The sequence below is a fragment of the Streptomyces himastatinicus ATCC 53653 genome (genome assembly GCF_000158915.1).
GTDB lineage: Bacteria > Actinomycetota > Actinomycetes > Streptomycetales > Streptomycetaceae > Streptomyces > Streptomyces himastatinicus.
Genome location: NZ_GG657754.1, coordinates 3,689,371 through 3,745,754 on the forward strand (window position 1 = coordinate 3,689,371; position 56,384 = coordinate 3,745,754).

The window sequence follows — 56,384 nt, forward strand, 5'->3', positions numbered from 1 at the left end:
GTGTCCGGGAGGTCGATCAGACCGCCCCAGCGCTCGGGGTGTTCCAGGGCCGCGACCCGGCCGAAGCCCCACACCTGCGCCTGGTCGACGCCGCTCAGCCGCTCGGCGGGGCCGATGGCGACGGCGCCGCGCGTGGCGCACCACAACGGTGCCGTGACACCGGCGTCGTCCAGCGCCTGGAACAGCGCGACGGTTCCGGCCAGTCCGGCGGGTACGCCGTCGTGCCGTGCGCCGGAGTCCGGCGCCAGCAGGGACAACACCCCCGCCACCGGCGAGGCGTCGCCGAGCACCTCGGCCACGGACCGCGCGAGGGCGGCCCGGTCACGCGCGCCGGTCTCCACCGGCAGGATCGCCGTACGGGCCCCCGAGGCGTCCAGCCCGCGGACCACGGACACCGTCCACGGGTCGGCCGCCAGGGCGTAGGGCACGGCGACGAGCCAGGTGCCCGACAGCGCGGGCTGCGGCGTCGTACCGAGCGGCTGCCACGTGATGTCGTACCGCAGGCCGTCGAGGAGCGACTGCTCTCGCTGCCGCGCCCGCCACGTCGACAGGGCGGGCAGGATCTCGCTGAACGGCTGCTCGGGCGAGATGTCGAGGGTGCTGCCGAGGGACGCCAGGTCCTGGCTCTCGACCGCCTCCCAGAAGCGGGCGTCGACCTCGTCCGAAGCGGTCACAGAAGCCGCGGCGGCCGAGGCCTCCAGCCAGTAGCGCTGCCGCTGGAAGGCGTACGTCGGCAGGTCCACGCGCCGCGCGCTCGCACCCTCGAACGCCCGCGTCCAGTCCACCCGGACACCGCGCACCCAGGCTTCGGCGAGCGAGGCGGCGAACCGCTCCGGACCGCCCTCGTCCCGGCGCAGCGAGCCCACGACCGCCGACTGTTCGGCGCCCCGCGCCTCGGCGGTCTCCTGGACGGCCGCCGCCAGCACGGGATGCGCGGACACCTCGACGAAGACCGCGTCCCCGGCCTCCAGCACGGCCCCGACGGTCTCCTCGAAGCGCACCGTCTGCCGCAGGTTGCGGTACCAGTAGCCGCTGTCCAGCGCGGTGGTGTCCAGCAGACCGCCGGTCACGGTCGAGTAGAACGGCACCGGCGACGGCTCGGGCGCGATCCCGGCCAGGACGCGGGCCAGCTTCTCCTCGATGGCCTCGACGTGGGTCGAATGCGAGGCGTAGTCCACGGCGATACGGCGCGCCCGCACCCCGTCGGCCTCACAGGCGGCCAGCAGCTCGTCCAGGGCGTCGACGTCACCGGCCACCACGACCGAGGTGGGGCCGTTGACCGTGGCCAGGGAGAGCCTGCCGGACCAGTCGGCGATGCGCTCCGTGGCCTGCTCGGCGGTCAGGGCCAGCGACACCATGCCGCCGAGCCCGGCCAGTTCCTCGGCGATCGCCTGGGACCGCAGGGCCGCCACCCGCGCCGCGTCGCGCAAGGTCAGGGCGCCCACCGCGCACGCCGCCGCGATCTCGCCCTGGGAATGTCCGACGACGGCGGACGGCTCGACCCCGTACGAACGCCACAGCGCCGCCAGCGACACCATCACCGCGAACAGCGCGGGCTGGACGACGTCGACGCGCTCCAGCGTCGGCGCCCCCGGGGCCTGCCGCAGCACGCCCTCCAGGTCCCAGTCCACGTACTCGGCCAGCGCCCGGCCGCATTCGGCCATCCGCGCCGCGAACACCGGTGAGGTGTCGAGCAGTTCCACGGCCATGCCGGTCCACTGCGACCCCTGCCCGGGGAAGACGAACACCACGCGCTCACCGGCGCGGGTCACGCCGTCGGCGGGCCCGGTCACCAGGCCCGGCGTGTCCTCGCCGCGCGCGAGGGCGGCCAGCCCGGCGACGCCGAGGGCCACCGCGCGGTTCTCGAACGCCGCCCGGCCGGAGGCCAGCGACCAGCCCACATCCACCGGCGACAGCCCGCCGTCACCCTCCACTCGGGAGAGCAACCGCGCCGCCTGGCCCCGCAGCGCCTCCGGGCCGCGCCCGGACAGCACCCACGGCACCACCGCCGGCACGGCCGGAGCCGGGGCGGGCTGAGCCTCCGGGGCCTGCTCCAGGATGAGATGGGCGTTGGTGCCGCTGATACCGAACGAGGACACCCCCGCGCGACGCGGACGGTCTTCGGCCTCCGGCCACTCCCGCGCCTCCGTCAGCAGCTGCACCGCACCCGACGACCAGTCCACCTGCGGCGTCGGCTCGTCCACGTGCAGCGACCGCGGCAGCACACCGTGGCGCATGGCTTCCACCATCTTGATGACACCGGCCACACCGGCGGCGGCCTGCGTGTGCCCGATGTTGGACTTCAGCGACCCCAGCCACAGCGGCTGGCCCTCGGCCCGGCCCTGTCCGTACGTGGCGATCAGGGCCTGTGCCTCGATCGGGTCGCCCAGCGTCGTCCCGGTGCCGTGCGCCTCCACGGCGTCCACCTCGGCCGCCGTCAGCCGCGCGTTCGCCAGCGCCTGGCGGATCACCCGCTGCTGGGAGGGGCCGTTGGGCGCCGTCAGACCGTTGGACGCACCGTCCTGGTTCACCGCCGAACCACGGATCACGGCGAGCACGGTGTGTCCGTTGCGGCGCGCGTCCGACAGCCGTTCCAGCAGCAGCATGCCCGCGCCCTCGGACCAGGACGTCCCGTCCGCGGCCGCCGCGAACGCCTTGGAGCGCCCGTCCACCGCGAGCCCGCGCTGCCTGCTGAACTCGGTGAACATCCCCGGTGTGGCCATCACGGTCACACCACCGGCCAGGGCGAGCGAGCATTCGCCCGCCCGCAGCGACTGTGCCGCCTGGTGCAGGGCCACCAGCGACGACGAGCACGCCGTGTCGACGGTGACCGCGGGCCCCTCCAGGCCGAGGAAGTAGGCCAGTCGGCCGGAGATCACGCCGGCCGCCTTGCCGGTGATCAGGTAGCCGTCCAGCCCCTCGGCGGCCTGGTGCAGCGGAGCGCCGTAGTCCTGGGACATGGCCCCCGCGAAGACCCCGGCCCGGCTGCCCCGCACCGAGGACGGGTCGATGCCCGCGCGCTCGAACGCCTCCCACGCCGTCTCCAGCAGCAGCCGCTGCTGCGGATCCATGGCAAGGGCCTCGCGCGGCGAGATCCCGAAGAACGCCGGGTCGAACTCGGCCGCGTCGTGCAGGAAGCCGCCCTCGCGTACGTACGACGTCCCGGACCGCTCCGGGTCCTCGTCGTACAGCGCCGCCAGGTCCCAGCCGCGGTCGGCCGGGAAGTCGGAGATCGCGTCGCCGCCCGAGGTGACCAGGCGCCACAGCTCCTCCGGCGACCCGGCACCGCCGGGCAGTCGGCAGCCCATGCCCACGATGGCGATCGGATCGTCACCGGTCACGGCGAACGGCTCCGGCGCCACGGCGTCGGCGTCCTGCGGCGCTCCGGTCAGCAGGCTCACCAGGTGCCGCACGAGGGCCGTGGGGGTGGGGTAGTCGAAGAGCAGCGAGGACGGCAGCGTGAGGCCGGTCGCGGTGTTCAGCAGGTTGCGCAGCTCGACCGCGGTCAGCGAGTCGAAGCCCAGATCCTTGAACGTGCGGTCCGCGTCCACCATGTCCGCCGACGCGTACTCCAGGACCACCGCGGTCTGCGCGAGCACCAGCGCCCGCACCTCCCGGCGCCGTTCCTGGTCGCCCGCGGCGGCGATCCGCCCGGCCAGGACGCTGCCGCGCTCCGGCGCCGCGTCCTCGGCGGTCCTGGTGGTCTCGCCGATCCAGTACCTCTGGCGCTGGAAGGCGTACGTGGGCAGATCGACGCGGGACGCACCCGTCCCCTCGAACGCCCGCCGCCAGTCCACCGGCGCGCCGTGAACCCACGCCCGGGCCACTCCCCCGACGAAGGCCCGCTCCTCGGGGCGCCCGGCCCGTAGCACCGGTACGAACACCGCGTCGGACACGGTCTCGGCGCCCATCGAGCTGAGCGCTCCACCCGGTCCGACCTCGACGAAGACGCCGACGCCCGCGGCGTGGAGAGCGCTGATGCCGTCGGAGAAGCGGACGGCCTCGCGCACATGCCGCACCCAGAAGTCGGGAGTCGTGATCTCCTCGGCGGAGACCACGTCCCCGGTGAGATTGGAGACGACCGGGATGCTCGGGGCCTCGTACGACAGCCCCTGCGCAACCTCGCGGAACGCGTCCAGCATCCCGTCCATGCGCGGCGAATGGAACGCGTGGCTCACCGCGAGCCGCTTGGTCTTACGGCCCTGCGCCTCGAACGACACGGCGATCTCCAACGCCACGTCCTCGTCACCCGCGATGACCACCGACGTCGGCCCGTTGAGGGCGGCGATGCCCACCCGGTCGGTGAGCAGCGGCGCCACCTCGGCCTCCGTGGCCTGCACCGCGATCATCGCGCCGCCGGTGGGCAGGGCCTGCATCAGGCGACCACGAGCGGCTACGAGGGTGGACGCGTCCGCGAGCGTGAGCACACCCGCCACATGCGCGGCGGTCAGCTCACCGATGGAGTGGCCGGAGAGGAAGTCGGGCCGCAGACCCCATGCCTCGACCAGCCGGAACAGCGCCACCTCGACCGCGAACAGCGCGGGCTGGGTGAATCCCGTCTGGTCCAGCAGCGAGGCGTCCTCGCCGAACAGCACACCCTTCAGGGGCCGTTCAAGGTGCGGGTCCAGGTGTGCACACACCTCGTCCAGGGCCTCGGCGAACACCGGATAGGTGTCGTACAGCTCACGCCCCATGCCGAGCCGCTGGCTGCCCTGCCCGGTGAACAGGAACGCCACCTTGCCGTCGCCCGCCGTACCCTCGACCAGGCCCGATGCAGTCTCGCCCCGCGCCAGCGCGCCGAGCGCCCGCAGCAGCTCATCGCGGCCGGTGGCGGTCAGCACCGCACGCCGCTCCAGCTCCGCGCGCCCCGAGGCCAGCGACCATCCCACGTCCAGCGGCGACAGCCCCGTGTCGCCCTCCACCCGCGCCAGCAGCCGTTCCGCCTGCTCCCGCAACGCGGCCTCGCCACGGCCCGACACCACCCACGGCACCACGGCGGGCTCGACCGAAGCGGCTCTGGGGGTGACGGCCGGGGCTTCTTCCAGCACCACGTGCGCGTTCGTCCCGCCCATCCCGAACGCGGAGACTCCGGCGAGGAGTTGGGCGTCCTCGTGCGGCCAGGGTTCCAGGGATGTCTGTACCCGCAGCCGGAGGGCGTCCAGCGGAATGTCGGGACGCGGGTCCCGGAAATTCAGGCTCGCCGGGATGCGCCTGTTCCTGATGGCGAGAATGGTCTTGATTAACCCGGCGATACCGGCGGCGCCCTCAAGGTGGCCCAGATTGGTTTTCACCGATCCGACCCGTAGCGGATCGTCCGCCGGGCGGCCATTCCCCATGACGGCGCCGAGCGCGGTGGCTTCGACGTGATCGCCGAGTCGCGTTCCGGTTCCGTGAAGTTCAACGTATTGCACGGCGGCCGGTTCCACTCCCGCCCGCTGACAGGCAAGCCCCAAAAGCTCTTCCTGCGCGATGCGGTGCGGCGCGACAAGCCCTTCTCCACCGCCGTCATTGTTCACCGCACTGCCCCGGATGACGCAGAGAATCCGGTCCCCGTCCGCACGCGCCCGCGACAACTCCTTGAGGACGACGAGTCCGCCGCCCTCACCCCGGACATAACCATTCGCCCGGGCGTCGAAAGTACGGCACTCCCCGTCGGGAGAAAGGCCGCCGAACTTTTCCGAACGGTCCGAACTCTCCGGGGCCAGTACGAGGTTCACCCCGCCGGCCAGGGCCACGGAGCACTCGCCCGCCCGCAGTGCCTGAACCGCCTGGTGCACGGCGACCAACGAGGACGACTGCCCCGTGTCCACGGTCATGCTGGGGCCTCGGAGCCCCAGGGCGTAGGACACCCGGTTGGCGATGATGCTCCGCGCGAGGCCGGTCATGGCGTGCTGCCCGACGGCCGACGCACCCTGGCGGTGCGTGAGCGTCGCGTAGTCGTCCCACATGGCGCCGACGAATACGCCTGTCACGTCGCCTTTTGACGCCGAAGATCGCTCCGAAGGCCGTCCCGAAGGCGGGATTCCGGAATCCTCCAGCGCCTCCCAGGCCAGTTCCAGCATCAGTCGCTGCTGCGGATCCATGGCCGCGGCTTCGCGCGCGGAGATCCCGAAGAGACCGGGGTCGAATTGATCCACTCGCTCCAAGAAGGAGCCTCGGGCAATCGATTCGCCGCCACCGGTTTCACCCTGACGAGAATGTTCAACGTTCATGCGCTGGCGGGGCATGCCGGAAACCGCACCGGTGCCGTTCCTCAGCAGCTGCCAGAAGTCCGCGGGATTGGCGACGCCGGAAAATCGGCAGGACATTCCAATAACCGCAATGTAGGCATTCGACAGCCCAGGCATGCTTGACAACACGCAGAATTCCCCCGCTCCGCGCAAAAAGTGGACATTCGCACCCACCGGCCCCCTCTTCAATGAACTCAATGAAAAGGGGTGGTCCCCGGCGCCCCGATAAACATCCCGCAAGGCATCGCAACACTACCTCGCTGATCCGTTCCGGCGTCAAGCTCCATCTGATCCGCGGAACTGGTCCCGCTTTGGCGACGTGGGTCCGGTTTCGCCCAACCTTCACAGGCGGTTGGTGAGTGGTGAAGACAGCACTTCCAACGCCCCCCGGTGCGTGCTAAGTTGACGAAGCGATCAAGGGGGAGCACACGGGGGTGCGCTAGATCCAGACTCACAACGGGGACGACTACAGGGCCGTTGACCACGGCCTTTCCAGGGGACTCTGTTTACCCCTGAATTAATCTCTTGCCTACGCGGCCTGCGCTGCCTTCGCGTTACGGCGATCGGCTTGACCATTCGCCGTAACCGACGCTTCGTTGCGCCGTTCCGCGTTTCATCGAAAACCCTTACCCCCGCATGCGGGCGGCCCGGGCCTGCCCGGGAGCGCATCGCTCATGCGGTACGCCTGCGTGCGTGAGCATCCCCTCCTGAAGCCAGCAAGCCACAACGACTCGGTCCAGTGAGCGCGAAGGAGTGTGTCCGGCAGCGATGAACGAGCCAATCGGCCATCAGGTGGCCATCGTGGGCGCGGGGGTGATGGGTTCGGGCATCGCCACCTTGGTGCTCGGCCACGGCATCCCGGTTGTCCTGGTCGACGTCGATGAGACAACACTCGACGACGCGCGGGGCAGGATCACCCAGCAGTTGCGCCACGCCCAGCTGATGGGCGCCCTGCCCGCCGGCCGTGCCACCGGCGAGCTGGTCACCACCGTGTCCCTTCCCGAGGTGGCGGATGCCACCGCCGTCATCGAGGCGATCACCGAGGCGCCCGAGGCGAAGGCCAAGGTGCTGGCCGACATCTCGGCCGTGGTCCGGCCCGGCACCCCGCTGATCTCCAACACCTCCGGCATCCCGATCGCCGAGCTGGCCGACGCGGTCACCCGGCCGGAGGAGCTGCTCGGCACCCACTTCATGAACCCCTCGTACCTGATCAAGATGGTCGAGGTCAGCCGCGGCCCGCGCACCGGCGACGCCGCCGTGGACGCGGTCGTCGCGCTGCTCGGCGCCATGGACCGGCGCGCCGTCCTGGTCCAGGACGCCCCCGGCTTCGTGACCAGCAGGCTGCTGCACCCGATGATCAACGCCGCGGCGCGGATCGTCGGCGAGGGCACCGCCACGGTCGAGGCCGTGGACGAGCTGATGGAAGGGTGCCTCGGACACCCCACAGGACCCCTGCGGACCGGCGATCTGATCGGTCTCGACAACCTCGCCGACTCCCTGGCCGTTCTGTACGAACGCACCGGTGACGAGGCGTGCAAGCCCTGCGATCTGCTGCTGGCGAAGGTACGCGACGGCGACCTCGGCCGTAAGTCCGGCCGTGGCTTCTACTCCTACGGAAAGGCGATGTCCTGATGTCCGACCAGCCCACCACCGCCCCGGTGACCGCCGAATCCATCGAGCAGGCGCTGCTGAGCTTCCTGGAGGAGCGCACCAAGACCGCGGTGCCGCCGACCCAGGACCTCTTCGCCTCCGGGCTCGTGTCCTCGATGTTCGCCATGGAACTCGTCGTGCACCTGGAGCAGCACTACGAGGTGGCGATCGTCGGCGCGGACCTGAAGCTGGACAACTTCCGGACCGTGCGGCAGATGACCGAGCTGGTGCTGCGGCTCCGTGACGCGTCGGCGGCGGTCGGCGGTGCCTGAGCGGCGTACCGACCCGCTCGCCGACGGGCTCGCCGATGAGCTGAAGGCCATCGACACACTCATCGGCGACCAGCCCGAACACTGGGATCTCGACGGGCAGATCCCCCGCCACCTGCTCAGCACGCTCGGCGCCCAGGGTTGGCTGTGCGCCGAAGTGGCCGCCACTCACGGCGGACGGGGCCTCAGCAGCCGCGCCAACGGAGAGCTGACCGCACACGTCGGCAGCCGGTGCAGTTCGCTGCGCAGCGTGATGACCTCCCAGGGCATGGCGGCCTGGACCATCCAGCGCCTGGCCAACCGGGACCAGTCCGCCGAACTGCTGCCCCAGCTGGTCAGCGGCCGGCTGGCGGCGGTGGGCTTCAGCGAGACCGACGCCGGTTCCGATCTGTCGACGATGAGCACCACGATCACCCTCGACGGTGACTCGGTCGTCCTCGACGGCCACAAGGTGTGGGTCACGGGCGCGTACTACGCGGACCTGCTGGTCGTCTTCGGCCAGTGCGACGGTGGCGCGGCCGCCGTCGTGGTCCCCGCCTCGGCGCCCGGGGTGACGGTGGAACGGGTCGCCGACCCGATGGGATGCCGGGCCGCCGGCCACGCCAACCTGCGGTTCGACTCGGTGCGGCTGCCCGCCTCCAGTGTGCTCGGCAGCCCGGGTGCGCCGCTTCCGCTGCTGGTCACCACCGCACTCGCGTACGGCCGTATCTCGGTGGCCTGGGGGTGCGTGGGCATCCTGCGCGCGTGCCGGAACACGGCGGCGCGGCACGCCGCCACCCGCAAGCAGTCCGGCAAGCCGATCGGCGAACACCAGCTCGTCGGGCGCCATCTGGCCGAGCTGTTCGTCGCCGAGCAGACCGCGTCCCGGGCCTGTGAACACGCCAGCGACTGCTGGGACGCGGGCTCTCCCGACATGGTCATCTCCACCGTGCTCGCGAAACACGTCAGCGCCGGCCACGCCGCCACGGGGGCAGCCTCCGCGGTCCAGGTGATGGCGTCGGCGGGGGCCCGGGACGGCCATGTGGTGGCGCGTGCGTACCGGGACGCGAAGCTGATGGAAATCATCGAGGGCAGCAACGAGATCTGCCAGTTGATTCTGGCACAGCACGCCGTTTCCACGGCGGAATGACGAATCAGGGGGAATGATCCGTGTCTGAAAAACCGGCCACGGTGAAGTGCTTGGTCTGGGATCTGGACAACACGCTCTGGCAGGGCACCCTGCTGGAGGACGATCAGGTGACGCTGCCGGACGCGGTGCGGGAACTGATCGTCACGCTCGATTCCCGCGGCATTCTTCAGTCCGTCTCCAGCAAGAACGACTACGATCTCGCCTGGGCCAAACTGGAAGCGCTCGGTCTCGCCGAGTACTTCGTCCTGCCCCAGATCGGGTGGGGACCCAAGTCGAATTCGGTGCGTACGATCGCCGAACGGCTGAAGTTCGCGCACGGCACCATCGCGTTCATCGACGACCAGCCCGCCGAGCGGGCCGAGGTCACCTTCCATCTGCCGGACGTCCGGTGCTATCCGGCAGATCAGCTTCTGACCCTGGCGGAGCTGCCGGAATTCAGCCCCGAGACGGTCACCGTCGATTCCCGTCGGCGCCGCCAGATGTACCAGGCGGGATTCGAGCGGGAAGCCGAACAGGCCGCGTTCAGCGGTCCGGACGAGGACTTCCTCCGGTCCCTGAAGCTGGAGATGAGCATCGAGCGGGCGACCGGGGAGCAGCTCTCCCGCGTCGAAGAGCTGACGCTGCGCACCAGCCAGATGAACGCGACCGGGGTGCACTACTCCGACGCGACGCTGCGCGGTCTGCTGGCCGACCCCGGCCATGAGGTCCTGGTGACCACCATGGCGGACCGCTTCGGCCCGCACGGTGCGGTCGGGGTGATGCTGCTGGCGACGGGGGCCGACGTCTGGCACCTCAAGCTGCTCGCCACATCCTGCCGGGTGGTCTCGTTCGGCGCGGGCGCGGCGATCCTCAACTGGCTGATCGACGAGGCGGCCCAGGCCGGTGCGCACCTGGTGGCGGACTTCCGGCGCACGGACCGCAACCGCATGATGGAGATCGCCTACCGGTTCGCCGGTTTCACCGCCGAACCGTGTGCGTGTGTGGCCGGTCTCGCCGAACCGGGCGCGCCGGACATCGAGCGGCTGCACCTGGTGCCGGAGCGGCGCGATCCGCATCCCACCCTTCAGCTCACCGCTCCGGCCCTCGCCGCTGATCATCTGGCGGCAAGGGCCTGAACGAGGCGCCGGCTCAGAGCTTGCGCAGCAGGGTGATGCCGTCGGCCACCGGAAGGAGCGAGAGCTCCACCCGGTGGTCGTCGCGCAGGGAGGCGTTCAGTTCACGGATGGCGACGGTGTCGGCGTCCTGGGCGGAGGGGTCGATCACCCGGCCGAAGAAGAGGGTGTTGTCCACGGCGATGAGCCCGCCGGGCCGCACCAGCTCGAGCGCCGATTCGTAATAGCGGCGGTAGTTCGCCTTGTCGGCGTCGATGAACACGAAATCGAATGCGCCAGGACCGCCGTCGGCGAGAAGCCCGGAAAGCGTTTCGCCCGCATCACCGATACGGACGTCAATACGGTCCGCCACGTCCGCCTTGGTCCAGTACTCGGCGGCGATGTCGGGCCATTTGCTGGTGATATCGCAGGTGACCAGACGACCGTCCGACGGGATCGCCCGCGCCATGCACAGGGTGCTGTAGCCGGTGAACGTCCCGATCTCCAGGACGTTCCGGGCCCCGATCAGGCCGACCAGAAAGGCCAGGAACTGCCCCTCTTCGGCCATCACCTGCATGGCCTGGCCCATGGGCAGTTCACCGGTGAGTTCACGGAGGTCACGCAGAATGTCGTCTTCTCGCAGCGATACCTCGCGCACGTACGACAGAATTCCCGATGAGGATTCGACTTGATTCGCCATGCCCTCAAAATATTACCGGACGTCAGGGCGGCGCAAGGCCACGCCATTTCCAGGCCGAGCTATTTACCCCGCAAGGGAGTTCACGGCGGATACGGAGGAAATGCCGCGGCCAGTTCCCTGACTTCCGCGCGCACCCCGCGCGTTCGGGGTGCCTCCTCGTCCTCGCGCAGGGCGATCGTCAGCAGCGCGCCGATCCGCTCCATCTCGCCCTCCTCCATGCCCTGTGTCGTCACCGCCGCGGTCCCGAGCCGCAACCCGCGGACGCAGCCGCCGGGTTCGGTGGCGGAGGCCAGCGCGCAGGTGTCCAGGATGATCCCGGCGGCCGCGCAACGGGCCTTCGCCGCACGGCCGTCGAGCCCCAGCGGGGACACATCGACGGTGATCATGTGGGTGTCGGTGCCTCCGGTGGCCACCGTCAGCCCCGCCGCCGCCAGCCCGTCGGCCAGGGTTCGCGCGTTGGCCACGACCTGCCGGGCGTACGTGGCGAACGCGGGCGTGGCGGCCTCGCCGAACGCCACCGCCTTGGCCGCCACGGTGTGCATCTGGGCGCCGCCCTGAGTGAAGGGGAACACGGCGCGGTCGACCCGCTCGGCCAGCTCCGCGCCGCACAGCAGCATTCCGCCGCGCGGCCCGCGCAGCACCTTGTGGGTGGTGGCGCACACGACGTCCGCGTACGGCACCGGGTTCGGCGCCGCCTTCCCGGCCACCAGGCCGATGGGGTGCGCCGCGTCGGCGACGAGATACGCGCCCACCTCGTCGGCGATGGTCCGGAAGGCGGCGTAGTCCAGATGGCGGGGGTACGAGATCGAGCCGCACACGATCGCCTTCGGACGGTGGGCGAGCGCCAGCTCGCGCAGCCGGTCGTAGTCGAGCAGCCCGGTGGCCGGGTCGACGCCGTAGCCGATGAAGTGGAACCAGCGGCCGGAGAAGTTCGCCGGGGAGCCGTGGGTGAGGTGGCCGCCGTGCGGCAGCGCCATCGCCAGCACCGTGTCGCCGGGCCGCAGCAGCGCGGCGTACGCGGCGAGCACCGCGGAGGAACCCGAATGCGGCTGCACATTGGCGTGGCTTGCGCCGAACAGCGCCGTCGCCCGGCTCTGGGCCACCCGCTCGGCGACGTCCACCAGCTCACAGCCCCCGTGGTGGCGGGCCCCGGGGTAGCCCTCGGCGTACTTGTTGGCCAGCGGCGAGGCCAGGGCGGCGAGCACCGCCCGCGAGGTGTAGTTTTCCGCGGCGATCAGCTGAAGACTGCCCCGGACGCGCTCCAGCTCGCCCGTGATGATCCCGGCCAGCTCGGGGTCCTGCCGGGCCAGCTCGCCGAAATCGGGCCCCCACGGAACCGCGCTGACGGCCATCGCGTGCTCACATTCGTCGGGCGTCACCCCCAATGTAGGCCCGCACCGGCACGGGCGCGCGCCGCGGCCGGGGCCACCAGGGGGGCTACGCCGGGGCCGGGACCCCCGTGAGCGCGGTGACGACCGGGTCCAGCGCCTGGTTGATCTCGTCGCCGATGGAGCGGAAGAAGGTGATGGGCGCCCCGTACGGGTCGTGCACCTCGTCCGCCTCCTCGTTCGGCGCCAGCAGCCAGCCGCGCAGCGCGGCCGCCGCCTGGACCAGGGACCGGGCGCGCTCGACCACGCCGCCCGCCTCCTCCGGATCGGGCAGCGTCGCGGGGTCTATGGCCCGTACCAGCCGGGTGAACTCCTTGAGCGTGAAGGTGCGCAGGCCCGCCGAATGCCCCATCGAGATGACCTGGGCCCGGTGGTCACGGGTCGCGGTCAGCACGAGGTCGGCGCGGATGACGTGCTCGTCCAGCAGCTCCCGGCCGAGGAAGCCGTCCGGGTCGGCGCCGAAGTCGGTCAGGACGGTGGCGGCGTGCGCCTCCATCGGCGCGCCCTCGTGGCCCCAGGTGCCGGCGCTCTCCACGATCAGCCCGCTGGTGCGGGCCGTGCCGAGCCGGTGGGTGAGGGCATGCCGGGTCAGCCGCTCGGTGATCGGCGAGCGGCAGACGTTGCCGGTGCTGACGTGGAGGATGCGGAACGAGGTCTCGGCGTGCTTCGCCCGGTGTTCCGCTATGCCACGGCCCGTCTCAGGGGCTGTCAATTCGCCACCTCGAGGTCGGGTACGACCTCACGGAGCTGCTCGGCGGAGAGCGCGCCCGCACGCAGCAGCACCGGGACCTTGCCGGTGACGTCGACGATGGAGGAGGGCACCGCGGCCGGGGTGGGGCCGCCGTCGAGGTAGACCGAGACGGAATCGCCCAGCATGTCCTGGGCGGCGTCGCAGTCCTGCGGGGACGGGTGTCCGGTGAGGTTGGCGCTGGAGACCGCCATCGGGCCGAAGTCGTTCAGCAGCTCGATCGCGACCGGGTGCAGCGGCATCCGCACCGCCACGGTGCCCCGGGTCTCGCCCAGGTCCCAGGTCAGCGACGGCTGGTGCCGGGCGACGAGGGTGAGCGCACCGGGCCAGAAGGCGTCGACCAGCTCCCAGGCCTGCTCGGAGAAGTCGGTGACCAGGCCGTGCAGGGTGTTCGGGGAGCCGACCAGGACGGGGGTCGGCATGTTGCGGCCCCGGCCCTTGGCCTCCAGCAGATCGCCGACGGCCTCCGCGCTGAAGGCGTCCGCACCGATCCCGTAGACGGTGTCGGTGGGCAGCACGACCAGTTCGCCGCGGCGGACGGCGGACGCGGCCTCGCGCAGGCCGGTCTTGCGGTCGGTCGCGTCCCCGCAGTCGTATCGCCGTGCCATTTAACGGTCCTCCTCGTACGTGGCCAGTGTGTGGTGCGGTGCCGCGGTCACGGCATGGCCTTCCGCGCGGTGGCGAATCGGGGCCGTTTGTTCAGGTCGGGGTGGTCGGCGGCGTCCGCCCAGCCACGCTCCTCCGTGAAGATCCACGGCACCTGGCCGCCCTGGGTGTCTGCGTGCTCGATGACGACCACGCCGCCCGGCCGCAGCAGCCGGTGGGCCGTGCGCTCCAGGCCGCGGATCACATCGAGGCCGTCCTCACCGGAGAAGAGCGCGAGCTGGGGGTCGTGGTCGCGCGCCTCCGGCGCCACGTACTCCCACTCGGTCAGCGGGATGTACGGGGGGTTGCTGATGACGAGGTCCACCTGCCCGTCCAACTCGGGCAGGGCCGTCAACGCGTCTCCTCGCTGGAGAACGACGCGGGACCCCTCGACGTTCTTGCGGGCCCACAGAAGGGCACCCTCGTCCAGCTCCACGGCGTGCACCCGGGAGCGGGGCACCTCCTGGGCGAGGGCCAGGGCGATGGCTCCGGAGCCGGTGCACAGGTCGACGATGAGGGGTTCCACGACGTCCATGGCCCGGACCGCGTCTATGGCCCAGCCGACGACCGACTCGGTCTCCGGGCGGGGGACGAAGACGCCGGGGCCCACCTGGAGCTCCAGGTAGCGGAAGAAGGCGCGGCCGGTGATGTGCTGGAGGGGTTCGCGGGCCTCGCGGCGGGCGACCGCCTCCCAGTAGCGGGCGTCGAAGTCGGCGTCGGAGACGCCGTGCAGCTCTCCCCGCTTGACGCCGTGCACGAAGGCGGCCAGCTCCTCCGCGTCGAAGCGCGGGGACGGCACGCCCGCGTCGGCCAGCCGCTGGGTGGCCTGGGCCACCTCGGCGAGCAGCACGTTCACTGAATTCCTCCAGCCGGTCCGTAGTTGCGAAGAGGAAGGTCCTACTGGGCCGCCGCGAGCTTCGCCGCCGCGTCGGCGTCGACACACGCCTGGATGACGGGCGCCAGCTCCCCGTCGAGCACCTGGTCCAGGTTGTACGCCTTGAAGCCCACCCGGTGGTCCGAAATGCGGTTCTCCGGGAAGTTGTACGTACGGATGCGCTCGGAGCGGTCGACGGTACGGACCTGGCTGCGGCGGGCGTCCGACGCCTCCCGCTCGGCCTCCTCCTGCGCGGCGGCCAGCAGCCGCGAGCGCAGGATGCGCAGCGCCTGCTCCTTGTTCTGGAGCTGGCTCTTCTCGTTCTGGCAGGAGACGACGATGCCGGTGGGCAGGTGGGTGATGCGCACCGCCGAGTCGGTGGTGTTGACCGACTGGCCGCCGGGACCGGAGGAGCGGTAGACGTCGATCCGCAGGTCGTTGGGGCCGATCTCGACCTCGACCTCCTCGGCCTCGGGCGTGACCAGCACACCGGCCGCGGAGGTGTGGATGCGGCCCTGGGACTCGGTGGCGGGCACCCGCTGGACGCGGTGCACCCCGCCCTCGTACTTCAGCCGGGCCCACACGCCCTGGCCGGGCTCGATGGTCCCCTTGGCCTTCACGGCCACCTGGACGTCCTTGTAGCCGCCGAGGTCGGACTCGTTGGCGTCGATGATCTCGGTCTTCCAGCCGATCCGCTCGGCGTACCGCAGATACATCCGCAGCAGGTCGCCGGCGAACAGCGCGGACTCCTCGCCGCCCTCGCCCGCCTTGACCTCGAGGATGACGTCCTTGTCGTCGCTGGGGTCCCGCGGGACCAGCAGCAGCCGCAGCCGGTCGGTCAGCTCCGCGCGGCGCAGCTCCAGCTCCTTGACCTCGTCGGCGAAGTCCGGGTCGTCCTGCGCCAGCTCCTGGGCCGTCTCGATGTCGTCCCCGGTCTGCTTCCAGTCCCGGTACGTGTCGATGATCGGGGTCAGCTCGGCGTAGCGCTTGTTGAGCCGCTTCGCCTCGCGCTGGTCGGCATGGACCGCGGGGTCGGCGAGCCGCTTTTCGAGGGCGGCGTGTTCGCCGATCAGATCCTCGACCGCCTCGAACATGAGGGCTCCCTGGGTGGGTCTGCGTGGACGCGGGGAATACGGGCCGGACAGGACGGCCGACAGGCCCGGCCGGCGGCCCGGCGGACGGGCTGGCTGACGCAAAACGCCGGTCCGGTCGCCCCTGCGCGGGGGCGACCGAGGACCGGCGCCGTGCGGGTCGCTACTTCTTGGACCCGGCGTTCTTGCCGAAGCGGGCCTCGAACCGCGCCACACGGCCACCGGTGTCGAGGATCTTCTGCTTACCCGTGTAGAACGGGTGGCACTCGGAGCAGATGTCGGCACGGATGGTGCCGCCGCCCACGGTGCTACGGGTGGTGAAGGACGCGCCACAGGTGCAGCTGACCTGGGTCTCGACGTACTCCGGGTGGATGTCGCGCTTCAAGGGATTCTCCTGGTTTCTCGGGAGGGCGCCGGGTCGACGAGCGGGTTTGCACGTCGTGAACCGGGGCCGACGATCCAGTTTGCCAGCACTGGCCGCATCACCCAAAACCGGGGGTGGGGCCGGGATATTCCCGACCCCGTCCGACATCCTCCGCGCGGTCCTACTTGACCACGTTGCCGGCGTCGCTCGCGTCGCCCGCGGAGCCCTTGCTGGCGGCCGCCGGGATCGGCTTGTCCGCCTTCAGCGCCTTCCAGATCAGCTTGGTCTTGGACTCCATGGGCAGCACCCGGGCCGGGTCGTTCGGGTCGTACTGCACGGGCAGCGTGGTCATCTTCATGTTGCCCGAGCCGATGCCCTGGAGGCTCTTGGCGAAGCCCGACAGCTTGTTGACCGAGGCCAGCTCGGAGTCGGTGGTGAGCGCCTTGGTGGAGGTGTTCGCCAGGTCGTACAGCTTCTTCGGGTTGCCGAAGAGGTCGACGCTCTTGATCTGGTCGAGGAGCGCCTTGACGAACGCCTGCTGGAGCTTGATCCGGCCGAGGTCACTGCCGTCGCCGACGCCGTGCCGGGTCCGTACGAGGCCGAGGGACTGCTCACCGTTGAGGGTGTGCGGCCCGGGCTCCAGGTCCAGGTGGCTCTTCGGGTCGTGGATCGCCTGGGTGGTGGTGATGTCGACGCCGCCGAGGTCGTCGATCAGCTGCTGGAAGCCGGAGAAGTCGACCTCCAGGAAGTGGTCCATGCGTATGCCGCTCATGTCCTCGACGGTCTTGATGGTGCACGCGGGGCCACCGGCCTCGTAGGCGCTGTTGAACATCGCCTCCTGGACGGCGGGGCTCTCCTTGCCGTCCTTCTCGCACGAGGGACGTTTGATGAGCGTGTCGCGCGGAATGCTGACCACGCTGGCCTTCTTGCGGCCCTTGTAGACGTGAACGATCATCGCGGTGTCGGAGCGCGAGGTGCCCTCGTCCTTGCCGTACTTGGCGTTCTTCCCGGCGCGCGAGTCGGAGCCGAGGACGAGGATGTCCATCGAGCCGTTGTCGACGTTCTTGGGACGGTCGGCGCCCAGGGCCGCGTCGACGTCGACACCGGTGAGGTTGCCGTTGAGCTTGAAGTAGAGATAGCCCGCCCCGGCACCGCCGAGGATCAGAACGGACGCGACCGACCAGACGGTGATGTGCGTGGCCCTGCGGCGGGTACTGGGACGCTTGCGGCGGCGTCCACCGGCGCTTCCACGTGCTCGATGTCGGCCCGGGGTCACCGGCGTGCTGTGCTGGTCGTCAGCCATGTGCTCCTCAGTCCTCGTATCCCGGGTACCCCCTGCCGTCACGGTCAGGCGTGGCGTCGCGGATCCGACCTGACAGATGACAGGCCGAGCGCCAGGGTTGCATACGGAGTTCGGCTTGTTTTCATCTGGGGCGACCCGGACGTCGTTCGTCCCCTTCGTCCGCCTTACCGCTCTCACCTGCGCTTTCGCAGGTGATAAGGGCATCGAGACCGTTCCGTGACTGTCCCTTTTGGTGTGGTTCACCTCTCACAAAAACCGAGGCCTCCCCGCGGTGCGGGGAGGCCTCGGATGACCGAGCGTGGCCGAGCCTTGTACGGTCAGTCGCCGTTGTTGCCCGGGCTGGGCGTGGTCTTGGCGATCTGCATCAGGAACTCGGCGTTCGACTTCGTCTGCTTCATCTTGTCGAGCAGCAGCTCGATCGCCTGCTGCGAGTCGAGCGCGTGCAGCACCCGGCGCAGCTTCCAGACGATGTTCAGCTCGTCCGGCGCCAGCAGGATCTCTTCCTTACGGGTGGACGACGGGTCGACGTCGACCGCCGGGAAGATGCGCTTGTCGGCGAGCTTCCGGTCGAGCTTGAGCTCCATGTTGCCGGTGCCCTTGAACTCCTCGAAGATCACCTCGTCCATCCGCGAGCCGGTCTCGACCAGCGCGGTGGCCAGGATGGTCAGCGAGCCGCCGTCCTCGATGTTCCGCGCGGCACCGAAGAACTTCTTCGGCGGGTAGAGCGCGGTCGAGTCGACACCACCGGACAGGATGCGGCCGGAGGCGGGCGCCGCCAGGTTGTACGCACGGCCCAGACGCGTGATCGAGTCCAGCAGCACGACCACGTCGTGGCCCAGCTCCACCAGCCGCTTGGCCCGCTCGATCGCCAGCTCGGCGACGGTGGTGTGGTCCTCGGCGGGACGGTCGAAGGTCGAGGAGATGACCTCGCCCTTGACCGAGCGCTGCATGTCGGTGACCTCTTCAGGACGCTCGTCGACGAGGACGACCATCAGATGGCACTCGGGGCTGTTGCGGGTGATCGCGTTGGCGATCGCCTGCATGATCATGGTCTTACCGGTCTTCGGCGGGGCCACGATCAGACCGCGCTGGCCCTTGCCGATCGGCGCGACCAGATCGATGATCCGGGTCGTCAGGCCGCCGGCCTCACTCTCCAGACGCAGCCGGTCCTGCGGGTAAAGCGGCGTCAGCTTCCCGAACTCGGGCCGTCCACGGCCGGTTTCGGGCGCCATGCCGTTGACCGAGTCGAGCCGCACCAGCGCGTTGAACTTCTCGCGGCGCTCGCCCTCGCGCGGCTGACGGACCGCACCGGTGACGTGATCGCCCTTGCGCAGACCGTTCTTGCGGACCTGGGCGAGCGAGACGTAGACGTCGTTCGGGCCCGGCAGGTAGCCGGAAGTCCGGATGAACGCGTAGTTGTCGAGGATGTCGAGGATGCCCGCGACCGGGATCAGGACGTCGTCCTCGGAGACCTGCGGCTCGTTGCCGAAGTCGTCGCGGCCACGACGGCCACGGCGGTCGCGGTAACGGCCGCGGCGCCCGCGGCGCCCGCCCTCGAAGTCGTCGTCCCCGTCGTCGGCGCGCTGCTGGCCCTGGCCGCGCCCGTCGCCGCGCTGCTGACGGCCGCCGCCGCCCTGCTGGCCGTCGTCGCCCTTGCCGCCGCGGCCCCGGTCGCGCTGGCCGCCGCCGCGCTCGCGACGGTCGCCCTTCTGGCCGCGCTCCTGACGGTCCTGACGGTCGCCGCCCTTGGCGCCCTTGCCCTCGGCGGTGTCCGCCGCGGCCTCGCCCTTGGCATCGCCCTTGGTCTCGGCACGGGCCTCCGTGCGGGTCTCGACCGCGGTGGCCGTGCCGCCGGACTCGGCGGTGGCGGTGGCGGGCGCGGTCGCCCGGCGGCGACGGCGCTCACCGGCCGGCTGCTCGTCGGCGGCCGGCTCCCCGGACTGACCCGGGATGTCGATCTGCTGCTGAGCGGTGGCCTTGTCCGCCTTGCCGCCCTTGGCGGCCTTGCCGGACTTCTCGGCATCCGCGTCCTGGTCGGCCTTGTCGGCCTTCCCGGCCTTGTTCTGGTTGCCGGCGTCCGCGCCGTCCTCGCCCGTACGGGCCTTGGAGGTCGTACGGCGCTTCGGCTTGGTCACCCCCTCGGCGGCGGACGGGGCGGCCTCGGAGCCCTGGGCTCCGCCGCCGGATGCGGCCTGCTTCTCCTTGATGACCTCGATCAGCTGGCTCTTGCGCATCCGCGCGGTGCCCTTGATGCCCAGGCTCGAGGCGAGCTGCTGGAGCTCTGCCAAGACCATGGCGTCAAGGCCGGTGCCCGAGCGGCGTCGCCGCGGGGCAGTGCCAGTGGCAGCACCGGTGGCAGGCGCGGAAGCGTCCGTAGCGGGCGCGGCGGCATTGCCGACACCGCTGTCGGAGGTGCCGGAGGCGTTCACGCCCATCAGATCGGTGGTGTCGCTCACGAAGGGTCCTTCCCTGGAGCGGGCGTCGGCCTGTCTGGCTCGGCGACCGGTTGTGCTGTCCGGCTGTGGTCCTTCCGTTACGGACCGGGCCGGGGCGGTGGTCCGCCGGTACGGCGGAGAGAACATTCATGGTTCCGACGCGGCAGAATGGTTCGCTTGGATCCGCCACGCCGATTCCGGTGCGTGCACGACACTGCTCAGGCAGGCTGCTCAGGCAGTGTGGGAGGCTCCCGGAAGAAGGGTGGTCCCGGATGGGGACACTTCGCACTGCGCCTCCGAGTACATCCAAGAGGCTTCAAGTGCAGACTTGAGGTTAACACTACCGGATCCAACAAACATTCCCCCTCTCCAACCGGCAATCGAGTTGTGCGGGGCCCGGGGGACGCCCCGGGCGGCTGGGTCAGCTGAGCGGCAGGACGCTCGCCCCCCCGGCGTCGAGAGCCAGCCGATTGGCCGCCCACCCCTCGCCCGCCAGCCGTGCGACCTTGTCGGCCGCACCGTCCTCGACCAGCGCGAGCACCGTGGGGCCCGCGCCGGAGACGACCGCGGGGACGCCGTCCGCACGCAGTCGGTGCACCAGGCTCACGCTCTCGGGCATCGCCGGAGCGCGGTATTCCTGGTGGAGCCGGTCCTCCGTCGCCGCGAGCAGCAGCTCGGGACGCCTGGTCAGGGCCTCCACGAGCAGGGCCGCACGCCCCGCGTTGACGGCCGCGTCCACATGCGGGACGGTGCGCGGCAGCAGTCCGCGGGCGGTCTCCGTGAGCACCGGCTTCCCGGGCACGAAGACCACCGGAACGATGGAATCGGCAGGGTCCATTCTGATCGCCCGGGCGGCTCCCGCGTCCGTCCAGGCGAGGGTGAAGCCGCCGAGCAGACAGGCGGCGACGTTGTCGGGGTGGCCCTCGATCTCGGTGGCCAGCTCCACCAGCGCCTCGTCGTCGAGTTTTTCGCCGCCGCCTATCGTCACGGCGCGCGCGGCGGTGATCCCGGCGCAGATGGCGGCGGAGGAGGAGCCGAGGCCGCGGCCGTGCGGAATGCGGTTGGCGCAGACCACCTCGAGGCCGCGCGGCTGCCCGCCCAGCAGGTCGAAGGCGGTACGGAGGGACCGTACGAGCAGATGGCTCTCGTCGCGCGGCAGGCTCTCGGCGCCCTCGCCCGCGATGTCGACGTGCAGACCGGAGTCGGCGACCCGGACCACCACGTCGTCGTAGAGCCCCAGGGCGAGACCGAAGGCGTCATAGCCGGGACCGAGATTGGCGCTCGAGGCAGGGACGCGCACTCGGACGGCGGCGGCGCGGAACGCTGGACCGGCCATCGCTCGATGACTCTCCTTGTGTGACGTGAGATTGCTCGAAGAGGTACGGAACACCGCGGGGGCCGTGACAGGACGGCGACGCCGCGCAGAGGTGAAGGCTCTGCGTCGGGGCGGATTCAGTACAGCCTATCGAAGGAAGGTTCTGTGGCGACATAGGGCGCACGGGAGGCGCACGATGCGTGTCGCACTCCCTGTCGTCGACCAGGTCCACTCTACTGGAGGGTTCCACATGCCCTCATCGTTCCTGCGCATCTCGTCCACCACTCGAGTGGATCTAGAGAACGCCCGGTGGGCGGAGGCGGCGGGAAGCGGGCGCACGCCCCCTGGGGCGGGCCCTGAGGCCCTCCGGCGTGGGCCCGGAGGTTGTCCGGCGTGTGTCCGGCGTGGGTGTCCACGGGCCGGGCCGGGGGCTCGACGACAGCGCCCCGACCCGCCTCGCGCGTTCTCCCGCGTTTACGCCAGTCCGAGCCGTACGGCCGCCGCGTCGGCGTCCACCGGCACGATGACCGGCTGCGGAGCGCCCGCGACCGCCCAGTCGGGGTCCTTCAGGCCGTTGCCCGTCACCGTGCACACGATGCGCTGGCCCGGGTCGACCTTGCCCTGCTCGGCCGCCTTCAGCAGCCCGGCCACGCTCGCCGCGGAGGCCGGCTCGACGAAGACGCCCTCCTGGGAGGCGAGCATCCGGTAGGCGGCGAGGATCTGACGGTCGGTCACCTCGTCGATGAAGCCGCCCGACTCGTCCCGCGCCCGCTCGGCCTGCGTCCAGGAGGCCGGGTTGCCGATCCGGATCGCGGTGGCGATGGTGGCAGGCTCCTTGACCGGCTCGCCGCGCACGAAGGGAGCCGAGCCCGACGCCTGGAAGCCCCACATCCGGGGGGCGCGGGAGGCCGGGCCGTCCTCGGCCGCGTACTCCTGGTAGCCCTTCCAGTAGGCGGTGATGTTGCCCGCGTTCCCGACCGGCAGGACGTGGATGTCGGGCGCGTCGCCGAGCATGTCGACGATCTCGAAGGCCGCGGTCTTCTGCCCTTCGATACGGGCCGGGTTGACCGAATTGACCAGCGCCACCGGGTACTTCTCGGACAGGCCGCGCGCGAGCGTCAGGCAGTCGTCGAAGTTGCCGTCGACCTGGAGGATCTTCGCGCCGTGCACCAGCGCCTGGCCCATCTTGCCCAGCGCGATCTTGCCCTGCGGCACCAGCACCGCGCAGACCATCCCGGCGCGCACGGCGTACGCCGCCGCCGACGCCGAGGTGTTTCCGGTGGAGGCGCAGATGACGGCCTTCGCCCCGGCCTCCTTGGCCGCGCTGATGGCCATCGTCATGCCGCGGTCCTTGAAGGACCCGGTGGGGTTGGCGCCCTCGACCTTGAGGTGGACCTCGCAGCCGGTGCGCTCGGAGAGCACCTGCGCGGGCACGAGGGGCGTCCCGCCCTCGCGGAGGGTGACGACGGGGCTCGTCTCGCCGACCGGGAGGCGGTCGCGGTACTCCTCGATGATGCCCCGCCATCCGTGCCACTGGCGGGTGCCGGACATTCGAGTCCCGGCGTCAGCAATTGCGTTCATGATTTCCCTTTTTCTCCACTCGCCCTCTACTCGGCCTCTGCTCCGCCTCTAGGGGGTGTCTTACCTGCTACTCGCCCTCGACCCGCATGATGCTCGCGACATCACGGACGGTGTCGAGTTGGCGCAGTGTCTCGACGGTCGCCGAGAGGGCGGCGTCGCTCGCGCGATGGGTCACGACGACGAGGGACGCCTCGCCGTCCTTCCCCTGCTGCCGGACCGTATCGATCGACACGCCGTGCTCGGCGAAGACTGTCGCCACCTGAGCGAGAACACCCGGTTTGTCGGCGACGTCGAGGCTGATGTGGTAGCGCGTGACCACCTGGCCCATGGGGCTCACCGGCAGTCGGCTGTACGCGGACTCGCCCGGCCCTGCGGTGCCCGACAGCTTGTTGCGGCACGCCGCGACCAGGTCCCCGAGGACGGCGGAGGCGGTCGGCGAACCGCCCGCGCCCGGTCCGTAGAACATCAGCTGACCGGCGGCGTCGGCCTCCACGAAGACCGCGTTGTACGCCTCGCGGACCGACGCCAGCGGATGGGTCAGCGGAATCATCGCCGGATGCACCCGCGCGGTCACCGACCGGCCGTCGGCGGCCCGCTCGCAGATCGCGAGCAGCTTGACGGTGCACCCCATGCGCTTGGCGGAGGCGATGTCGGCCCCGGTCACCTCGGTGATGCCCTCGCGGTGCACATCGTCGAGGGTGACCCGGGTGTGGAAGGCGATCCCGGCCAGGATCGCGGCCTTGGCGGCGGCGTCGAAGCCCTCGACGTCGGCGGTCGGGTCGGCCTCGGCGTACCCGAGCGCGGTGGCCTCGTCCAGCGCCTCGGAATACCCGGCTCCGCTGGTGTCCATCCGGTCGAGGATGAAGTTCGTCGTGCCGTTGACGATGCCGAGTACGCGGTTGATGTTGTCGCCCGCGAGCGATTCGCGCAGCGGCCGCACCAGCGGAATCGCGCCCGCGACCGCCGCCTCGTAGTACAGGTCCGCCCCGCGCTCCTGGGCGGCGGCGTGCAGCGCCGCGCCGTCCTTGGCGACCAGCGCCTTGTTGGCCGACACCACGCTCGCGCCATGCTCGAAGGCGGTGGTGATCAGCGTGCGGGCGGGCTCGATCCCGCCGATGACCTCGACCACCACGTCGATGTCCCCGCGCTTGACCAGCGCGGTGGCGTCGGTGGTCACCAGCTCGGCCGGTACGCCCTCGCGGACCCGCCCCGGGCGCCGCACCGCGATCCCGGCCAGCTCGACCGGGGCGCCGATGCGTGCCGCGAGGTCGTCCGCGTGCGTCGTCATGATGCGCGTCACCTCTGAGCCGACGACTCCACAGCCCAGCAGCGCCACTTTCAGCGGACGCGTACGCATCATCCGACCTCGCTTCTCATCCATCTAGGTGGTGCACCAGTCTCTTGCACTGGACGGGGTTTCCTGCCCCCGGGTCCAGTATCCGAGATTTCTTTCTCGCTGACCGATCCAGGCAACCGATCTTGCCGACGACCCCGCCGACCGATCCCTCTAACCGACCTCTCTAACCGACATCCAGCCGCAGCAGGTCCTCCTCCGTCTCCCGGCGGACGATTTCCCGCGCCTCACCGCCCCGCACGGCGACGACCGGCGGACGCAGCGCATGGTTGTAGTTGCTGGCCATCGAGCGGCAGTACGCGCCGGTGGCCGGGACGGCGAGCAGGTCGCCGGGCGCCAGGTCGGCGGGCAGGAAGGCGTCCCGTACGACGATGTCGCCCGACTCGCAGTGCTTGCCGACCACCCGGGACACCATCGGCTCGGCCGTGGACGAACGGGAGACCAACGCCACCGAGTACTCCGCATCGTAGAGCGCCGTACGGATGTTGTCGGACATGCCCCCATCGACACTGACGTACGTCCGCAGGCCCGGCAGTTCCTTGACCGTACCCACCTCGTACAGGGTGAATGCCGTCGGCCCGACGATCGCCCGCCCCGGCTCCACGGACAGCCGCGGCACCGAGAGCCCCGCGCCCGCACACTCCCGGGTCACGATCTCCCGCAGCGCCTTCGCGATGTCGTGCGGCTCGCTCGGGTCGTCGTCCGGCGTGTACGCGATGCCGAGACCGCCGCCGAGGTCGATCTCGGGCAGCTCGACCCCGTGCTCGTCCCGGACCTCCTTGAGCAGCCCCACGACGCGGTGGGCGGCCACCTCGAAGCCGGAGGTGTCGAAGATCTGCGACCCGATGTGCGAGTGCACGCCGATCAGCTCGAGCCCGTCGAGCTTCAGCGCCCGCCGCACCGCCTCGGCCGCCTGCCCGCCCGCGAGCGGAATGCCGAACTTCTGGTCCTCGTGGGCGGTCGCGATGAACTCGTGCGTATGCGCCTCGACGCCGACCGTGACCCGGATCTGGACCTTCTGCCGCTTGCCGAGACCCTGCGCGATGTGGGCGACGCGCACGATCTCCTGAAAGGAGTCGAGCACGATGCGCCCGACACCCGCTTCCACAGCCCTGTGGATCTCCTTCGCACTCTTGTTGTTTCCATGCAACGCGATCCGCTCGGCGGGAATCCCGGCGGCGAGCGCGGTGACCAGCTCCCCCTCGGAGCAGACGTCGAGGTTCAGCCCCTCCTCGTGGAGCCAGCGCACGACGGCGCGGGACAGGAACGCCTTCCCGGCGTAGAACACGTCCGCGTCCTCCCCGAACGCCTCCCGCCAGGCCCGGCAGCGGGCGCGGAAGTCGTCCTCGTCGAGGAAGTAGGCGGGGGTCCCGAACCGCTCGGCGAGCGAAGCGACATCGATCCCGCCGACGGTGACAACACCATCGGCGTTTCTCGACACCGTGCGGGACCAGACCCGAGCATCGAGCTGATTGAGATCGGCGGGCGGCGCGGCGTAGTGCCCCTCGGGCAGAACATCGGCGTGACGGGGCCCGGCGGGGTGGGCGGAACGGCTCATGCTGTCTCTCTCATTGATCAAATGCGGTTCGGGGCGCTGATGCCAAGCAGTCGGAGGCCATTGGCGAGCACGACGCGGGTGGCCTCGGCCAGCCGTTTTCGCCGCGTACCAGGAAGGAAGGCATCAGCGGTGGCAACAAGGTGACGAGCGACCCGATCGGGCGCACGGTGCCGAGCGGCGGATTCGACGGTACGAGGAAAGTCCCCCAGCAACCCGAGCAGCGCCGAGTCGTCGGCCCCCTCTGCCTCTGCATCGCCGACGGACCTCTTCGCCAAGGCATGCGCATACCGCACCCTGAAGAGCGGATTCCCCTCCCGCTGGGCCAGCAGGTGCGCCGGATCCAGATCGGGCAGATCATGCGCGGCAGCCCGCAACAGCCCCCACCGAGCAGCATCGGACCCCAGCCGGGTAAGCAGCTCACGAGCCCCGACCCCGGCGCCCCGCACAGAAATGACCTCACCGCCGGGGCCTACATCAACCGACCCCCCACACCCCTCAACAAGTCCCTTCACGACATGCAGCACCAGCGCGGCCCGCACCTCATCGGCGGGCGCGAAGCGCAAGCACACCCCCGCAAGCCCGTCGCCGAGCCCATACCCATCCCCCTGCTCAAGCACGACCCCGAGCAGCTGCTCATGCGAGCGCGCATCAAGGGTGATGTTGAGGAACCCAGGCCCGGCAATATCCACAGCCACGATCCCGGGCGTCCCGACGAGCCGCCGCCGCAACACCTCAGCGATCCGCGCGGCAGCGCCCTCACCCCGCCCCCGGGCCAGCTGCAACGCCACATTGGTCGCATAATCCCCGCACCCGGGCCGCGGCGGGGTCTGCACCTTCACCCGCTCCGGCACGTCGACGCACAGCTCGTCGGCCTCGACGGCGCGACGCACGGTGTGCAGCACAGTGCGGGAGAGCTGGGCGGGTGTCACGGCACCAGCGTATGGGAGGAGGGGGGTGCCTCCGCGAACCGGTTTCGCCCCTCGGACCGCACGTGCGCCCCACCCTCCAAACCGGCGCCCACCGGCCAACCCAAAACCTCGGCTAGCCGGTGGGCCCCACAGCCGGCTCAGCATCACCGGGCGCCGCCGCCCCAGCGGCCCCTTGACTCATCAGCCGCCCCACGAGCTTCACCAGCTCGGCGGGCTCGAAGGGTTTCGCCAGAAAGGCATCCACCCCCAGCGCCCGCCCCCGGTCCACCTCCACCTGCGTACACGCACTGATCATCGCGACCGGCAACTGCCGGGTCCGCGCGTCAGCACGCAACCTGGACGCCGTCTGTAGCCCATCCAGTCTGGGCATCACGACATCGAGAGTGATCACATCGGGTGCCACCTGGTGAACGATCTCCAGGCACTCGGCACCATCGGCCGCGGTCACGACCTCGAAGCCCTCCAGCTCGAGGTTGACCCTGATCAGCTGCCGGATGACCTTGTTGTCGTCGACGACAAGGACCCGGCCGGACAAGCCAGGCACACCCTGAAGAGTAGGCGCGCCCCCGCCCCCGCGTCCGCGTTTTGCCCACTTCCACCCCGTGCGAGGGATCTTCCCCCCACTCCCCTGCGCCCGCCCCTCCACATGCGGTATACCCCCCTCCGCTCCCGCCCGCCACCTCTCCCCAAAAGCGTTCATGACCACCCTCAGCGAGCTGGTAGTGTTCTACCCGTCGCCGCAAGCAACAGCGACAGGCAAGCCCCCGTAGCTCAGGGGATAGAGCAACGGCCTCCGGAGCCGTGTGCGCAGGTTCGAATCCTGCCGGGGGCACTTCTGTGTAAGTGCCGCAAAGCCCCGCCATCAGCTGTGATGCTGAGTGCGGGGCATTTTTGTGTCCGCAGGCACGCAACCGACGCGGCGGAGCGGCTACTGCCAAGCGCGGACGAGGTCGTCCGGGCCCCAATGCGCCGCGAGCGGCAGACCATCCTCGACGCCACAGCGGGAGACGGCCACGAGCGGGGTGTCCGCGTCGGCGCCGGGCACCGCGAGCATGTCCCGGACCAGGGCGTCGTATTCGCGTCGGCCGAACGGCTGGGACTCCAGCCACTTGATCGAGCCGATGAACTGCACAGCGCCCGCGACGGGTTCGCGGTCGGCGCCGATCAGGTCGATCTCGGGGTTGTTCTGCCGGTTCCACCAGCCGCCGACCGCCTCCGTTCGGGGCCACGTGTCATCGGGGAGCAGGCGCAGCAGCGACTCCCGGACGACCGGCTCCACCGCACGCCCCCGCCAGGTGGTCCAGGACCGCTCGATGCGCTCCAGAGCGAGATCCCCGCGGCCACGCTCGATGAGCGGGATTCCCCGCTGAAGGAAGGCGAGCCAGAACCGGAGGTAGGGATCGGCGATCCGGTAGCGCTTGTTCTTGGTGTCGGCCTTGGTGGACAGCGGCAGATCGGTGGCGAGGATGCGCTTGGCCTGCAAGGTATTCAACAGCGGGGACAGCGTTCCGGAGGGCAGCGCGCCGGCGCCTCCGGCCTGCGCGGCGATGGTGGAGAAGGTCCGCTCACCGCTGCCGACGGCCTCCAGGACCGCCCGGGAGTGCGAGGCTTCGGGGAACTCCCCCAGCAGCGACAGCTCACCCGCCACCAGCAGCGGCGACAGCGGATGCGCGACAGCCTCGCGCAGGAAGTCCGTACGGCCCATCCCGGGCCGCCACGACTGGACGATCTCCGGGAAGCCCCCGGTGATCAGTAGCGCGTCCACCGCGTCCGCCGCGTCCAGCCCCGTCATCGCCTGCACATCGGCCAGGTGCAGTGGCCGTACGGTCATCTTCGTGGCGCGCCCGAAGAACGGACGGCCATGGGACTGCAGCGCCTCCATCACCGACATGTCGCTGCCCACCAGGATCAACAGGACCGGCTTGGCGGACAGGTAGCGGTCCCAGACCGTCTGCAACGCCCCTTCGAATTCCTGGTCCTGCTCCACCAGCCACGGCACTTCGTCGATCACCGCGATGCTCGGGGCATCGTCCGGAACGGCGACGGCCAGGGACCGCAGCGCCTGATTCCAGTCCGTGGCGTGCAGCCCGGCCACCAGCTCCGCCCCAGGCAGCGGGGACTGGGCAAGAGCCGAGGCGAAGTCCGCTCGCTCGGCCACTGCGTTCCGACCCCGGGTCGCCTGGAAGACCATGTACGGAACGCCGGACCGGTCACAGAACTCCTGGACGAGTCGAGACTTCCCCACCCGACGCCGTCCCGTCACGATCACAGCCTGTCCTCGGGTCGCGCCCGCGCCCTCGGCCACCAGGCCGAGCTGGCGGGTCAGCAGGCCGAGGTCGACAGCCCTGCCCTTGAAATCCATCGCCACCCTTACGTCCAGCACACCATCCAATGGAACATAGATTCGATCTTACGTAGATTGAATCTTACTTAGATGGTAATCGATTTCACCCGCCCCGCCACGCACGGGCACCGAGCAGGTCCCGCATTGACTCCGCGGCGCGGACGGCCGCGTCTGCGCAGCAGTTGTTGAACAGGGCGTGGACCTCGTCGGCCCGGTCGGCCATCCCGCGCAGGCGTGGGACCCATTCCTCCAGTTCCTCGGCCGCGTAGGTGTGGCGGAACCGCTCCTCCTTGGTGCCGGTGCCCCAGGCCCCGTTGCGGCCGTGGAAGCGCGCCACCGCCAGGCGGGGTGAGGTGACCGGGGTGACCGGGGGCATGGAGGTGGGCAGCGTCTGCGTCATGTCCACGGCTACGGCGGCCATGCCCCAGTCCGAGAGTGCCGCCTCGGTCGCGGCCCGCTCGTCGTGCGACCACCAGCCGGGGTGGCGGAATTCCACGGCGACCGGCCAGCCGGCGGTGCGGCGCGCGCATTGGGCCAGGAACGTTTTGGCTCGTGTGTCGCCGGGGGCGAACCAGGGCGGGAACTGGAAGAGCAGGGTGCCGAGGCGCCCCGCGCTCTTCAGCGGCTCGAGCGCTCCGGTGAAGCGCTGCCACACCTCGTCGAGGAGTCCGGGGTCAGCCTCGTATCGCCCCTGGACAGCAGAGCGCGGTCCGTCCATGAACAGGTGCCGAACAGAATTGCACCCATGCCCCGCCGACTACCCGGGGTCGGCCAGATGGCACCAACGCGCAAACGGAATCTCGTGCATTGGCGGCAGGGACCGCGCTCTTCCTGGGCGGGGCATTGGTGTGGCAAGGAAGCGGAGGATTGGTAGGCGGAGGCTGAGAATTAAACGATTGCGCCAAGTTCGAGCACCTGTTTGGGTTGCGCGCCAGGGCAACACCGCCCGAATTTCAGGGGGAACTTTACGTGCGTATCCGTACGGGGGCGGCTTCCGCCGCATTGGCCGGACTGCTGGCCGTTGGCGCAGTCGGAACGGCGCAGGCCGAAAGCCACAACACACCGCAGGACCGGGGCACTTACGGCAAGAAGGAGGCCCGGTCCGGCTCCGGTGTCGGCGCGTTCGAGACCAAGGGCGACCGGGTGCACTTTTCGCACACGGTACGGGGCAACATCAACGCACACGGGTGGTGGAAGCGTCTGAACGGACCCGCGACCAAGGCCAAGGTCACGGTGTGGCTCCAGGTCTAGAGCGGGTCGCAGTGGCGGACGCTGAACAAGGGCTCCAAGACCGTCTATTCCGGTGGCGGAAGCGCCAAGCGGGCGTCGGCTGCCTGGAAGTGCACCAACCTGATCGCGAAGCACTCCTTCCGCAGCGTCATCGACGTTGACATCGTCGGTTACCCCGACGACAACAACAAGAAGACCACGGATACGCAGACGCTGTACTGTGGCACGTGATCAAGAGCTGATAGCGGCGCTGGAAGGACACCCTTCCAGCGCCGCGCATTTTCCGGGGAGTGCCCGTGATTCCGCCCACCGTGATTGTTGGTCTGCATGGGGTTCTCCAGCGGAATCCCTGGTTTGACCGGGTTGTAGAGCAGGACGAGGAAGGCACGGTTGAGGAAGATGTCCTCGGCTTTGCGATCGACCGGGCCGGTTCCTACGGCTGGCAATCCCTGACCAGTTGGCTTCATGAGGACGGAGAGGTCACGGCTCGCCATGAGCCCACTTCCTGGGCCCATGAGGAGGTCGGCGGCGATTGGACGCAGGATGGCAGGGTTCATCAGCTGGCCTGGTTGCAGGCTGGGGTTCTCACTGACCCTCCGCGTCCGGGTCTTCCTGTTCGGCCGATTTCTTTGGTGCTTGCCGAGACCTTGGCCCGCGTGGGCACGGTGACATTCACCGGTCTGCATGCCCTGCTGCCGCTGGAGGCGGCCGAACGCAATACGGCTTTTCACCAGACCGAGTTGGCGCCGTGGTTCGGCCTGGCGGATCCGGATGCCCGGTACGAGGTGGTGGTCACCGCCTCCTGCCATCCCGAGGCGGGCGGGATGAGCGAGCGTGATGCGGCGGCCGTCCGTGATGCGGTGCGGGAGATGGCGCAGGATGCGGTAGATGTCTCCGCGTCCGCGCCGGGGGGCGGCTTGCCGGGACTCGACCTCGATCTCGACCGGGTGCTGCACACCGAGGGGATGCGTGAGGTGATGCGGTTGAGCTGCCGTACGCGCGAGTGGTCACCGGATATCGCGGTGTGGCTGCTGGAGATGGTCGCGGAGGGATTGCGTCGGGCGGGGCGCTTGGCGCCGGTGGTGGTGACGGCCTCGCTGGCGTCGCCTCCGGCGTAGTCCACGCGGGCAACGGAACGTTTCGCATGGGCGGCGCCGGGCAAGCTGGCGTTTGGGAGCGCTCCCACATCGCTCCCACTCCCCCACGGACGATGGAAGGAAGATCGCGCAGTGATTTGTCATGAACGCGGCAATTTTTTACGTTGGGCGACTCGCGCCCTCGGACTGCTGTCCGCCCTGCTGCTCAGCCTGATCCCCTGGTCCGGCACCGCCAGCGCCCACGGATCCGTCATCGACCCCGCCTCCCGCAACTACGGCTGCTGGCTGCGCTGGGCCAGCGATTTCCAGAACCCGGAGATGGCCCAGAAAGACCCCATGTGCTGGCAGGCCTGGCAGGCCAACCCCAACGCCATGTGGAACTGGAACGGCCTCTACCGCAACGGCTCCGCCGGTAACTTCCCAGCAGTGATCCCGGACGGGCAGCTGTGCAGCGGCGGCCACACCGAGGGCGACCGGTACAACTCTCTGGACACCGTGGGCGCCTGGAAGACCACCAACATCAGCCGCAACTTCACCGTCAAGCTGTACGACCAGGCCAGCCACGGCGCCGACTACTTCAAGGTCTACGTCACCCGGCAGGGGTACGACCCCACCACCCAGCCGCTGAAGTGGAGCGACCTGCAACTGGTCACCACCACAGGTAAGTACGCGCCCAGCCAGAACTACTCGATCGATGTCAGCACCTCCGGCTACACCGGCCGCCACGTCGTCTACACGATCTGGCAGGCCTCGCACATGGACCAGACGTACTTCCTGTGCAGCGACGTCAACTTCACCTGAGCCGCCGCCCCCGTCTCCCTCGCCGGATGCCTCGCGTCCGGCGAGGGTTGCTCTTCGGCGGTCTCGTCCGGCGCTTCCGGGGCACTCGGTATCCCCAGTCGTTGAGAGGAGTTGGAGAGATGACCCACTTAGCCAGCGGGATACGGGCGGGCGCGATCGGTGCCGCGGGGCTCCTCGCGTGCGGGATGCTGACCGCGTGCGGGAGCGATGGCGACTCCGAGGGCAAGGGCGGGAAGACCTCGTCGGCGGCGAGTGGCGGGGCAGGGGGTACGTCGGCGGTCCGTACCGCGTACGCCAAGACCGCCAAGGAGGAGACGGCGCGGATGACGCTCCGTACCGAGACGTCGGCCGCGGGCAAGACGGCTGCCGCGGAGGGCGAGGGCGTCATCGACCTCGAGGACGGCGACAGCGCCATGACCATCAGCGCCGGGGGCCAGAAGGTCGAGCAGCGCGTCATCGACCAGGTGGTCTACCAGAAGCTTCCCGCGCGACAGCGCGCGCAGATACCCGGTGACAAGCCGTGGATCAAGATCGATCTGAAGAAGGCGGCCGCCGAGCAGAACAGCGGCAGCAGCAATCAGATCAACGACCCCGCGCAGTCCGCGTCGCTCGGCAAGGGCATCACCGACCGGAACACCGAAAAGGTCGGCACGGCCAGGGTCGACGGCGTGAAGACCACCCGCTATCGGGTCTCCGTGGACATCGACAAGCTCGCCGGCGGCGGCGCGTTGAAGCGCCAGGCCGGTTCCACCGTCCCGATGGACATCTGGCTGGACGACCAGGGCCGCATCCGGCGCCAGCAGATCACCATGAACCTCAAGCCGACGGATCAGGCGGACAAGACCACCGCCGTCCCGGAGAAAATGACGGTGCGCACGCTGATCGAGTTCTCCGACTTCGGCACCGAGGTCGACCCGGAGGTCCCGTCGGCGGGGCAGACCACCGACATGACGGGGAAAGCGGCCAAGCAACAGACCGGCCAGCAAAGCTGACCCAACATCTGCGATTGACAAGCATGCTGCATTACGCCCCGGCTTTGCCGAGGTCCGGTCCAGGATGCCGCAACTGGTTCGCAACGAAGTTCATGTGCTGAATGTGGCCGACCCGTATCCATGTCTCGGCATTGCCTGAGCCGACCGGGCCGTCCCCGTATGCGCAGGCGTGTAACCAGCGCTCGCCGTCGCTGGAGCCGACCCCGTCGTTTCCGCGAAAGGAGTCGGCTTCCGCGATCCAGCGGGCCACGGCGCGGACTCGGGCCGCACGGCCGCTCCCCCTGGTGGGCGCCCGCCCGACGAGAAATCCGTCCGGTGTGGTGTAGCGCAGCAGGCCCCAGGCCGGACCCGGCCGCCGTATGGAGGGGACGTTCGCACTGAATACATGTTCGACGGAGTAGTCACCGTAGACCAGCCGCCCCGGGAACTCGGGGCGGGCTGCGCGGACCGACTCGTAGAGCTGCCAGTCATGGCGGTGGGTCACACGGGTGGGCTGTGCGTCAGGCCTTTCGAGGGCGCGGGGGAAAGCCCCTGACGCGAGGACCACAGTGCGCCAGGGGACGAGGGCACCGAGGAGGTCCAGCGCGGCCAGGGCGACCTTGCCTGCTTCAGTGCCGTCCGTAGCCGTGCCGACGTCCAGAATGAGATCGAGCCGGGAGGGCGGCAGGCAGAGTCGGTCAAGCAGGTCGAGAAGCTCCGTTGAGCGGGGTGCTTCCGGTGGGTCGTCCAGCACCATGCGTATTCCGAGGCCGTGGCCGCTGAGGAAGGCGAGATCAGCGGCGTAGCGCTGCTGCGCCGGGTTCCGTTCCGGTCCGGTGACCAGCCGCACCCGGCTGGTGGTCGCCAACCGCCACAACCCCACGGCCAAGGCATCGAGATGACTCTCGACGTGGCCGATGTCCACCCAACAGGTAAGGCCTTCCATCACTTTGATGAGGCTGTCCATGCGCGGGGTGAACCAACGGCGCAGCTCCGCCTGGTCCGTGTCCGGATCCGGGACGAGAGGCACGCCTCGAACGCGCTCCGGCTCGACCCGTGGAACGACCGTCCACAGCGGCGCAATGCGTCGTCGCACACCGAAGGCCAGTCGCGCGTAGGCGTCCCAGGCATTCCGTCGAGTCGGCAGGACAGGTACGTAGATCGGCTCGACCATCCCGGCTCCCCCATCCAGCCCGTCGTATCGCCCCTGGTCAAAGGGTGAGCAGGGATCGTCGATGGCGAAAGAGCGGAATTCCGGCCACTGATCGCGCGCCGTCCACCACGCAGCTGCGTACGAGACGACTGAGGCCCTGTCGTGACGTCAGGCCGCCCTTGGCGGTCGGGGCCTTGCGCTATTCTCCAGTTCCACTGGAGCTGAACAACCGGGGGGCCGGGATGGCGTTCGACAGTGAATGGGCGGATCTGAAGTCCGCGGCGAGAGCGCAGCAGTCGTCCGGGACACGGATCAATTCCGCCGGGGCGGGGCCGAGCCAGGCGGAGGACGCAGACCTTGTCGTTCATCAGGACGACCTGGGGGCCGTCGGGCACGAGGCGTTCCTGCTGCACGACAAGCTCCGCAAAAAAGCCGACATCGCTGGTGCGGGGATCGACAAGAATGGAGCGGGGTCGACGGCGCAGGCCGCCAAGGAGCTGTCCGCGCACCATCTCACGATGGGCGATGAGCTCATGACGACGCTTTCGATCTGGGATACCCAAGTCAAAACGGTGTTGCAGATGTGTGCGCACATCTCGAACCATCTGGACTATTCGAAGAAGGCCCACGCGCATGACGACAAGGTGATCGCGGCTTCATTGCGCCACCGGAACGGCACCGCCATTTCGGTCTCCGAGATCTCCAAGTACGTGAAGTAGCGAGAGGAGCCTTTCATGGGCACGTTCACGTACTCGGATCTCATAGCGTTGAACCTCGGGAAGCTCGGCACCGCGGTGGACGACTGGAAGACCATGGTCAGCAGTCTGGACACGCTCAGGTCGGACGTCTACGACGGTTTGGTACAGAAATCGGACGCGGCGCGTTGGAAGGGGGCCAATGCAACGGTCACGAAGGATTTCGTCCGCAGCACCGCCAAAGAGTTCCTGGATCTGTACGCGGAGGCCAAGAGCATCCACGGCGTGCTCCTGGACGCGCACACCGAACTCGTGGGCATTCAGAAGCGAGTGAAGTCGCTGACCGAGGAGGCTCGCCGCGGTGACCCGGCAAGGAACCCCCCGGACCCTGGCCTGCTGGTGACGGACGGCAAGCACGGCACGGTGCTCGTGCAGGAGGCCATGTGCACCAAGGAGGGGCCCACCCAGCGCACCAAGGACCGGATCCGGTGGTACGCAGAGACGCTGACCGGCCTGGTCGCCCATGCCGCGGAGGTCGACACGACCGTCAGCCGGGCACTGAAGAAGAGTCATGGCGGCGACCCCTACAACGCGGGCCACGCCACGTACACCTCGCTGGACGAGGAGCAGTTGCCGCGCGCCACGAGGCTGGCTTCGCTGGGCGAAGACGCGAACGACAAGCAGCGTGCCGAACTGCGCAGGCTGTGGCAGTCCTTGAGCCCTGAGGCACGGTCCGAGCTGTGGAAGCAACAGAAGGACGGCCTGCTGGCGGCGGGGCTGCTGAGTCCCTCGGTCAAGCAGATTGCGCCGGATGGAGGGTCGGGCCAGTACGGCGCCGAGTCCCCCGGTGCCGCGGAGCGCTGGACAAGGGTGAAGATGAAATTGATCACTGAGGGAGCGGACTGGACGGACCTGCCCGATGCCTCGCGCAACATGGAGCATTACCTGAGCAACAGTGGTGACCCCATGAATCTCCCCGTGGACAAGATGATGTCCGATGACGAGGGTTTCCGACACCACATCGAGGACGGCATCAGACAGCACCAGGAAACGTGGCGGACACAGGCGCTCGAGGAGTTCAAGAAGAACGGCGGGCAGCCCGTGGCCATTCCGGTCGAGACCAAGAACGTGGACTACTCTTTCGACCAGGCGACGAACCAGAACTGGTACTACGCGGTTGGTTCCACCCGGTCGAACATCACCGGAGTGGTCACGGTCGTAACGGACGCCCATGGAAATCCACAGGTCGGCCTCGATTACCAGGCGAACGCATGGGACCGGTACAACTGGGACGAGGGCAAGGGCGTGAACATCGGGCCGATGGACATCCCGGACGGACAGATGGCCCGGCTGCACAAGACGGGACTGGCTCAGGAATTCGACATGTCGGGCAGCAGCTCGGTCAAGCACTACGACCTGGGCGGGGACACTCCGAACGAGGGGCCGCTCCCCGGACCCGATAAGCCGGGGCGTGAAGGCGGACGCACCGATCCGACACGCGAACAACAGAACGCCAACCGCTGAGCGTGTCCTGCGCGCCAGAGTCCACCGGGAGTAGTCCGTGCGCCGCACCACCCTTGCCGTCGGAGGAGCCCTCCTCGCTGTCGTCGTGGCCGTCGCCGCGTTCGCGTTCGCGCGGACGGGGGGCGAGGCGTCGCAACGATCGGACCAGGGGGGCAGCTGGAAAGGCGGGGCCACCCCGGAGTGGATGAGCGGGCAGATGGGGATCCGGATTCCGGCGGGGGCCTCGGAGCAGCGGGCTGGGTACAGGACCGGGTCGCGCTACGACGTGGGGCTGCTCTCCTTCGCGTTGCCCGAGGCGAAGGCGGACGCGTTCCTGGCGCGGCTGGTGCCGGACGATCAAGACATGATCAAGAACTATCACCCGGAGGCGGGAGGGTACGCGCCCTCGGCCGGATTCGGGCACCTGGGGCTGCCCGAACCGGAGACGTTGGTGAAGGGGCTGCGGAAGATCAACTTCTGCCCGGATGCCGCCACCTCGCCCGAAGGGAAACGGCTGCGGTACTGCGTGGAGCTGTACGCGCAGACGTTGGCGCCGGACCGGACGCGGATCTACCTGCGGTCGACGATCGAACCGGGGCTGACGCCCCCTCCTGCCACCTCGGGAACGTAAACGACTGCGGGTGTGCTCAGGGAGAGGCGAGCAGCAGCATCGCCATGGTCAGCTGAGCGAGCCACTGAAGCTTGACCGCCCAGGATCGGGCTGTGGGGAACGGCAGACGCCCCCGGGGGCAGCTTGCGGCGAAGAGGCCCAGTGTCGCTGAGACGAGGAACGCTCCGAAGATCACCGGGGCGGGGATGGAAGAGCACCGGTTGCCGTTCATGATGCAGTCGGCGGCGCGCTCCGTCATCAGGGAGAGGATGATGCTGATGATGGCGGTGGGGATCAGCAGGCCGACGCCGACCTTCGCCGCTGTGCGGAGTCTTCGGTCGTGTGCCGCGTCGGGCGCCTCGGCGGCGCTCGGTTCGGCGGAGGCTGTCTCGTTCATCCGTCCACTCAACCGCGGGCGGGGCGTGGCGGGATCGCGCCGGGTACTCAGTTCCCGTAGGTAGGCGGGCTCAACTGGGGGCAGCGGAGGTCCGGGGCCATGAGGTTCGGGGAGCACGTCACTACGGCCAGGGAGAGGAAGGACGTGCGGCCTGCGTAGAAGCCCAAGGAGACGTCGCCGCCCTCAGACAGACGATCCGCGGCTGTGGCTACCAGGCGGGACAGGCGGGCGGTGTCGGCTTCTTGGCGGGAGAGGAAGCCGGGGGCGTGTTCGGTGAGCTGTTGGCCCAGCCAGGTGGCGGCGTCCTTGGGTTCGTGGAAGGTGGCGCGGATGAGGGCGGGGGTTTTGAGGAGCCAGTACGCCGTCTCCATGGGCGGCAGCTCGGAGCGGCGGAAGGTGTCCAGTTGGGTGCGGTAGTGCTCCTCGTCCTCCGCCGTCACCGGGGGCAGGGGGCGGTCCGGGAGGCGGCGGAGGATTTCATGGTCGAACAGCTCCTTCTCACCCAGCCAGGAGTACGCGTGGAGGTGCACGCGTCAGCCGTTCCCCCTGGGGGGTCAGGGGAAGGCCACCGATGGGGTGATCGCTAGGAGACCTCGATCTTGGCTGTCGCGTCGTAGAAGGAGAGGTGGTTCTTGATCTCGGGTACGGCGTCGATCGGCTGCGGGTACGCCCAGACCACGTCGGGGCGCAGTTCGGCTCCGCTGTCCGGGCCGATGTACGTCCAGTACGCCGCCTCGCCCTTGAAGGGGCAGGTGGTGCGGGTGTCGGTGGGCTCGAACAGGGTGAGGTCCACGTCCTCCGGCGGGAGGTAGTAGCGCACGGGCAGGCCCGTCTCGTGGAGCAGCAGCGGGCGGTCCGTCTCGGCGACGACCTGGCCGTCGATGGTGACCTTCACGTGCTGCGTGCCGCGGGTCACGTCCACGCGGTGGCCGGAACCGGAGTTTGCGCCGGTGTGGGGGTGGGGCATCGTCTCGTCCTCCTCGGAGGGTTCTGCTGGGGGCCGTACTCAGGTCAACGCTTGCCCTCGGGCGTTGATTCCGATGTTTCGTCGCGGGGCCAGGGGCGGCCGTCGTGGGCTTCGACCTCGCGGTTGAAGCGGGTCAGGACCTCGCCGAAGCGGGAGAGATCTTCTGGCGTCCAGTCTTCTAGCAGGCGGGCCAGGCCGGCGCGGCGGCAGTCGCGTTCGGCGGTGAGGCGTTCGGTGCCCAGGGCGGTGACGCGGAGCTTGCGGGCGAGGCCGCCGTCGGGGTCGGGGATGCGCTCGACCAGGCCGCCGCGCAGCAGGGTGCTGGTCTGGCGGTTGACGGTCGAGACGTCCAGCTGGAACGCGTCGGCGAGCTGGCCGATCGACATCGCGCCCTCCGCGTCCAGGCGGGAGAGGACGAGGTAGGCGGAGCGGTCGAGGCGGTCGGGCGTGGGGGGCGCGCAGGGGTCGTCAGCAGATGCCTTGCGGTCTCGGGGCGTCAGTACGTGGCACCTGGCTACCAGCATCAATTCGCGTTCCAGCCGCTCCAGCACGCTTCCTCCTCGTCGCCCCCGCTCCATGAAACAGAAGTGTGCACGATACACATCATGTGTAGGATGCACATCTCCCACTCATCCCTGTTGTACCGCTTGGAGGCCGCATCCGCATGGCCCAGTCAGCCCCAGCCCGCGTCGAGGAGCCCTTGAGCGCCGCGCCGGCCACCGGCTCGTCGCTTCCGCGGCGCGAGGTCGGTGGCGGTTTCGTGGCGGTGCTCGCGTTCTGCGGTATCGCCGTGTCGGTGATGCAGACGCTGGTCGTCCCGCTCGTGAGCGAGCTGCCGCAGCTTCTGCACACCACCAGCTCGAACGCGTCCTGGGTGGTCACCTCGACCCTGCTCGCCGGGGCCGTCTCGACTCCCGTCATGGGGCGGCTCGGGGACATGTTCGGCAAGCGCCGGATGCTGATGGTCGCGCTGACGCTGCTCGTCGTCGGCTCGCTGACCTGCGCCGTCACCTCCGAGCTGGTGGTGATGGTGGTCGGCCGGGCCATCCAGGGCGGGGCGATGGGCGCCATTCCGCTGGGCATCAGCATCATGCGGGACGAGCTGCCGCCGCAGAAGCTGGGCTCGGCGATGGCCCTGATGAGCTCCTCGCTCGGGATCGGCGGTGCGCTGGGGCTGCCGGCCGCCGCCTTCGTCGCGCAGCACACCAGCTGGCACGTGCTGTTCTACGGGGCCGCCGGGCTGGGCGCGATATCGATCGCGCTGGTGCTGGCCGTCGTACCGGAGTCCGCCGTACGCACCCCGAGCCGCTTCGACCTGCTCGGCACGATCGGGCTGACGGCCGGGCTCGTCTGTCTGCTGCTGCCCATCACCAAGGGCGGCGACTGGGGCTGGGCGAGCGGTACGACGCTCGGGCTGTTCGGCGCGGCCGCGGTGATCCTGCTCCTGTGGGGCCTCTTCGAGCTGCGCACCACCGAACCGCTGGTCGACCTGCGAACCACCGCCCGCCGCCAGGTGCTGCTGACCAACCTCGCCTCGATCATGGTCGGCTTCTCGTTCTACGCGATGTCGCTGATCCTGCCGCAGCTGCTCCAGCTGCCGGAGGCCACCGGCTACGGCCTCGGCCAGTCGATGGTCATGGCGGGGCTGTACTTCGCACCGATGGGCGTGGCGATGATGCTGGTCTCGCCGCTGTCCGCGCGCATCAACGCGGCCCGCGGCCCCAAGGTCTCGCTGATCAGCGGCATCATCGTGATCGGTGCGACGTACGGCGCGGGCCTGGTGATGATCGACCACATCTGGCAGATCGTGGTGCTGTCCACCGCGCTCGGCGTCGGCATCGGCATCGCGTACTCGGCCATGCCGACCCTGATCGTCAGCGCCGTACCGGCCCGTGAGACGGGCGCGGCGAACGGTCTGAACACCCTGATGCGGTCCATCGGCATGTCCACCTCCAGCGCGGTGGTCGGGGTGATCCTGGCCCGCCAGACGACGGACTTCGGCGGGGTCGCGCTGCCGAGCAAGGACGGCTTCCAGATGTCGTTCATGGTGGCGTGCGCGGCCTCGGTCGTCGGGCTGGTGATCGCCTTCTGTCTGCCGGGGCGGCGGCGCGTCCCGGGCGGTGTCCCGGGCAGTGTCTCGTCCGCGCCTGCGCCCGCGCCGAAGCCCGAGCCTGTCGTCGAGACGGCGGAGAAGGTCGAGCAGGAGGACGCCGTCCCCGCCCTCACCGGCAGCGTCATCCACGGCCGGGTCCTCGGTTCCGACGGCGCCCCGCTGGCCGACGCCGCCGTCACCCTGATCGACACCGGCGGCCGCCAGCTCGGCCGTACGGTCAGCGGGCGCGACGGCGAGTACACCGTGGCCGCGCCCGGCACCGCGAGCGTCGTCCTCATCGGCTCGGCCCCCGGGCACCGGCCGCAGGCCGCCACGCTGCTGGTGTCGGACGTCCCGGTCGTCTGCGATCTACGGCTCGCCGGAGGCGGCGGGCTGACCGGGTCCGTACGGGCCGAGGGCGGCGGGCCGCTGGCCGGGGCCACCGCCACCGCGACCGGCGCGGACGGCGAGGTGGCGGGTTCGGCGACGGCCGACGAGAAGGGTGAGTTCGCGCTCCCGGAGCTGGCCTCCGGCGCGTACACACTCACCCTCAGCGCCGACGGACACCGTCCGCACGCCACCCAGGTCGAGCTGACCGCCGGTGAGCCGCTGCGGGTCGACGTGGCGCTGACGCCCGCGGCCCGGGTCCGGGGCACCGTACGTGACCAGGGCGGACAGCCGCTGGAGGACGCCCGCGTGGCGCTGCTGGACGCCTCCGGCGACGTCGTCGGGCAGTCCATCACGGGCGCGGACGGGACCTTCGGGTTCGAGGGGCTGACCGGTGAGCACTACACGGTGGTCGCCAGCGGTTACGCACCGGCCACCCGGCCGGTCACGGTCGGCGCCGACGCCCCGGAGGCCCGGGACGTGGACTTCCTGCTCAGCCACGGCTGAGTCACGGCTGAGTCTGCCGTCCAGCCCGGTCCGTGGTCACGGGCCGGGCTGGACGGCTGTCGGTGGTCGTGAGCACGGGTGGCCGCGGGCGCAGCCCGCACCCGCCCCCGGCGGTGCTGGTCCCGCTCATTCCTCGGGCAGGCTCTCCCACGCCTCGCCCTTGCGGAACAGCTCGTATCCCTCCGCGTCCGCGATCGACTCCGCCTCCGCGCGGCTGCGCACCGAGATCTCGTAGGTGTGGCTGTCGACCGTCGCGTGGACGCCCTTGCCGTCGGTGATCGTTTCGATCGAGTGCGTCTCGTAGATGACGCGCCCCGGCTCGGTCTTGCTCCAGACCACGTGCATGCTCACTGCCATCGGACCACTCCCGAAGACGAGCCCCCTGAATTCAGGGTCTCACGGCACGCGGCTACCGCCTTCCGAAGATCGCCACATGCACGAGCGCCAGGACCGCGAGCGCTCCCCCGAACCACATGACGCCGACGAGCGCGATCCCGTCCGCCGCCCGGCCACCGAGCAGCGCGCCCAGCGATATCGCGATGTTGAAGACGCAGACGAACAGCGCCGAGGCGGCCTCCCGTGTGTCCGGCGCCGCGTGCAGCACCCAGGTCTGCGAGGTCACCGAGACCCCGCCGTACGCCAGCCCCCACAGCACCAGCAGCGTGATCGCCCCGCCGAGGGTGCCGCCCGCGACCGGGACGAGCAGGACCGCGGTGGCCAGGACGGTGAAGATGACCATGAGGGTGCGGCGCGGGTCGCGGTGGGCGGTGGCGCCCGCCAGGAAGTTCCCGGCGATGCCCGCCACGCCGTACGCCAGCAGCAGGGTGCTGATCAGCCCCGTACGTACGCCGGACACGTTCTCGAGCACCGGGCGTACGTAGGTGTACGCGCCGAAGTGGCCGGTGACCAGCAGCAGCGTGGTGATCAGCCCGACCCGCAGCCGGGCGTTGCGGAACAGCCCCGGCACCTCGCGCAGCCGGATCGTCTCGGTGGCGGGCAGCGGCGGCAGGGTGACGGCGAGGGCCGCGGCGATCGCCAGCGCCAGCGCGCCCATCCCGCCGAACGCGGCGCGCCAGTGGACCAGGTCGCCGATCAGCGTCCCGACCGGTACGCCCAGGACGGAGGCGACGGCGATCCCGCTGAAGACCAACGAGGTGGCGTGGCCCGCGGACTTCTCCGGCACCAGCCGTACGGCAAGCCCCGCGGCCAGGGACCACACCCCGCCGATGCACACCCCGACCAGCACCCGGGACAGCAGCAGTACGGCGAAATTGGGGGCGAGGGCGGAGGCCAGGTTGGCCGCCGCGAGGAGTCCCATCAGGCCGCACAGCACCAGTCGGCGGTCGAGGCGGGCGACGGTGACGGTCAGGAGGGGCGCGGCGACCGCGGCGACCAGCCCCGGCACGGTCATGGCCAGGCCCGCCATACCGGGCGAGACCCGCAGCGCGGAGCCGATGGAAGTGAGCAGGCCGACCGGGAGCATCTCGGTGGTGACGACGGAGAAGGTGCCGAACGCCACGGCGACGACGGCGAGCCAGGCTCTGAGCGGCGAGTGCGGCGAGTGCGGCGAGTGCGCGGGCGCGGCTGACCCAGATGCGCCTGCCGGAGCGGTTCGTTCCGTGGTAGGGGGCGTGGAATTCGACATGACTCAAATGAACCGCCGCCCCCGGCCGGGAACAACGCCGAAGTCTTCAGTCTTCTATGAGCGAGACTCATGGATCAGTGGAGGGAAGCCGTGTCCGGGCTGGAGATGCGCGAACTGGAGTGTTTTCTCGCGCTCAGCGAGGAGTTGCACTCGGGCGCGCGGCGGAGCGGCTGTACGTGTCGCAGAGCAGAGTCAGCCAGTTGCTGCGCGCGCTGGAGGGGCGGATCGGCGCCCGGCTGCTCGACCGCACCAGCCGACGGGTGCGGCTGACCCCGCTGGGCGAGCGGTTCCTGGCCGAACTGCGGCCCGCGTACGACGCACTGTCCGGGGCGGTCGAGGGGGCCAGGGGCGCGGCGCGCGGACTCACGGGCGTGCTGCGCGTCGGCTTCCAAGGGGCCGCCGACGAGCGGGTGATGGCCGCGCTGGCGGCCGTCCGGGAACGGCATCCCGGCTGCGAACCGGAGACCGTGGAGATCCCGATGGCCGATCCGTTCGGCGCGGTGCGGGAGGGTGAGGTGGACGCGGCGATCGTCTGTCTGCCGGTCGAGGAACCGGAACTGGTCCTCGGCCCGGTCTTCTCCCGGCAGCCGCAGACGCTGCTGGTCCGCGCCGGGCACCGGCTGGCGGCGGGGAGGCGGGAGCCGGGGCGGGAGCGGGGCGCGGTGGACGCCGAGGAGCTGGCCGACTGCCCGCTCGTCGCCCCGTCCGACCCCGCGCCGCGCTACTGGCGGGAGTTCATGGCCCCGCCCGTCACCCCCGACGGCCGCCCGATCCCCCGCGGCCCGCGGGTGCGCACCCTCCAGGAGGGGCTGACGGCGGTCGCGGCGGGCCGGGGCGGGATGCTGCTGTGCGCGCCGACCGCCGAGTACCACGGGCGCCGCGACATCACGCCGCTCCCGGTGACGGGGCTGCCGGACTCGATGCTGGGCCTGGTGTGGCGGCGAGGCGGTGAGACAGCGCGGATACGGGCGCTGCGGCGGGCCGTGGAGGAGGAGTGCGGGGCCTTTGCATCAGCCCGTCCAGATCCGCTGAAGCGCCCGGTAGTCGAACGCGGCGATGCCCTCCTCACGGAGGATGTGGCGCGCCTGCGATGAGGTCAGGAAGGCGTGGTCGGGGCCCAACGGGACGGCACGGTCCGCCGGGTCGGCGAGGCGGGGTCCGCCGGGTCGACGGGGCTCAGCGCGTCGGCAGGGCCCAGCAACTCGGTCGACGTGACCACCCGGGGCGGAAGCAGGCCCTGTCGCGTCGCCAGGGCCCATTGGGCGGCGTGGTCCGCCGCGTCGGCGGAGCCCAACGCGTCGTCGGCGGGGCCCATCGAGTCGGCACGGTCCGCCGGGGCGACACGTCCGCCGCATCGGCGGCACCATCGCGTCGCGGGCCCCCAGCAGCCCGGTGGACGTGACCACCCCCGGGATCGGGGCCCATCGGGTCGGCAGCAGGACCCATCGCACCGTCAGGGCCCATCGGGACGACGGGGCCCGTCCGGTCGGCACGGCCCATCCGGCCGTCAGGGCCCATCGGCTCGGCACGGTCCGCCGCATCGGCGGCACCCAGCACGTCGCGGGCCCCCAGCAGCCCGGTGGACGTGGCCACCCGGGGCGCGGGGCCCGTCGAGGCGTCGGGGCCCAACGGGTCGGCGCGGTCCGCCGCGTCGGCGGGGCCCCTCCGGTCGGCGGCGGGGCCCACCGGGGCGGCGGGCCCTCCACGTCGGTGGGGTCCGTCGCGTCGGCGGGGCCCAACGCATCGGCGGCAGCGCCCGACGCATCGGCGCCCCGGGCTCCTCAGAGGGTGTCCCTGCGCATGCACACCCGGGGCCATCGGTCCAGGCCGTGTCCGGCCTCGCTGTGACGAATCTGCCACAGTCCGGGGGTCAGTTCGTCCTCCGTCAGGGTCCGGAAGCCGCAACGGGACGCGTAGTAGGGGGCGTTCCACGCCACGTCCACGAAGGTGGTCAGGGTCAGCGCGGGTACGCCGTCGGCGGCGGCTCGCGCCGCGACGTGCTCGATCAGCGCCCGGCCCACTCCGCGGCGGGCGCTGTCCGGGTGCACCGAGATCTGCTCGATGTGCGTGTTCCCGTCGACGGGGTCGGTGATCACGTAGGCCATGGCCCGGTCCGTGTCGTCCACCGCGACCCAGGCCCGCCCGGCGCGCTGGTAGCGCCCCAGCTCCGCCAGGGTCGGCGGCTCGTCGTCGGCGATCTCGTCCATCCCGATGTCCCGGAAGCACCGGCCGGCGGCGCGCTCTATGTCCTGGAGATGGGGAAGTTCCTCGATGGTGCTCGTTCGAATCCGCACCTCACCATCATCCTCCGGATTCCCCGGGCGGAGGTACGGACAAAGGGGTGCCCCCCACCGCCGTGGAGAGCACCCTTTGGCCGTTCTTTCACACGACCGCCCCCGGCCCGGGCCATCCCCACATGACCTCGGCAATTCCGGTGGCGGTGATCAAAAACTTAGCAAGCCATCGGTAACGGGTCGGTGGTGGAATGGTGATCATTGTGCTCCGACTCAACTTCTCTTCGTACGACGGGCGTTAGATGACCGTGGGAGGCCGGGGTGGTACCGGCTGTTCGGGTAGGGGCGGGGTTCCGTATAGGGGGATCCCGAGGTGGGCAGTCACCCATTCGAGGGATTCAATGGTTGACGCAGGAAACCACTGCGGATCCCCCCACGTGAAAGGCCCAGTTCCACCATGAACGCGATCCCCTGCGATCCGGCCATGCCCATTCCTCCCGAGGACACCGACCGCACCCTGCACTTTGCGGGGCCCGCCACGTTCGGGCGGGTGCCGCGGCTGGATCAGGTCGGCACGACGGATATCGCCGTGGTCGGGGTGCCGTTCGACGCCGGTGTGTCGTACCGGCCGGGCGCCCGGTTCGGCGGAAACGCGATCCGGGAGGCGTCGCGGCTGCTGCGCCCGTACAACCCGGCACAGGACGCGTACCCGTTCCACTACGTCCAGGTCGCGGACGCCGGTGACATCACCGCCAATCCGCACAACCTCAACGAGGCCGTCGACGCCATCGAGGCGGGCGCGGAAGAGCTGTTGTGTACCGGCGCCCAGCTGATGACGCTGGGCGGCGATCACACCATCGCGCTGCCGGTCCTGCGCGCGGTGGCCCGCAAGCACGGTCCGGTGGCGCTGCTGCACTTCGACGCACACCTGGACACCTGGGACACGTACTTCGGCGCCGAATACACCCATGGAACCCCGTTCCGCCGGGCCGTCGAGGAGGGCATCCTCGACACCTCCGCCCTCTCGCACGTCGGCACCCGCGGCCCGCTGTACAGCAAGGAGGACCTGGACGAGGACACCAAGCTGGGCTTCGGGATCGTCACCTCGGCCGATGTGATGCGACGCGGGGTCGACGAGGTGGTGCAGCAGCTCAAGGAGCGGATCGGCAAGCGGCCGCTCTACATCTCGGTGGACATCGACGTCCTGGACCCCGCGCACGCCCCCGGCACCGGCACCCCCGAGGCGGGCGGCCTCACCTCCCGCGAACTGCTGGAGATCGTGCGCGGCCTGGCCGACTGCCACCTGGTCTCCGCCGACCTGGTGGAGGTCGCCCCGGCGTACGACCACGCCGACATCACCTCCGTGGCCGCCTCGCACACCGCGTACGAGCTGGTCACCCTCATGTCCCGGCAGATCGCCTTCCTCCGGTGGGTGGAGGAGCAGAAGCAGGCGCAGCCGGCGTAAGGCGCTTACGCGCGGTCGCGGGTGAACAGCTCGTTCAGCTCGCCCTGCGGGATCTGGCCCTCGGCGAACGTCAGCGTCCCCCGCTCCAGCAACTCCCGGGCGCTGTCCCGTACGAAGCCCAGCGCGGCGCGCGCGATGCTGCCGCCGAGGCTGAGGCGGGCGACCCCGGCGGAGCGGAGGGCGTCGGCGGTGAGGCTGGTGGCGCCGAGGCCCATCACCACGTTGAGCGGGCCGTTCACCTCGGCCACCAGGGTGGTGATGGTCGCGAGGTCGTTGACGCCCGGTACGTAGAGACAGTCCGCGCCCGCCTCCCGGTACCGGTTGGCGCGCCGGACCGCGTCGGCGAGCGGGTCCGGGGAGCGCAGCATCAGGCCGTCGGTGCGGGCGGTGAGCACGAAGTCGGTGCCGTCGGCGTCCGCGGCCTCGCGGGCGGCGGCGATACGGGCGACGGCCAGCTCCTCGTCGTACAGGGCGCCGTCCGCGAAGTCCTCGACGTTCCCGCCGGCGAGGCCCGCGGCGACGGCCAGCCGGACGGTCTCGGCGACCGCCTCGGGCTCCGCCCCGTACCCGTCCTCCAGGTCGCCGTTGACCGGCAGGTCCACGGCGGCGGTGATCTGGCGGACGCGGTCGAACATCTCGGCCCGGGAGACCGCCTTGCCGCCCTCCGGGATGGTGTGGTCGGGCCTGCCCAGCGAGAAGGCGATCCCGGCGCTGGTCGTCGCGAGCGCCTCGAACCCCGCCTCGGCCAGCACGATCGCGCTCCCGGCATCCCATGCGTTCGGCATCAGGAAGCCGGTGCGGCCCTCGTGGAGGCGGCGGAAGGCGGCGGCGTGGCGGCGGTCGGTCATGGGGCGGATCCTCTCGGCGGAACGGCATACGGCGCTCGTCCACCGAGGGAACCACACCGTTCCTGGGGACTGAGCAGAGGTGAGTCCGCTCAGCCGCACGCCCCGAACGGTCTTGGGCGCACTGGTCCCCGGCGTACTCAGCCCCGGGGCGGCGACACGCATCCTGTGCGTGGTCCGAGCCCGGGAGGCCGGCTCCCTCACGACCTGGCCATATGGGTACGGCCAGAGGCGACGGGGAGGCCCCGAACCATCACTCCGGTGGAGCGGGGGCCCCGCACGCTGGCACCGTACCCGGCGTCCCAGATCGCCCGCTCACCGTAGCCCGAACAGCCCACACCGCCGCAAGCCGGAAGTCGACCATCACACGATCGAGCTAATCCACCCTCGTACGCACTCCCCGGCGGGCAGTTGGCAACCCCACCGACAGCACGTCGCAACGATCCGCCGCGCTGCGCGCCGTCGCCGCGGACGGGGACCGGGCGCCCTGTGACCATCCGGGCCACCCGAGCGACGAGGGCCTCGACATCGGCCAGCTGGAGGGCTTCCCCACGGCCCTGGAGCTGATCGGCGACCCCGCGGCCGAGGACGTGTCCTGGGACGAACTCGCCAAGCGGTCCGGCCGGGCCGACTCCGGCGACCTCTCCCCCGCCGAGGTGGAATCCCGCTGGCGCTGCCCCCGCGCCCTCGCCGGATTCGCGTCGGCGGCCGCGGAGGCCATCCGTCCGGCCACCTGACCCTCGCCCGAGCCCTCAGTCCCCCGCCGCGCCCTGCGCGATGGCCTCCTCGACCTCGCCGGTCCTGGCGGCCTCCTCGGCGGCGAAGCGCTGGGCGTCCAGGTGCTGGGCGATCTCCTCGTCCTGGTTCATCAGCAGGTCCAGGTTGCTGTCGCCGAGTTCCAGGACGCCCATGTCGACGTAGGCGCGCTGGAGGCGTTCGCCCCACAGGCCGATGTCCTTCACGCACGGCACGATGCGGCTGAACAGCAGCTTGCGGAACATGTGCAGATACGGGGAGCGCTCCGCGTACTCCGCGGCCTCGGCCTTCGGGATGCCCAGGTTCTCCAGGACCTCCACGCCGCGCAGCCGGTCGCGCATGAGGTAGCAGCCCTCGATGACGAACTCCTCGCGCTCGCGCAGCTCCGCGTCGGTCAGGTCGCGGTAGTAGTCGCGCAGCGCCATCCGGCCGAACGCCACGTGGCGGGCCTCGTCCTGCATGACGTAGGCGAGGAGCTGCTTCGGCAGGGGCTTGTCGGTGGTGTCGCGGATGAGGCCGAACGCGGCGAGGGCCAGGCCCTCGATGAGGACCTGCATGCCCAGGTAGGCCATGTCCCAGCGGGAGTCGCGGAGGGTGTCGCCCAGCAGCTCCTGGAGGTTGTCGTTGATCGGGTACAGCATGCCGATCTTGTCGCGCAGGAAGCGGCCGTACAGCTCGGCGTGGCGGGCCTCGTCCATGGTCTGGGTGGCGGAGTAGAACTTGGCGTCGAGGTCGGGCGCCGATTCGACGATCCGGGCGGCGCACACCATCGCACCCTGTTCGCCGTGCAGGAACTGGCTGAACTGCCAGGAGGCGGCGTGGCGGCGCAGTTCGCCCCGCTCCCGGTCGGACATCCGGTCCCAGTGGGGCGTGCCGTAGAGGGCGAGGGACTCGTCGGGGGTGCCGAGCGGATCGTACGGGTCGACCTCCAGGTCCCAGTCGATCCGCTTCGTCGCGTCCCACTGCTTGTCCTTGCCCTTCTGGTACAGGGCGAGCAATCGGGCCCGGTGGTCGTCGTACTCCCAGCTGAACCGGGCGGCGCCCGCGGCGGGCACCTGCCACATCGGGTCGCCGGGGCCCATGGCGTAGAGGTCCTGCGTCGACACGTCGTCTCCTTCGCCTCGCTGCGCACCAAACATATCCGCGGGGGATTGACGGGCTTGCTGACACAGAGTCTCATAAGGGATGTCCAGCCGCGACCATTCCTCCGAGGTGTCTCCAGCGATGACGACCGCGACCGAATCAGCCGCGCCCCGGGACGCGCTGGGGCTCCTCAAGGACCGCGAACGGGTCGCGGAGCGGCTGCTGCTGGCCTCCTCCCGGCACTCGTTCGACCCCGACACCGAGCTGGACTGGGACGCGCCGCACGAGCCGGACAAGTGGTTCTGGCCGCCGGAGCTGGTCTCCCTCTACGGCACCCCGATGTGGCGGCGGATGTCGGAGGAGCAGCGGATGCTGCTGTCGCGGCACGAGGCCGCGGCGCTGGCCTCGCTCGGCATCTGGTTCGAGATCATCCTGATCCAGCTGCTCACCCGGCACATCTACGACAAGCCCGCGACCAGCGCCCATGTCCGCTACGCACTCACCGAGATCGCCGACGAGTGCCGCCACTCCAAGATGTTCGCCCGGCTCATCGAGAAGGGCGGCACCCCCGCGTACCCGGTGTCCCGGCTCCACCAGAACCTGGGCCGGTTCTTCAAGACGTTCTCCACCACACCCGGTTCGTTCACCGCCACCCTGCTCGGCGAGGAGGTGCTGGACTGGATGCAGCGGCTGACGTTCCCCGATGAGCGCGTCCAGCCGCTGGTGCGCGGGGTGACCCGGATCCATGTGGTGGAGGAGGCGCGCCATGTGCGGTACGCCCGGGAGGAGTTGCGCCGCCAGATGGTGCGGGCGCCGCGCTGGGAGAAGGAGCTGACCCGCATCGGCTCGGGCGAGTTCGCCCGGGTATTCTCGCTCGCGTTCGTCAACCCCCAGGTGTACACGGACGTCGGCCTCGACCGGCGGGCCGCCGTCGCCCAGGTGCGGGCGAGCGGCCACCGCCGCGAGGTGATGCGCAGCGGCGCCCGGCGGCTGACCGAATTCCTCGACGACGTCGGGGTGCTGCGCGGCGCGGGCCGCAAGCTGTGGCAGAGCAGCGGCCTGCTCTAGGCCGCGTCCCGGGCGGCTTCGTCAACGGGCCGCTCCTCGGCAACTGCCCCAGGGCGGTTACGCTGCCAGGCATGACGACGAGCAGTGGCACCGCCCCGGCGGACGCGGACCGGGCGACCGCCGCGCCCCCGGCCACCGTGCGCCGCGGGGCGTACCGCAGGCTCAGCGTCGAGGCGCGGCGCGCCGAACTGATCGCCGCCGCGCTCGGCCTGTTCGCCCACCGCGCGCCGGAGGACGTGTCGCTGGACGACGTGGCCTCGGCCGCCGACGCCTCCCGGCCGCTCGTCTACCGCTACTTCCCCGGCGGCAAGCAGCAGTTGTACGAGGCGGCGCTGCGCAGCGCCGTCGATGAGCTGGAGGGGTGCTTCGAGGAGCCGCGGACCGGCCCGCTCAGCAGTCGGCTGGGCAACGTACTGGACCGCTACCTCACCTTCGTGGACGAGCACGACGCGGGGTTCAGCGCGCTGCTGCACGGCGGCAGCGTGGCCGAGACCTCGCGGACGAGCGCCATCGTGGACGAGGTGCGGCGGGCCGCGGCCGAGCAGATCCTGCTGCATCTGACGGCCGGGGAGCCCACCGAGGAACCCGGCGCCCGGCTGCGGATGATGGTGCGCACCTGGATCACCGCGGTCGAGGCGGCCTCGCTGATCTGGCTGGACGAGAACAAGCAGCCGTCGGCCCGGGAGCTGCGGGACTGGCTGGTGGACCACTTCGTGGCGCTGCTGACCGCCACCGCGGCGACCGATCCGCAGGCGGCCCGGGTGATGCGGGCGGCGCTCGCAGCGGAGCCCGCACAGGGACCGGTCGGCGCGCTGGTGCGGCGCGTGGCGCCGGTGCTCGGCGAGGCGCGGCACCTGCTGTGAGGGTCGTGCGGTGAGGAGCGAGGAGACGCCGTTCGTCGGCGGGCCGCTGGACGGCCGGGTGCTGTCGGTGCTGGTCGGCGCCACGGGACAGCCGCCGAAGACGTACGAGGTCCCGGTCCCGGACGAGGCCGGTGGACCGCCGACCGTGTACGTCTACCGCCGCGTCGCGGCGGGCACGACCCGGCGGCTGGGGCTGATCCGGGGATGGCGGTACGAGTACGACCCGGAGGGCACGCCGGGCAGCGGACCGAAGTGGCCGTGGTCCCGTTCTTCCTGAACGGTTCGCTGACTTCCTGAACGGTTCGCCGGACTCCGCCAGCCGTGGACTCCGCCAGCCGTGACCAGCCCTCCGGACGAGTGACCGTGTTGGGCCGACTCGCCCATCATTCTCCCGAAAGTACGACTGTCACGCCGCGTTCCTGCTGAGGTGGTCGTCGGACCCCGTTCCCGCAGCCGGAGGTGTGAGCCCGTGTCAGGACGGATCGTAGGCTCGGTCTGCGCGGCGGCGATCACCGCGGCCGCGGCGCTCGTCCCGCCCGTCCCGGCGGCCACGGCCGCCCCTGCCCAGCCCTCCGCCCGGCCCGCCGACCGGTCCGTCGCCGGGCTGCTCACCCAGCTCAAGACGCTGTACCGGAAGGCGGAGGAGGCGACCGAGGCGTACAACGCGACCGAGGAGAAGCTGCGCAAGCAGCGGGCCAAGACCCGGGACCTCACCGACGACCTCGCCCGCAGCCGCACCGACCTGGCCGCCAGCCGGGAGGACGCGGGGCGGCTGGCCCGCCAGCAGTACCAGGGCCACACCCAGCTCTCCACGTACACCTTCCTGCTGACGCTGCTCACCCCGCATCCGGAGAACGCCGCCGACCAGGCGCGTGAGCTGGACCGGGCGGCGGGGCGGGAGGCCGCCGTCGTGGAGCGGCTGACCAAGGGCGAGCGGCACGCCGACGCCCTCGCCACCCGGGCCAGGGCCGCCCTGGACAAGCAGCTGTCGCTGAGCGCGAAGAAGAAGAAACAGCGCGACAAGGTCAAGAAGCGGCTCACGAAGATCGAGAAGATGCTCGCCTCGCTGACCGTCCGCCAGATCACCCAGGTGGCGGAGAAGGAGCGCGAGCAGACCGACAAGGCGCAGCGCAAGCTGGTCGCCTCCGGAGTGTTGGGCAACACCCCCCGGGCCCAGAGCGCCGCCCCGCCGCCCCCCGTACCTGACCCCGTCCCGGGCACGGGCACGGGCCCGGGCGGCGGCCAGGACACCGGGGGCGGCGGTCAGGGCTCCGGCACCGCCCAGACCCCGGGCCGCCCGGCCGGGGGCACGGGCAGCGGCACGGGCGGCACGCCCACCGTGCCGAAGACGCCCGGGCGTCTCCCGATGGCCTCGGCGGCGGCCGGGCAGCGGGCGCTGCGGTGGGCGCTCAACCAGATCGGCAAGCCGTACGTGTGGGGCGCCGAGGGGCCGAACTCCTTCGACTGCTCGGGGCTGACCTCCCAGGCATGGGCACACGCCGGGCGGGTCATCCCCCGCACCAGCCAGGAGCAGTGGCGCCGGCTGCCGAGGATCTCGCTCAGCCAGATCCGCCCCGGCGATCTGGTGATCTACAACAAGGGCGCGAGCCATGTGGCCATCTACGCGGGCGGCGGCCAGGTGGTGCAGGCGCCCCGGCCCGGCACCACCGTGCGGCTCTCCCCGCTCGCGTCCAACCCGGTGCAGGGCGTGGTCCGTCCGGGTTCGGCCCGTCGCTAGGCCCTAGGCGCCCACCGAGGCCAGATAGGCGGCAGCCTTCTCCGGCTCGTAGAAGAAGTGCTCGAAGTCGGACGGGTCATTGAAGCCGTTGGCGATCCGGTCGGCCACCGGCGGCAGTGCGCCCGCCGCGCCGAGCAGTTCCACGATGTGCTCGGGCGGCGGGGCGAGCATCGCGTTCGTCCACTTGGTGACGTGCTGGGCGGTCGCCCAGTAGCGGTCGAAGGTGTCCCGCATCCATGCGGCGTCGAACGGCCGGTCGCCGTGGGCGACGATGCTGTCCAGGTAGGACGCGGCGCATTTGGCGGCCGAGTTGGAGCCCTGGCCGGTGATCGGGTCGTTGGCGACCACGACGTCGGCGACGCCGAGCACCAGGCCGCCGCCGGGCAGTTCGCCGATCGGGTTGCGTACGGTCGGGGCGTACCGCCCGGCGAGCGTGCCGCCCGCGTCGGTCAGCTCGACCTTGGTGGCCCGCGCGTACTCCCACGGGGTGAACCGCTCCATCAGCTCCAGCGTGGTGGCCAGGTGCTCGGACGGGTCGGTGACGCCCTGGAACGCGTCGACCGGACCGCCCGGGACGCCCTCCCAGAAGAGGATGTCGGCGCGCCCGCTGGTGGTGAGGGTCGGCATGACGAACAGCTCGCCGACGCCGGGGACCAGGTTGCAGCGCACCGCGTCGTAGTCCGGGTGCTCGGGGCGCGGGCCGAGACCGTGGACATACGAGACGGCCAGCGCGCGCTGCGGGGTGTCGTACGGGGAGCGGGCGGCGTCGCGGCCGAAGAGCGAGACCAGTTCGCCCTTGCCCGCGGCCACCAGCACCAGATCGTGGCTCTGGGTGAAGAAGTCCAGGTCGGAGACGGACACACCGTGGATGACCAGTTGGCCGCCGCGCTGTTCGAACAGCTCCATCCAGCCCGCCATCTTGATCCGCTGGTCGACGGACTGGGCGTACCCGTCGAGCCGCCCGACCCAGTCGATGGCGCGGGTGTGCGGGCCCTCGGGCGTCGGCGGTCCGGCGACGGACGCGCCGAGTCCCTCGATACGCGGCGCCCGCTCCTCCCAGAAGTTGAGCTTCAGGTCGCGCTCGTGCTGGAGCGCGGTGTGGAACATGCACTGCGTGGACATGACGCGCCCGGAGCGGATCTCGTCAGCCGTACGGTTGGCCATCAAGGTGACCTCGTAGCCCTCGGCCTGGAGTCCGAGGGCGAGTTGGAGGCCGGACTGCCCGGCTCCGACGATGAGTATTTTCCGCATGGCTGTAGCTCTCTCTCAGGCTCAGGACAGGAAGAGGAACGGGGCATTCCATTCCGCGAGCGGAGCTGAGGTTAGTTCACTCGGGTGAGACGTCAACCGCGTGGCCCACCAGGGCGAGCAGCGCGTCCACCACCGTGACCCGCTGCCGCGCGTCCATGGTCACCACCGGTATCCCGGGCGATACGGAGAGCGCGTCCCGGACGTCGTCGGGACCGTAGAGCGGGGTCCCCTCGAAGTGGTTGACCGCCACCACATACGGCAGGCCGAGGCTCTCGAAGTAGTCCAGCGCCGGGAAGCTGTCCTCCAGCCGCCGGGTGTCGGCCATCACGACCGCCCCGATCGCCCCGCGCATCAGGTCGTCCCACATGAACCAGAACCGCTGCTGGCCCGGGGTGCCGAAGAGATAGAGCACCAGATCGGATTCGAGCGTGATCCGCCCGAAGTCCATCGCGACGGTCGTGGTCAGCTTCTCGGGCGTCGCGCCGAGGTCGTCCACGTCCTCGCTGGCCTGCGTCATCAGGGCCTCGGTCTGGAGCGGAGTGATCTCCGAGACCGAACCCACGAACGTCGTCTTCCCGACGCCGAAACCCCCCGCTATCACTATCTTGGTGGCGATCGGTGCCCGCGAACGGTCTATCTGCCAGTTCTGAAGTTTCTCTTCGGTACCGGGTATACCGGCACCGGGTATCTCCGACACATGCGGCGGCGTCACCGTCATCGTCTCAGAGTCTGCGAAGTCCAACGAGCACCCTTTCGAGCAACGCGCGATCCGGCTGTCCCGGGCCCCGCCCGGTGCCGTACACACGGATCTTTCCCTGGTCGGCGAGGTCGCTGAGCAGGACGCGCACCACGCCCAGCGGAATCTTGAGCATCGCGGAGACCTCCGCGACCGAACGCATCCTGCGGCACAGCTCGATGATGGCCCGTATCTCCGGCAGCATCCGCGTCCCGGGCGTTCCCGTCGGCACGGGGTCACCCGGACCGTCCACCGGTCCGTCCGCGGGCTCCAGCGACGCCACGAACGTCTCCACCAGCAGCACATGTCCCGAGCGGGTGCGGCCGCCGGTGAGCGAATACGGACGCACCCGGGCCGGTCTGCGCGCGCCCCGGCCGGACCCTCCCGTCACTGCGCCGACTCCAGCGACCTCCGTAGTTCGGAGCGCAGTTCGGGGGTGAGCACATGCCCGGCCCGGCCCACGAACAGCGCCATGTGGTACGCCACGACGGCCATGTCGCAGTCCGGTGTGGCGTGCACCCCCAGCAGCGAACCGTCGCTGATCGCCATGACGAAGAGACTGCCCTCGTCCATCGCCACCACCGTCTGCTTGACGCTGCCGCCGTCCATCAGCTTCGCCGCGCCGAGCGTCAGGCTGCCCAGCCCCGACACGATCGTCGCGAGGTCCGCGGTGGAGCCCTTCGGGCCGTCCTGGGTGGTCGGGCCCGCGGGGGCGGCGGTGTGCCGCGCGTCGGAGGACAGCAGCATCAGCCCGTCGGACGAGACGACGGCCACCGAGCGGACGCCGGGCACCTCCTCGACCAGGCTCGACAGCAGCCAGTGCAGATTACGGGCCTGGGAACTCAGCCCGTAGGTACTACTGGGTGCATTCACCCGCGTGCCTCCTCAACCGTGCCGCCCCCGTCCTGCGCCCCCGTTTGCGCCGTGCCCTGCTCTCCGGCTGTCCCACGTGCGGCGATCTCGGCCTCCGCGTCCCGTCGGCCGTCCCGCGAACCGCGCTGAAACCCGCCCAGCCTACGCCGCAATTCCTCCGCGTTCACCGACCCTGTGCGCTCCTGCGGGTCGGGGTCGCGGCGGGCCACGTTCCGCGGTGTCCGCTTGGGAAGTCCCTTGTCGGTACGGCGCAGTTCGCCGGCCGGCTCCGGGGCGTGGGAGTGCTGGTCGGGGCCGATCGCGTACGGGTCGGCCGGAGCGGCCGGTTCCGCCGGGTCGGCCGGTTCCGCCGGGCCCCAGGCATCCGCACCTGCGGGCCGTACGGCGCGGCTGTCGAACGCCTGCTCGCCGCCGGGCAC

At 70.5% G+C, this 56,384-nt stretch carries 50 protein-coding genes, 1 tRNA gene and 3 pseudogenes; 20 read left to right on the top strand and 34 right to left on the bottom strand.

The window, feature by feature from the left end:
* Positions 1–6,347: type I polyketide synthase (locus SSOG_RS14880; protein WP_009715048.1), on the bottom strand; the 6,347-nt coding region annotated here is incomplete at its 3' end.
* 651 nt (positions 6,348–6,998) lie between these two features.
* Here SSOG_RS14880 and SSOG_RS14885 point away from each other — a divergent pair.
* The 4 genes from SSOG_RS14885 to SSOG_RS14900 are packed head-to-tail and all read left to right on the top strand — an operon-like array spanning position 6,999 to position 10,393.
* Positions 6,999–7,862 carry a 3-hydroxyacyl-CoA dehydrogenase family protein gene (locus tag SSOG_RS14885; protein WP_039937615.1) on the top strand — a complete coding sequence of 288 codons (864 nt, stop codon included), beginning with the start codon at positions 6,999–7,001 and terminating at the stop codon, positions 7,860–7,862.
* Complete coding sequence (locus SSOG_RS14890) at positions 7,862–8,152, top strand: acyl carrier protein (protein WP_009715050.1); 291 nt, start codon at positions 7,862–7,864, stop codon at positions 8,150–8,152. Before SSOG_RS14885 ends, SSOG_RS14890 begins: the two co-directional genes overlap by 1 nt.
* 40 nt (positions 8,153–8,192) lie before the next feature.
* Positions 8,193–9,278, top strand: a complete 1,086-nt coding sequence (locus SSOG_RS14895; RefSeq protein ID WP_009715051.1) for an acyl-CoA dehydrogenase family protein — start codon at positions 8,193–8,195, stop codon at positions 9,276–9,278.
* A gap of 20 nt (positions 9,279–9,298) precedes the next feature.
* On the top strand, positions 9,299–10,393 hold the full coding sequence (locus SSOG_RS14900) for an HAD-IIIC family phosphatase (protein ID WP_009715052.1): 1,095 nt from the start codon (positions 9,299–9,301) through the stop codon (positions 10,391–10,393).
* Between the two features lie 13 nt (positions 10,394–10,406).
* Here the strand turns inward: SSOG_RS14900 and SSOG_RS14905 are convergent, their stop codons facing one another.
* From SSOG_RS14905 to SSOG_RS14975, 15 genes are all read right to left on the bottom strand, one after another.
* Positions 10,407–11,069, bottom strand: a complete 663-nt coding sequence (locus SSOG_RS14905) for an O-methyltransferase (protein WP_009715053.1) — start codon at positions 11,067–11,069, stop codon at positions 10,407–10,409.
* Positions 11,070–11,149: 80 nt separating this feature from the next.
* Positions 11,150–12,421, bottom strand: a complete 1,272-nt coding sequence (locus tag SSOG_RS14910; RefSeq protein ID WP_009715054.1) for a serine hydroxymethyltransferase — start codon at positions 12,419–12,421, stop codon at positions 11,150–11,152.
* Positions 12,422–12,506: 85 nt separating this feature from the next.
* Positions 12,507–13,169 carry an arsenate reductase/protein-tyrosine-phosphatase family protein gene (locus SSOG_RS14915; RefSeq protein WP_009715055.1) on the bottom strand — a complete coding sequence of 221 codons (663 nt, stop codon included), beginning with the start codon at positions 13,167–13,169 and terminating at the stop codon, positions 12,507–12,509.
* Positions 13,166–13,813: an L-threonylcarbamoyladenylate synthase gene (locus tag SSOG_RS14920; RefSeq protein WP_009715056.1), complete on the bottom strand. Its 648-nt coding sequence runs from the start codon at positions 13,811–13,813 to the stop codon at positions 13,166–13,168. Before SSOG_RS14920 ends, SSOG_RS14915 begins: the two co-directional genes overlap by 4 nt.
* A gap of 47 nt (positions 13,814–13,860) precedes the next feature.
* Positions 13,861–14,706: a peptide chain release factor N(5)-glutamine methyltransferase gene (gene prmC / locus SSOG_RS14925; RefSeq protein WP_009715057.1), complete on the bottom strand. Its 846-nt coding sequence runs from the start codon at positions 14,704–14,706 to the stop codon at positions 13,861–13,863.
* A gap of 41 nt (positions 14,707–14,747) precedes the next feature.
* On the bottom strand, positions 14,748–15,818 hold the full coding sequence (gene prfA / locus SSOG_RS14930) for a peptide chain release factor 1 (RefSeq protein ID WP_009715058.1): 1,071 nt from the start codon (positions 15,816–15,818) through the stop codon (positions 14,748–14,750).
* A 160-nt stretch (positions 15,819–15,978) separates the two neighbouring features.
* Positions 15,979–16,200 (bottom strand): 50S ribosomal protein L31, encoded by a 222-nt coding sequence (rpmE, locus tag SSOG_RS14935; RefSeq protein ID WP_009715059.1) that lies wholly within the window; start codon positions 16,198–16,200, stop codon positions 15,979–15,981.
* 160 nt (positions 16,201–16,360) lie between these two features.
* Positions 16,361–17,482 carry an LCP family protein gene (locus SSOG_RS14940; protein WP_009715060.1) on the bottom strand — a complete coding sequence of 374 codons (1,122 nt, stop codon included), beginning with the start codon at positions 17,480–17,482 and terminating at the stop codon, positions 16,361–16,363.
* 317 nt (positions 17,483–17,799) lie between these two features.
* The gene (gene rho, locus SSOG_RS14945; RefSeq protein ID WP_039937618.1) at positions 17,800–19,938 is read right to left on the bottom strand and encodes a transcription termination factor Rho; all 2,139 of its coding nucleotides are present in this window, start codon (positions 19,936–19,938) and stop codon (positions 17,800–17,802) included.
* Between the two features lie 400 nt (positions 19,939–20,338).
* The gene (gene thrB, locus SSOG_RS14950; RefSeq protein ID WP_009715062.1) at positions 20,339–21,253 is read right to left on the bottom strand and encodes a homoserine kinase; all 915 of its coding nucleotides are present in this window, start codon (positions 21,251–21,253) and stop codon (positions 20,339–20,341) included.
* Positions 21,254–21,706: 453 nt separating this feature from the next.
* Positions 21,707–22,783, bottom strand: coding sequence for a threonine synthase (gene thrC / locus SSOG_RS14955; RefSeq protein WP_009715063.1), 1,077 nt, complete (start codon positions 22,781–22,783; stop codon positions 21,707–21,709).
* Positions 22,784–22,880: 97 nt separating this feature from the next.
* Positions 22,881–24,173: a homoserine dehydrogenase gene (locus SSOG_RS14960; RefSeq protein WP_009715064.1), complete on the bottom strand. Its 1,293-nt coding sequence runs from the start codon at positions 24,171–24,173 to the stop codon at positions 22,881–22,883.
* A 160-nt stretch (positions 24,174–24,333) separates the two neighbouring features.
* Complete coding sequence (lysA, locus tag SSOG_RS14965; RefSeq protein ID WP_009715065.1) at positions 24,334–25,725, bottom strand: diaminopimelate decarboxylase; 1,392 nt, start codon at positions 25,723–25,725, stop codon at positions 24,334–24,336.
* A 17-nt stretch (positions 25,726–25,742) separates the two neighbouring features.
* Entirely contained in the window at positions 25,743–26,654 is a 912-nt protein-coding gene (locus SSOG_RS14970; RefSeq protein WP_039937620.1) for an ArgS family protein, read from the bottom strand.
* 112 nt (positions 26,655–26,766) lie between these two features.
* The gene (locus SSOG_RS14975) at positions 26,767–27,189 is read right to left on the bottom strand and encodes a response regulator (RefSeq protein WP_039941104.1); all 423 of its coding nucleotides are present in this window, start codon (positions 27,187–27,189) and stop codon (positions 26,767–26,769) included.
* 225 nt (positions 27,190–27,414) lie between these two features.
* On the opposite strand from SSOG_RS14975, the gene SSOG_RS14980 reads away from it, so the two are divergent.
* Positions 27,415–27,486, top strand: a tRNA-Arg gene (locus tag SSOG_RS14980).
* Positions 27,487–27,582: 96 nt separating this feature from the next.
* On the opposite strand, the gene SSOG_RS14985 is transcribed toward SSOG_RS14980, so the two are convergent.
* Positions 27,583–29,016 carry an ATP-binding protein gene (locus tag SSOG_RS14985; protein WP_039941106.1) on the bottom strand — a complete coding sequence of 478 codons (1,434 nt, stop codon included), beginning with the start codon at positions 29,014–29,016 and terminating at the stop codon, positions 27,583–27,585.
* Between the two features lie 85 nt (positions 29,017–29,101).
* Positions 29,102–29,674, bottom strand: a pseudogene (locus tag SSOG_RS14990) (DUF72 domain-containing protein); the annotation flags it as partial.
* Positions 29,675–29,967: 293 nt separating this feature from the next.
* Between SSOG_RS14990 and SSOG_RS46775 the strand changes: the two are divergent.
* From SSOG_RS46775 to SSOG_RS15010, 4 genes are all read left to right on the top strand, one after another.
* Positions 29,968–30,249, top strand: a complete 282-nt coding sequence (locus tag SSOG_RS46775; protein WP_154685937.1) for a hypothetical protein — start codon at positions 29,968–29,970, stop codon at positions 30,247–30,249.
* Positions 30,250–30,524: 275 nt separating this feature from the next.
* Positions 30,525–31,346, top strand: coding sequence for a hypothetical protein (locus tag SSOG_RS15000; protein WP_154685938.1), 822 nt, complete (start codon positions 30,525–30,527; stop codon positions 31,344–31,346).
* Between the two features lie 111 nt (positions 31,347–31,457).
* A complete protein-coding gene (locus SSOG_RS15005) occupies positions 31,458–32,126 on the top strand; it encodes a lytic polysaccharide monooxygenase auxiliary activity family 9 protein (protein WP_009715072.1) in 669 nt (222 codons plus the stop codon).
* A 119-nt stretch (positions 32,127–32,245) separates the two neighbouring features.
* A complete protein-coding gene (locus SSOG_RS15010; RefSeq protein WP_039937622.1) occupies positions 32,246–33,118 on the top strand; it encodes an SCO4651 family lipoprotein in 873 nt (290 codons plus the stop codon).
* Between the two features lie 31 nt (positions 33,119–33,149).
* Here the strand turns inward: SSOG_RS15010 and SSOG_RS15015 are convergent, their stop codons facing one another.
* Positions 33,150–34,271, bottom strand: a complete 1,122-nt coding sequence (locus tag SSOG_RS15015; RefSeq protein WP_009715074.1) for a beta family protein — start codon at positions 34,269–34,271, stop codon at positions 33,150–33,152.
* Between the two features lie 221 nt (positions 34,272–34,492).
* Between SSOG_RS15015 and SSOG_RS15020 the strand changes: the two genes are divergently transcribed.
* Genes SSOG_RS15020 through SSOG_RS15030 form a run of 3 tightly spaced genes read left to right on the top strand, consistent with a single transcriptional unit; the run spans position 34,493 to position 37,079 of the window.
* Positions 34,493–34,969, top strand: coding sequence for a hypothetical protein (locus SSOG_RS15020; protein ID WP_009715075.1), 477 nt, complete (start codon positions 34,493–34,495; stop codon positions 34,967–34,969).
* Positions 34,970–34,984: 15 nt separating this feature from the next.
* Complete coding sequence (locus tag SSOG_RS15025) at positions 34,985–36,469, top strand: hypothetical protein (protein WP_009715076.1); 1,485 nt, start codon at positions 34,985–34,987, stop codon at positions 36,467–36,469.
* A gap of 37 nt (positions 36,470–36,506) precedes the next feature.
* Entirely contained in the window at positions 36,507–37,079 is a 573-nt protein-coding gene (locus SSOG_RS15030) for a hypothetical protein (protein WP_009715077.1), read from the top strand.
* A gap of 16 nt (positions 37,080–37,095) precedes the next feature.
* On the opposite strand, the gene SSOG_RS15035 is transcribed toward SSOG_RS15030, so the two are convergent.
* Genes SSOG_RS15035 through SSOG_RS15050 form a run of 4 tightly spaced genes read right to left on the bottom strand, consistent with a single transcriptional unit; the run spans position 37,096 to position 38,946 of the window.
* Positions 37,096–37,455, bottom strand: a complete 360-nt coding sequence (locus tag SSOG_RS15035; protein ID WP_009715078.1) for a hypothetical protein — start codon at positions 37,453–37,455, stop codon at positions 37,096–37,098.
* Between the two features lie 47 nt (positions 37,456–37,502).
* On the bottom strand, positions 37,503–37,985 hold the full coding sequence (locus SSOG_RS15040) for a hypothetical protein (protein WP_009715079.1): 483 nt from the start codon (positions 37,983–37,985) through the stop codon (positions 37,503–37,505).
* Between the two features lie 53 nt (positions 37,986–38,038).
* Entirely contained in the window at positions 38,039–38,422 is a 384-nt protein-coding gene (locus SSOG_RS15045; RefSeq protein ID WP_009715080.1) for a DUF427 domain-containing protein, read from the bottom strand.
* A 44-nt stretch (positions 38,423–38,466) separates the two neighbouring features.
* A complete protein-coding gene (locus SSOG_RS15050; RefSeq protein ID WP_425385467.1) occupies positions 38,467–38,946 on the bottom strand; it encodes a MarR family winged helix-turn-helix transcriptional regulator in 480 nt (159 codons plus the stop codon).
* 140 nt (positions 38,947–39,086) lie between these two features.
* On the opposite strand from SSOG_RS15050, the gene SSOG_RS15055 reads away from it, so the two are divergent.
* The gene (locus SSOG_RS15055) at positions 39,087–41,408 is read left to right on the top strand and encodes an MFS transporter (RefSeq protein ID WP_050799871.1); all 2,322 of its coding nucleotides are present in this window, start codon (positions 39,087–39,089) and stop codon (positions 41,406–41,408) included.
* Between the two features lie 126 nt (positions 41,409–41,534).
* Here SSOG_RS15055 and SSOG_RS15060 read toward each other — a convergent pair whose 3' ends face one another.
* A complete protein-coding gene (locus tag SSOG_RS15060) occupies positions 41,535–41,765 on the bottom strand; it encodes a hypothetical protein (protein WP_009715083.1) in 231 nt (76 codons plus the stop codon).
* A 52-nt stretch (positions 41,766–41,817) separates the two neighbouring features.
* On the bottom strand, positions 41,818–43,053 hold the full coding sequence (locus SSOG_RS15065; RefSeq protein ID WP_009715084.1) for an MFS transporter: 1,236 nt from the start codon (positions 43,051–43,053) through the stop codon (positions 41,818–41,820).
* A gap of 90 nt (positions 43,054–43,143) precedes the next feature.
* On the opposite strand from SSOG_RS15065, the pseudogene SSOG_RS15070 reads away from it, so the two are divergent.
* Positions 43,144–44,147: pseudogene (locus tag SSOG_RS15070) on the top strand (LysR family transcriptional regulator).
* A 2-nt stretch (positions 44,148–44,149) separates the two neighbouring features.
* On the opposite strand, the gene SSOG_RS54825 reads toward SSOG_RS15070, so the two are convergent.
* Together SSOG_RS54825 and SSOG_RS15080 are read right to left on the bottom strand one after the other, a co-directional pair.
* Positions 44,150–44,368, bottom strand: coding sequence for a hypothetical protein (locus tag SSOG_RS54825; protein ID WP_009715086.1), 219 nt, complete (start codon positions 44,366–44,368; stop codon positions 44,150–44,152).
* Positions 44,369–44,834: 466 nt separating this feature from the next.
* The gene (locus tag SSOG_RS15080) at positions 44,835–45,347 is read right to left on the bottom strand and encodes a GNAT family N-acetyltransferase (RefSeq protein WP_039937628.1); all 513 of its coding nucleotides are present in this window, start codon (positions 45,345–45,347) and stop codon (positions 44,835–44,837) included.
* A 424-nt stretch (positions 45,348–45,771) separates the two neighbouring features.
* Between SSOG_RS15080 and speB the strand changes: the two genes are divergently transcribed.
* Positions 45,772–46,752, top strand: a complete 981-nt coding sequence (speB, locus tag SSOG_RS15085; RefSeq protein WP_009715088.1) for an agmatinase — start codon at positions 45,772–45,774, stop codon at positions 46,750–46,752.
* 5 nt (positions 46,753–46,757) lie between these two features.
* Here speB and SSOG_RS15090 read toward each other — a convergent pair whose 3' ends face one another.
* Positions 46,758–47,600, bottom strand: coding sequence for an isocitrate lyase/PEP mutase family protein (locus SSOG_RS15090; RefSeq protein WP_039937631.1), 843 nt, complete (start codon positions 47,598–47,600; stop codon positions 46,758–46,760).
* A 587-nt stretch (positions 47,601–48,187) separates the two neighbouring features.
* On the opposite strand from SSOG_RS15090, the gene SSOG_RS52355 reads away from it, so the two are divergent.
* On the top strand, positions 48,188–48,334 hold the full coding sequence (locus tag SSOG_RS52355) for a hypothetical protein (RefSeq protein ID WP_154685939.1): 147 nt from the start codon (positions 48,188–48,190) through the stop codon (positions 48,332–48,334).
* A 15-nt stretch (positions 48,335–48,349) separates the two neighbouring features.
* Here SSOG_RS52355 and SSOG_RS15100 read toward each other — a convergent pair whose 3' ends face one another.
* Entirely contained in the window at positions 48,350–49,459 is a 1,110-nt protein-coding gene (locus tag SSOG_RS15100; protein WP_039937633.1) for a ferritin-like domain-containing protein, read from the bottom strand.
* A gap of 118 nt (positions 49,460–49,577) precedes the next feature.
* Between SSOG_RS15100 and SSOG_RS15105 the strand changes: the two genes are divergently transcribed.
* The 4 genes from SSOG_RS15105 to SSOG_RS56010 all read left to right on the top strand — a co-directional run bounded on the left by SSOG_RS15105 (position 49,578) and on the right by SSOG_RS56010 (position 53,105).
* Complete coding sequence (locus tag SSOG_RS15105) at positions 49,578–50,504, top strand: AurF N-oxygenase family protein (protein ID WP_039937635.1); 927 nt, start codon at positions 49,578–49,580, stop codon at positions 50,502–50,504.
* A 71-nt stretch (positions 50,505–50,575) separates the two neighbouring features.
* Positions 50,576–51,367 carry a TetR/AcrR family transcriptional regulator gene (locus SSOG_RS15110; RefSeq protein ID WP_078510316.1) on the top strand — a complete coding sequence of 264 codons (792 nt, stop codon included), beginning with the start codon at positions 50,576–50,578 and terminating at the stop codon, positions 51,365–51,367.
* A gap of 10 nt (positions 51,368–51,377) precedes the next feature.
* Complete coding sequence (locus tag SSOG_RS15115; protein WP_009715093.1) at positions 51,378–51,644, top strand: hypothetical protein; 267 nt, start codon at positions 51,378–51,380, stop codon at positions 51,642–51,644.
* 192 nt (positions 51,645–51,836) lie between these two features.
* Positions 51,837–53,105, top strand: coding sequence for a C40 family peptidase (locus tag SSOG_RS56010; RefSeq protein WP_039937636.1), 1,269 nt, complete (start codon positions 51,837–51,839; stop codon positions 53,103–53,105).
* A 3-nt stretch (positions 53,106–53,108) separates the two neighbouring features.
* Here SSOG_RS56010 and SSOG_RS15125 read toward each other — a convergent pair whose 3' ends face one another.
* The 5 genes and pseudogenes from SSOG_RS15125 to SSOG_RS51060 all read right to left on the bottom strand — a co-directional run.
* Complete coding sequence (locus tag SSOG_RS15125; RefSeq protein WP_009715095.1) at positions 53,109–54,356, bottom strand: styrene monooxygenase/indole monooxygenase family protein; 1,248 nt, start codon at positions 54,354–54,356, stop codon at positions 53,109–53,111.
* Between the two features lie 76 nt (positions 54,357–54,432).
* Complete coding sequence (locus SSOG_RS15130; RefSeq protein ID WP_009715096.1) at positions 54,433–55,074, bottom strand: GTP-binding protein; 642 nt, start codon at positions 55,072–55,074, stop codon at positions 54,433–54,435.
* Positions 55,075–55,078: 4 nt separating this feature from the next.
* Positions 55,079–55,483 (bottom strand): DUF742 domain-containing protein, encoded by a 405-nt coding sequence (locus tag SSOG_RS15135; RefSeq protein WP_009715097.1) that lies wholly within the window; start codon positions 55,481–55,483, stop codon positions 55,079–55,081.
* Positions 55,480–55,965, bottom strand: coding sequence for a roadblock/LC7 domain-containing protein (locus SSOG_RS15140; protein ID WP_009715098.1), 486 nt, complete (start codon positions 55,963–55,965; stop codon positions 55,480–55,482). Before SSOG_RS15140 ends, SSOG_RS15135 begins: the two co-directional genes overlap by 4 nt.
* Positions 55,962–56,384, bottom strand: a pseudogene (locus SSOG_RS51060) (histidine kinase); the annotation flags it as partial. The pseudogene SSOG_RS51060 and the gene SSOG_RS15140, both read right to left, overlap by 4 nt.

What these genes read in the sequence shown, in the direction of transcription:
- SSOG_RS15125 (WP_009715095.1), bottom strand. Translation starts at nt 54,356, where the DNA reads ATGCGGAAAATACTCATCGTCGGAGCCGGGCAGTCCGGCCTCCAACTC.
- SSOG_RS15025 (WP_009715076.1), top strand. Translation starts at nt 34,985, where the DNA reads ATGGGCACGTTCACGTACTCGGATCTCATAGCGTTGAACCTCGGGAAG.
- SSOG_RS15055 (WP_050799871.1), top strand. Translation starts at nt 39,087, where the DNA reads ATGGCCCAGTCAGCCCCAGCCCGCGTCGAGGAGCCCTTGAGCGCCGCG.
- SSOG_RS15105 (WP_039937635.1), top strand. Translation starts at nt 49,578, where the DNA reads ATGACGACCGCGACCGAATCAGCCGCGCCCCGGGACGCGCTGGGGCTC.
- SSOG_RS15110 (WP_078510316.1), top strand. Translation starts at nt 50,576, where the DNA reads ATGACGACGAGCAGTGGCACCGCCCCGGCGGACGCGGACCGGGCGACC.
- SSOG_RS54825 (WP_009715086.1), bottom strand. Translation starts at nt 44,368, where the DNA reads ATGGGCCCCGCCGACGACGCGTTGGGCTCCGCCGACGCGGCGGACCAC.
- SSOG_RS14940 (WP_009715060.1), bottom strand. Translation starts at nt 17,482, where the DNA reads ATGGCTGACGACCAGCACAGCACGCCGGTGACCCCGGGCCGACATCGA.
- SSOG_RS14960 (WP_009715064.1), bottom strand. Translation starts at nt 24,173, where the DNA reads ATGATGCGTACGCGTCCGCTGAAAGTGGCGCTGCTGGGCTGTGGAGTC.
- SSOG_RS14905 (WP_009715053.1), bottom strand. Translation starts at nt 11,069, where the DNA reads ATGGCGAATCAAGTCGAATCCTCATCGGGAATTCTGTCGTACGTGCGC.
- SSOG_RS14920 (WP_009715056.1), bottom strand. Translation starts at nt 13,813, where the DNA reads ATGGCACGGCGATACGACTGCGGGGACGCGACCGACCGCAAGACCGGC.
- SSOG_RS15090 (WP_039937631.1), bottom strand. Translation starts at nt 47,600, where the DNA reads ATGACCGACCGCCGCCACGCCGCCGCCTTCCGCCGCCTCCACGAGGGC.
- SSOG_RS15015 (WP_009715074.1), bottom strand. Translation starts at nt 34,271, where the DNA reads ATGGTCGAGCCGATCTACGTACCTGTCCTGCCGACTCGACGGAATGCC.
- SSOG_RS15050 (WP_425385467.1), bottom strand. Translation starts at nt 38,946, where the DNA reads ATGCTGGTAGCCAGGTGCCACGTACTGACGCCCCGAGACCGCAAGGCA.
- SSOG_RS15035 (WP_009715078.1), bottom strand. Translation starts at nt 37,455, where the DNA reads ATGAACGAGACAGCCTCCGCCGAACCGAGCGCCGCCGAGGCGCCCGAC.
- SSOG_RS14885 (WP_039937615.1), top strand. Translation starts at nt 6,999, where the DNA reads ATGAACGAGCCAATCGGCCATCAGGTGGCCATCGTGGGCGCGGGGGTG.
- SSOG_RS14910 (WP_009715054.1), bottom strand. Translation starts at nt 12,421, where the DNA reads ATGGCCGTCAGCGCGGTTCCGTGGGGGCCCGATTTCGGCGAGCTGGCC.
- SSOG_RS15045 (WP_009715080.1), bottom strand. Translation starts at nt 38,422, where the DNA reads ATGCCCCACCCCCACACCGGCGCAAACTCCGGTTCCGGCCACCGCGTG.
- SSOG_RS15060 (WP_009715083.1), bottom strand. Translation starts at nt 41,765, where the DNA reads ATGGCAGTGAGCATGCACGTGGTCTGGAGCAAGACCGAGCCGGGGCGC.
- speB (WP_009715088.1), top strand. Translation starts at nt 45,772, where the DNA reads ATGCCCATTCCTCCCGAGGACACCGACCGCACCCTGCACTTTGCGGGG.
- SSOG_RS15065 (WP_009715084.1), bottom strand. Translation starts at nt 43,053, where the DNA reads ATGTCGAATTCCACGCCCCCTACCACGGAACGAACCGCTCCGGCAGGC.
- prfA (WP_009715058.1), bottom strand. Translation starts at nt 15,818, where the DNA reads ATGTTCGAGGCGGTCGAGGATCTGATCGGCGAACACGCCGCCCTCGAA.
- SSOG_RS15010 (WP_039937622.1), top strand. Translation starts at nt 32,246, where the DNA reads ATGACCCACTTAGCCAGCGGGATACGGGCGGGCGCGATCGGTGCCGCG.
- SSOG_RS14890 (WP_009715050.1), top strand. Translation starts at nt 7,862, where the DNA reads ATGTCCGACCAGCCCACCACCGCCCCGGTGACCGCCGAATCCATCGAG.
- SSOG_RS15020 (WP_009715075.1), top strand. Translation starts at nt 34,493, where the DNA reads ATGGCGTTCGACAGTGAATGGGCGGATCTGAAGTCCGCGGCGAGAGCG.
- lysA (WP_009715065.1), bottom strand. Translation starts at nt 25,725, where the DNA reads ATGAGCCGTTCCGCCCACCCCGCCGGGCCCCGTCACGCCGATGTTCTG.
- thrC (WP_009715063.1), bottom strand. Translation starts at nt 22,783, where the DNA reads ATGTCCGGCACCCGCCAGTGGCACGGATGGCGGGGCATCATCGAGGAG.
- SSOG_RS14985 (WP_039941106.1), bottom strand. Translation starts at nt 29,016, where the DNA reads ATGGATTTCAAGGGCAGGGCTGTCGACCTCGGCCTGCTGACCCGCCAG.
- thrB (WP_009715062.1), bottom strand. Translation starts at nt 21,253, where the DNA reads ATGGCCGGTCCAGCGTTCCGCGCCGCCGCCGTCCGAGTGCGCGTCCCT.
- SSOG_RS15130 (WP_009715096.1), bottom strand. Translation starts at nt 55,074, where the DNA reads ATGACGGTGACGCCGCCGCATGTGTCGGAGATACCCGGTGCCGGTATA.